The organism is Streptomyces bauhiniae, from assembly GCF_004784475.1.
GTDB classification, from domain to species: Bacteria; Actinomycetota; Actinomycetes; order Streptomycetales; family Streptomycetaceae; genus Streptomyces; species Streptomyces seoulensis.
This window is the reverse complement of sequence record NZ_SRRT01000012.1, coordinates 57,672-108,670: the sequence shown is the minus strand read 5'-3', so window position 1 is coordinate 108,670 and position 50,999 is coordinate 57,672. Positions and strand designations below refer to the sequence as shown.

Genomic DNA, 50,999 nt, shown 5'->3' with positions numbered 1-50,999 from the left:
GGTCGGTGGAGTCGGGGCTGGGGCTGGTGGGTGTGGACGGGGTGTCTGAGGCGGTGTCTGGGGTGAGGGGTGTGGTGGGTGTGGGTGTGGAGGGTTTGGATTATGTGGCGGGTTTGCGGGCTGGGGTAGGGCAGGCGCCGGTGGTGTGGGTGCCGGTGGGGGCGTTGGGGGTGGGGTTTACGCCGCGGGGTGGTGGGGTGGATGAGGGTTTTGTGGCGGAGCTTGCGGAGTCGGAGCCGGGATGGGGTCCGGGGTCGGAGCCTTGGTCGGGCTCGGGCTCGGGTCCGGGGTCGGAGTCGGGGGCGGGGTCAGAGCCGGGGTCGGGGTGGGAGCCTGGTTCGGGTTCGGGTTGGGGGGTGATTGTGGTGCATCGGGCGTCGATGACGGTGGTGGATGGGGTGCATCGGTTGTGTGCGGCGAGGCGGCGGGGGGATGAGCGGATCGCGGTCCGGTTTTTCGAGGGTGGGGTGGAGGATGCCGCGTTGCTGGCGGTGGCGGTGAATGCGCGGCATGGGCGGGCGTTGCCGGTGGGGGACCGGGTCGCGGCGGCGGAGCGGATCGTGGTGGGGCGGCCGGGGTGGTCGGACCGGGCGGTGGCGGCGGTGGCGGGGTTGTCGGCGCGGAAGGTGGCCCAGGTACGCCGGGCGTGTGGCGCGGACGTGCCGGGGGTGCGGGTGGGGCGGGACGGGCGGGTGCGGGCGGTGGGGGAGGGGTCGGCGCGGGCGCGGGAGGTGGCGTGCCGGCTGTTGCGGGAGGAGCCGGGGGTGTCGTTGCGGGAGATCGCGCGGCGGGCGGGGTTGTCGCCGGCGACGGTGGCGGATGTGCGGGACCGGTTGCGGCGGGGTGAGGATCCGTTGCCGCCGCGGCAGCGGGCGGCGCAGTCCCGTACGGCGCCGTGCGCGGGCGGTCCGGAGGGGGTGGCGGCCCGTGTCGCCGGCCCCGCTCCTGCCGTGCCTGCGGGGTTGTCCGGTGCCGGGTCTGCCGGCCCGTCCGCCGCCGGGTCTGCGGGGGAATTCGGTGCCTCACGTGCCGGGTTGCCGGGCGCGTCTGGAGGGTCCTTGGCCGCTGGGTCTGCCGGGCAGCTCGGCGTCGGGTCTGCCGGGCCGGGGGGTGCGGGTGGCGGGGTGTCGTCGTCGGGTGGTGGGGTGACGCCGTTGATCCGGGCGCATGCCCAGCCGGGCCGGCCAGCCCTGCGGTCGCGCCCCCGGGTCTCGAAGAGCCCGGTGGAGTTGCTGGCGGTTTTCGATGCGTTGCGGCGGGATCCGTCGTTGCGGCTGAACGACGCGGGCCGCAACGTGCTGCGGTTGCTGGACGCGTGTGCGGTGGTGGTCCGGGACCGCCGGCGTGTCCTGGACACCGTTCCCGCGCACTGCCGCCGCCCGCTGTCCGAGCTCGCCGACGGCTACGCCGAGGTCTGGCATCTGCTGGCCGAGGAACTACGCGACATGGACCTGTCGGACACAGACCTGGCCCAGCCCTCCTCCCTGGGCGCCTGACCCCACCCGCCCCGCCCCTGTAGCCCCCGGCCCGGCCCACCCCGTACGGGGCGCCGGGCGGGGGCCGCCTGCACGAGCCCCCGGACCAGGCGCGGCCCGCGGCCCCTGGCCCGGCCTCCCCCATACCTCCCCTATGCGGGGCGTCGGGCCGCCGGCTTCCTTAAAGTCGCGGAGCATGGGTGGCTGTGGCTTGTGGAACGTGGGTGGCCTGTCCCGGGTGGCCCCGGCCCGGCTTCCCCTGTACGGGACGTCGGGCCGGGGTTGCCTGCAGGAGGCTCCGGAGCAGGGGTGGCTGCGGCTTGTGGAACCTGGGTGCCCTGCCCCGGGTGGCCCCGGCCCTGCTGGCCCCCGGCGCTGCCTCCCCTGTACGGGGCGTCGGGCAGGGGGCCGGCCTGCGTAAGGTTCCGGACCAGGCGTGGCCCGCACAGCCTCTCCGACCGGGAGGGCCTGCGTCGGTGCCCCGGGGCGTGCGGGACCATCCGGTTTCCGGGGCCGTACTCGGGTGGGGGCTCCGGGCGGTGCCGGGGCTGCGCGGTCGGCCTGGGCGAGGGCTTCTGCGTCACGGCCGGACGCTTGGTCTGCTGCCGGCCGCGGTCTGGCACGACTGGGTCCTTCTCGCCGTCCTGAGACCTGTCCCGCCCCTGGCCGCAGTCATCCTGAACCCGCTGACGGGCCCCTCCCCTTCGGACTCCTCCCGCCCTGCACGGGCCGGGTCCGGGGCGTCTGCACTACCGGCGCGCCGAGGGCCATTTCTGGCCCCTGGGTTGCTTCCGGGCTCGTGCTGGGGAAATCGCGCAGCTTCTTCCGCGCCGGCGTCCTGTCCCGTTGGGGGCCTGGGCTCGGCCGCCTTCGGGGTCGCCCCCGGACGCCTGCGCAGCCGGTCTCCTCCCTGCGGGGGCGTGCCGGGTTCGGGCCGGTCGGTCCCGGCGGCTCGCTTCGGGTGGGGTCTTCCGGCAGCCGGTGGTCTGCACCTGCTGTCCGCCCTCTGCCCCCTGCTTCCCTCCGGTACGGGCGGCGGACGGGCTTCGCCTGTATGCGGAAAGGCGCCGCGTCCCGCCGCCGCGAAGAGGCACCGCGTCCCGCCGCGAAAGGACACGCCGCCTCCGCCGCGGCGTGCCCCGCCCCCGGTAAAAGAGCTATGGCCCCGGCTACCGCATCCCGCCCGGTAGGGCACTCGGGTTCCGGTCCGATGGGCGCGTTCAACTGCGCCCGTCCGCAGTTGAGTCCCCTTCCTCCGTCGGCTGTGCCGCGTTCGGGGAGCTGCGCCCCCTCGCCCCGTCGGCTGTGCCGCTGTGCCGCGTTGGGGGAGCTGCGTCCTGCCGCGGTGGGGAGAGGTCCGTCCCGCCGTCCCTTACTCGGGCAGGATCTTCGGTTTCCGTTCCGGGGTGCGCGCGGTCAACCTCACCCGTCCGCCGTTGCCCCCTGCTTTCCGGTCGGTTGTGCCCGCGTCTAGGAGCCGCGTCTCGCCGCCGCAGATGGAGCCGGGCTCCGTGACGGCGCTCTGTCCCGGTAAAGGAGCCGGGCTTCCGCTACCGGCCCGCCGGGGGGACAGCCGGGTTCCGGTCCGGTGTGTGCGTCCACTGAGCCTGTCGGCAGTTGCCCCTCTGCCTCTCGGCCGTGGCCGTGTAGAGGGGGCCGTGTCCGGCCGTCGGAAAGGAGGGCTGCTCCTCGCTGAAAGGGGGGTGTGCCGCCGTTTCCAGCCAGCAGGGCGCCTGGGTGGGGGCCCGCCGGCGTTCAACTGCGCCTGCCAGGCAGTTGAACCCTCTGCCCCTCGGTCGTGCCCGCCTAAAAGGAGCCGCGTCCCGCCGCCGAAAAGAGAGCTGCTCCTCGTAAAGAAGGGAGGGGAAGACGTGTTCCGCTGCCCCCACTCGGTGGGGTATCCGGGTGGGGGCCGGTCCGCTGTGTTCGATTGCGTTCGTCCGCAGCCGCCCCCCTTTCCCTTTCGGTCGCGCTCGCGCAAAAAGGGGCCGCGTCCTGCCGTCGTAAAAGGGAGCTGTGTTCTGCTGCCGCGTCCCCACCCGGTTAGAGAGCCGTCCCTGCCGCTGCTGTTCACCCGAAAGATCCGGACCATGCGTGCCCCGCTGTGAGTGTTCAACTGCGTTCGCCCGCAGTTGAACACCCATTTCTTCCTGCGGCTGCGCCTGCGTGAAAGGGCCGCACCCCGGCGTTGTAAAAGGGGGCCGTGCCCCCACGCCGTAGAGGGAGCTCCCTGCCGCCGCGTAAAGATCCGCTTCCTGCCGCCAGGGTCAGGAGGAGTGCCCTGTTACCCCGTCCCACCTGGTGTTACGTCCCGCCTCTGCCAGGGCCGGGCCCGTCCCTGCCGGGGCCGGTCCGGCTCGTGTGGGGTGTTCAACTGTGCCCGTCCGCAGTTGACCCCCGGCTCCCGTGGCTTCTGTTCTCCCGCGCCCGCGCCCGCGTGTTTTCCATATATCCGGGACGCCCTGCTGTTCAGGTTGCGTATATCCGGGCTGTCCCGGTGTTCAGGTTTTTGGTCCGTTGACGTGCCGCCCGGCTGGGGGTGAGTATTTCGTCATCGCCGGGACACCCCGGCGGGAATCCGGGAAATCAAGAGGGAGTGAACAGCATGGAGAACACCGTGGCGTTCGACGACATCGAGTTCATCGAGACCTCCGCCGAGCTGCTGGCGACGTCGTACTACGTCAACATCCAGTAATTTCTGATGCGGCCGGAGGGGCGGCCCGTACATACAGGCTGCCGCCCCTCCGCCGCACAAGAACAGGGTTTCGTTCCACGCCATCGGGCATTGAAAGGGATGCAATGTACGACTTCACATTCGAAGATCTGGTGGGGGACGAAAAGGTCTTCTTTGCCGAGTACTTCGACAAGAAGCCCCTGCTGCGGAAGAACGCGATGCCGGGCGACGTCCGGGACATCCTCTCCGTCCGCAAGCTCGACGAGCTGCTGCACATGGAATCGATCCGGCCGCCCTACATCAAGGTCAACCACAACGGTTCCGGGGTGCCCGAGAAGGGCTACACCCGCAGTGTCGTCGTGCAGGGTGTGAACATCACCGACACGGTCGTGCCGGAGAAGATCTACGAGCTGTTCCGGGCCGGCGCGACGGTCACCTGGTGCTCGCTGAACCAGATCGTGCCCGAGCTGCGGGACTTCACCCGCGTCATCAGCGACAAGATGGCCGTACGCACCGACGTGGTCGGGTTCATGACGCCCGCCAGGAAGCGCGGCTACCTCCCCCACCACGACCCGGTCGACCTGTTCATCGTGCAGCTCGAGGGCACCAAGCGGTGGAAGCTGTGGGACCTGCCCGCCCACCGCGACGGCGACAACGCCTCCTACACCGACGAAGAGCTCGGCGAGCCGGTCATCGAGGTCCTCCTGGAGCCGGGCGACGTCCTCTACCTGCCCTACAACACCCCGCACGCGGCCGCCGCCGAGGACCAGGTGTCCCTGCACCTGTCGATCATGATGCGGCCCCGCATGTGGAAGGACCTGCTGCGCGAGACGTTCGAACAGGCGGCTTCCGCACCCGAGTTCAACCAGTACCCGCACATCGGCGCGCTGCGGGACGCCGGTACCGAGGCCCTGTTCCGGCAGAAGATCGCCGCGCTGGCCGCCCGCATGGACGCCCTGGACAGCGCCGCCGAGCTGGACCGGCTGGCCGACCTGGGCCGCACCATGCCGGGCAGTTCCCACGGCACGACCTTCCAGACGATCGCCGAGACCGACCGCATCACCCCGACCGTGCTGCTGCGCCGTACGGCGGCCGTGGTGGAGTTCGGCGCGAACGACGGCGGCCGCACCCAGATGACGGTCAACGGCCACAAGATCGCCGTCCCGACCCCGGTCGCCGAGACCCTCGCCGGCCTGGACACCGCCGACGTCCCCGCCGGCGACATCTTCCCCGGCGTCGATCCCGACCGCGCCACCAAGGCCGCCCAGGGCCTGACCCGCCTCGGCGTCCTCGAAGTCGCCACCCGCTGAACACCCCGGCCCCGCACCGGCAGGGTGACACCGGCACCGCACCCGGCAGGTGACACCCGGTCCCGCTCCGGCAGGTGACACCCGGTCCCGCCCCGGCAGGAGAGCACGGTCACGGCCCCCAGGACGTGACCCCCGGGTACCGCCCCGGCAGGGGACGCCCGGTAACGCCCGGCACGCACCACCCGGTCCCGCACCGGCGTGCGCCCAGGCCGCGCCCCCCCGCACCACCCGGTACCGGACGCGGGCCGGCCCGGCGCAGGCGGCTTCCGCCGGCTGCTGCCGGGCCGCCAGTACCGGCACCCGCACGAAAGCACCGCACCGGTACGCGGTACCCGGCCCCCGGATACCGCCCCGCCAGGTGAGCACCACGCACCACCACCCAGGCTCTCGCTGAACACCGGGCCCGCCCCGGCACGCAAAACCCGGTACCACCGCGGTAGTTGAGCACCGGGAGTACAGGCCGGCACGCGAGGCCCGGTACTGCTCCGGAAGCTGAACCCCGGGCACCGCCCCGGCGGGTGAGCGTCGGGACATGGCACCGGCTCGTGCACACCGGAGCACCGCCCCGGCCCGTAACACCCGCTATTACCCCGGCAGTTGAGCCCCCAGGCACGGCACCGGGCCCGTGACACCGGGGACCGTACGACACCGGGGCGCCGCCCCGGTCCGCAACACCCGGTAGCACCCCGGCAGTTGACCACCGTGAAGCACCAGCTCGTGAAACCGGGAACCGCCCCTGGCGAGGTGAGCGCCGGGCACGGTCCCGCCGAGTAACACCGGGGCACCGGCTCCGGGGGCGAAAGCCCGGCACTACCCCGGACATTGAAGCCCGGGCCCGGTGCCCGGCGGGGGAGTCCCAAGCCCCGCCGCCCCGCCCAGCCCAGCCCTCTCCGGGAGGGGCCCCGCCCCCGCCCGCCCCACCCCCTCCGGGAGGGGCGCCGTATCCGCCCGCCCCCCATTGCCCCGCACCGGCACCAGTTCCCACCCCAGGCCCCACCCCGTCCGCTGGAGGCGAAGAGCGTGGACACATCCACGACCCCCCAAGGCTTCGAAGACCTCGTCGGAGACCGGCAGGTCTTCTTCCAGGAGTACTTCAACCGCAAGCCGCTGCTGCGCAGGGGCGCCCTGGACGGCCGGGCCCGGGAGCTGGTGTCGGTGCGGCAGCTCGACGACATCGTGGCGATGGAGACCGTCTCGCCCGCCTACCTGCGTATCGCCAAGGACGGCCGCGGCGTGCCCGGCAAGGCCTACACCCGTACCGTCTCCGAGCGCGGCGCGGCACTGACCGAGACGGTCGTGGCCGAGCAGGTGTACGAGCTGTTCCGTTCCGGCGGCACCGTCACCTGGAACGCGCTGAACCACTTCCTGCCCGCCGCCCGCCACCTCGCCGACCTGTTCGCCGACACCTTCGCCTGCCAAAGCGAGGTCGTCGCCTTCCTCACCCCGGCCGGCAAGGACGGCTACGCCCCCCACCACGACCCGGTCGACGTCTACGTCATCCAGATCGAGGGCACCAAGGACTGGCGGATCTGGGAGCCCCCGCCCGGCCGCCGCGCCGAGCGGGCCTCCCACCGGCCCGAGGACCTGGGCCGGCCGGCCATCGAGACGACGCTGCGTGCGGGTGACGTCCTGTACCTGCCCTACGGAACCCCGCACGCAGCGGCCGCAAAGGACCAGGTGTCCCTGCACCTGTCGGTCACCGTCGAGCCGCGCCGCTGGCGCGACCTGCTGGCCGACACCGTCCAGCACCTCCTCAAAGCCCCCGACTTCGACGGCTTCCCCCACCTCGCCGACCCCGCCCAGCCGGACCCCGCCGCCCCGGACCCCGCCGTCCCGGACGCGGCCGCCGTGCTCGGCGCCCTGACCGCCCGCCTCGCCGGCCTCCTGGCCGCCGCGGACCCGGCCGCCGAGACCGCCCGGCTGTACGAGAGCGGCCGCGCCTGCGCCGGCGCCGGCCGGCCCCGGGAGTTCGAACGCCTGGCCTCCGCCGACGCCCTGGCCCCCGCCGTCCTGCTGCGCCGCAGCGCCGTCCCGGTGGAGATCGGACCCAGCGACGGCGCCCGCAGCGCCCTGCTGGTCAACGGCCACCGCCTGGCCGTGCCCGACGCCGTCGCCGACGCGCTGCGCGGCCTGCAGGACGGCCGTGCGGTCGCGGCGGCCCGTTTCTTCCCGGGCGTGGACGAAGCCCGGTCCGTGCACGTCGCCCAGGGGCTGACCCGTCTCGGGGTGCTGGAAACCGCCGACAGCATGAGGAGCTGACAACCCGTCATGACCGCCACCACCCCCCAGCCCCCCGCAGCCACCGCGGCTCCTGTCTGGCGGGACGTCTACGTCCTGGCCGGCATGCGGGGACTGTCCTTCGCCGGCGACATCGCCGCCGCCACCGCCCTGACCCTGCTCCTGCAGTCAGGCGGCGCCGGATCGTACGCGGTCATGGCCCTGCTGCTGGCCGCCGCCGTCCCCCCGGCGCTGCTGGCCCCGGTCACCGGCCGGTTCGCCGACCGCTTCGACAGCCGCCGCCTCATCGTCACCGTCGCCTCCCTGCAGATCCTGGCCTGCCTGGCGATGACCCAGACCACCACCCCCGCCCTGCTGATCGTGCTGGCGGTGCTGCTCTCCAGCGGACTGGCCTTCACCCACCCGGTGTTCGCCGGGCTGCCCGCCGCGATGGTCGGCAAGGACAACGTCCCGCGCGCCTCGGCGATCTCCCAGACCACCGCGATGGCGGGCATGGTCATCGCCCCGGGCATCGCCGGGTTCCTCACCGCCCACTTCGGCGTCCGTGTCTCCCTGCTGCTGGATGCCGCCTCCTTCGCCGTCGTCGTGGCCGGCGCCCTGACCATCCGCACCCGCCTGCACCACACCACCCCCGCCGCCCCCGGCCCCGCCACCGACGGGCAGCAGGCGGCCGAGCCCGCCTACCGGGTCAGCGGCGACCGCTTCCTGCGCTCCATCCTCGCCGTCAGCGGCGTCGTCATGGCCGCCGCCAGCATCATCAACGTCCTCATCGTCTTCTACGTCCGCGACACCTTCGGCGGCTCCGAGGAGACCTACGGACTGATCATGTCCGCCTGGATGGCCGGCCTGGTCCCCGGCGCCCTCCTGGTCCGCCGGATCAAGAAACTCAGCCACGAGGCCCTCCTGATCGGCTCGTTCCTGTGCATCTCCCTCGGCATCCTCGCCACCGGACTCGCCCCGGGCGCCTGGTGGATCGTGCCGTGCTACCTCATCGGCGGCTTCGGCAACGGCGCCCAGGCCACCGTCACCCACATCGTCATCAACCTCCGCGTCCCCGACAGCCACCGCGGCCGCGCCTTCGCCGCCCTCGGCGCCGTCTCCAACACCGGCCCCGCCCTGGGCTACCTGATGGGCGGCGTCATCCTCGGCTTCATCCAGCCCCGCTACGCCTTCCTCCTGGCCGGCACCTGCTCCCTGCTCGCCGTCCTCGTCTTCCACCGCGCCCTGCTCCACACCGCGGCCACCCCCACCACCGGCCCGGCCGCCCGCCCCGCCACCACGGACACGGACACGGGCGCCGACCGCGCCGAACCTGCCGCCACCGCACCGGAGTCGGCCGCTGAAGACGCCCGTCCCGGCACCACGCCCCCCGCCGCGAGCACCCCCGGCCCCGGAACGACGGACCCGGCACCGGTGTCGGCCCCGGCCTCCGCCGCGAGCATCCCCCGCCCCGGCACCCCGGCCCCCGCCCCGGCCCCGCTCCCGGAGCCCGCCCTGGACACCGTCGCAGAACCGGCCGTGCTCGCCCGTCCCGTCCCGGACAAGGCCGCCTCCCGGTGAGCGCGGACACGGCGTACGACGCCGGCACCGACCCCTCCGTCCGGCCGCAGGACGACTTCCACGCCCATGTCAACGGCCGCTGGCTGCAGGCGTTCCGGCTGCCCGGGCACCGGGCCGAGGCGACCCTGCTGTCCCTGCTGGCGGAGAAGGTGCAGGACGACGTCGTCGCCGTGATCCGCGACAACACCCCCACCCAGACCGCCGCGACGGAGGGCGCGGGGCGGCAGATCGCCGACCTGTACGCCAGCTTCATGGACGAGGCGGGCCTCGCCGAGCGCGGCCCCGCCGCCCTCACCACCCTCCTCGAGAGCATCCGCGCGGTCACCGGCCGCACCGGACTGGCCCGCCTGATGGGCCGCCTGCAGCGCGAGGGGGTGGGCGGCCCGGTCGAGGCGACCGTGGACGCCGACACCACCGGCACCCGCGGCTACCTGCTCACCCTCACCCAGTCCGGTCTCGCCCTGCCCGGCGGCCCGGCCGCCTACCTCGACCCCGGCCACGCCCCGCTGCGCGAGCAGTACGCCGCCCACGTCCAGGCCGTCCTGGAGCTGGCCGGGCAGCCGGCGCCCAGGGAGGCGGCGCGGACGGCGGTGCGGGTGGAGAGCGCGCTGGCCGCCGCCCACACCCGCCCCGACGCCTCCGGCCGTATCCGCGCCGACGCCGCGGTGACCACCGCCGCCCACCTCACCACCACCACCCACACCACCGCCGGCACCGACGCCGATGCCGGGGACGGGGGTGGTGGTTTTCCGTGGGGCGCGTTCCTGGACGGCCTCGGTGACATCCCGCCCGCCGCCCGCCTGCAGATCCGCCCCGGCCCCTACCGCCCGGCGCTGGACGCCTGGTGGAACGCGCACAGCTTGGAGGAGCTGAAGCTGTGGCTGGTGTGGCTGCAGGTGCACGAGGCGGCCCCGTTCGCGCCGGCCGCCCTGTTCGCGGAGAACTTCCGCTTCTACGGCCAGGTCCTCACCGGCTCCCGCACGTCCCGGCCGCGCTGGATGCGGGCGACGTCCTTCGTGCAGAGCGTCCTGGGCGAGGAGGTGGGCGAGCGCTACCTCGGCCGGCATCTGGCGCCCGGCACCCTGAAGGCCGCCGCCGACCTGGTGGACGCCCTGCGCACGGCCTACCGCACCTGCCTGGAACAGGCCGGCTGGATGGGGGAGAGCACGCGGCAGGCGGCGCTTGAGAAGCTGGACGCCCTGCGCGTGGAACTCGGCCACCCCCGCGACACGGCCGGCCGCGGCCCGCTGCACACCGACCCCGCCGACCTGCTGGGCAACGTACGCCGGGGCCGCGCCCGCTCCTTCGACCGCCAGCTCGGCCGGCTGGACGGGCCGGTGGACCGGGGGGAGTGGAAGGTGCCGCCGCAGGCGGTCACCGCCTACTACCGGCACGGCCTGAACCAGGTCGTCGTCCCCGCGGCCCTGCTGCAGCCGCCGCTGTTCGACGCGGGCGGCGACATGACCCGTAACTTCGCCCTGCTGGGCTCGGTCATCTGCCACGAGATGTCCCACGCCTTCGACAGCCGGGGCTCGGCCTACGACGGCGAGGGCCGGCTGCGCGAGTGGTGGAGCCAGGAGGACCGTGCCGAGTACACCCGGCGCACCGCCCTCCTCATCGACCACTACGACCGCTACGTGCCCGAGGGGCTGGACGGGGAGCATGTCAGCGGGGCCCGGACGGCGGGGGAGAACATCGCCGACATCACCGGCCTCACCGTCGCCCACACCGCGTTCGCCGCCCACCTGGCCGCCTCCCCCCTCGACCAGAGGGAACGGGAGGTGCAGACGCGGCGGTTCTTCGCGCTGTGGGCGACGATGTGGCGGGTCAAGCGCACACCGGGCCGGATGCGCGAGCGGCTCGCCCACGACCGGCACGCCCCGCCCCAGGTGCGCTGCAACGCCGTCCTCGGCCATGTCCCGGCGTTCTACCGGGCGTTCGGCGTCACCGAGACCGACTCGATGTTCATCCCGCCCGAGGCCCGGTTCACGCTGCTGTGAGCCGGCCCGGCCGGCCGACGGCCCCGCCCAGGAGGCACCCCATGGCCCACGCCCATGTCCGTCCCGCCGCGGCCCCCGCGCCCCGGCCGGCCGCCCACGACACCGCACCCACCGCCCAGGCCGCGCCGCCCGCCGCCCAGGCCGTGCCGCCCGTCGCGAAGGCCGCGCCGCCCGCCGCCCAGGCCGCGCCGCCCGTCGCGAAGGCCGTGCCATCCGCGGCCCACGACACCGCGCCCGCCGCGAAGGCCGCACCGCCCGCCTCCGCCGCCCAGGCCGCGCCCGCGCCCGCGCCGGTGCGGCCCCGGCCCTGCTACGCGCCGGGCGACGGGCAGGTCTGGCATCTGCTGCGCCTCATCCCCGGCCCGGACATCGCCGCCCCGGCGGCCGCCTCGCTGCTGGCGGTCGGCGTGGACCGGGCGGCGGCCCTCCTGGACCGCCTGACCGCCGGCGGCCTGTGCGAACAGACCGCGCCGGGCCGCTACCGCCCCCGCCCCGCCCCCCGGACCCACCCGGCCGGTGTCCGCCCGGGCGACGGTGCGGCGCTGCGCCGCCTGGCCGGCCACTACCTGCACACCGCCCACCACGCGGACCGCGTCGTCGCCCCCCACCACCCCCGGCTTCCCCTCGCCCCCCTGGAACCGGGCTGCACCCCGGAGGTCTTCGTCTCCCGGGAGGCGGCGCTGGCCTGGCTGGACGAGGAACACACCACCCTGACCGCCCTGCGGGAGACGGCCCGCGACGCCGGGGAGCGGTGGACGGTGTTCCACCTGGCCGTCTGCCTCAACGGGCACTACGTCCGGCGCGGCCACACCGCCCTGCAGCGCCGGCAGTGGGCGGACGCGCTGCGCGCCGCGCACGCCCTGGGAGACGCGGAGGCGCAGATCACCGCCCACCGCTACGCCGGGCAGGCCGCCAGCCGCGCCGGCCGGCACCCCGAGGCCCTGGCCCATCTGGAGCGTGCGGTGCGGATCGCCGAGCGCCACGGCAGGCCGGGCCCGCAGGCGTGGGCGTACTACATCCTGGCCTGGACCGAGGAGATGGCGGGCAAGGACGCGGCCGCCCTGACCCACGCGATCTGCGCGGCGGGCCTGTTCCGGCGCGCCCAGCAGTGGCAGGCCGAGGCCGACGCCCTCAACGCCGCCGGCTGGTACTTCACCCGCCTGGGTGATCCCGTCCAGGCGGAGCGGTACTGCGCCCGCGCCCTGGATCTGTCCCGCCGTCACCGCTACCTGGGCGGGCAGGCGGCCGCGCTGGACAGTCTGGGCCTGCTCGCCCAGCAGACGGGCCGGCATCAGGACGCCGTGCACGCCTACCGGGCCGCTCTCGCCCACTGCCGGACCCTGGGCAACACCTACCAGGAGGCCGGCGCCCTGGACCGGCTCGGCGACAGCTACGCGGCCACCGGCCGCCCGGCCGACGCCCGCACCGTCTGGGGGAGCGCGGTGGCGGTGTACCGGGCCCAGCACCGCCTGCACGAGGCCGCCTCCGTGGAGCGCCGCCTGGCGGCCCTGTCCTGACCACCCCGGCACCCCAGCACCCCAGCACGCACAGGTATCACCCGGGAAACGGCACGTACGCCGCATCGACCGGCCCGACCGACTCCGAAGGAATCCGAGATGTCCTCTGTCCTGGAAATGCCCCCCGAAATCGAGCAGAGCGAGAAGATCGCCGTGTTCTGCGGCGCCCGTGACGGCGCCCGCCCCGGCCATCTGCTCCTCGCCCGTGAATTCGGCACCGCGCTGGCCCGCCGCGGCCTGGACCTGGTGTACGGAGCCGGGGGAGTGGGGGTGATGGGCGCGGTGGCGCATGCGGTCATGGACGCCGGCGGCGGTGTCACCGGGGTGGTGCCGCGTTTCCTGCACGAACGCGAGCGCGCCGACCAGGCGCCGGGTGCGCTTTTCCTGGTGCGTTCCATGCACGAACGCAAAGCGCTGATGTACCGGCTCTCCACGGGTTTCGCGGTGCTGCCGGGCGGTTTCGGAACGCTGGACGAGCTGCTGGAGGTGGCGACCTGGAACCAGTTGTCGCTCATGCGCAAACCGATCGTCGTGGTCAATCACCAGGGTTTCTTCGACCCGTTGCTGGGCATGCTGGACCACCTCGTGAGGGAGGGGTTCCTCAGGGCGGGGGAGCGGAGCCTGATCCAGGAGGGCCGGGACGTCGAGGACGCCCTCGACCTGCTCACCGCCGCCCGCACCCAGCCGGTCCCGGCACCCGCCTGACCCCCACCTCTGCGCGCATCCTGTCCGAGGGCGCCCCCTGCCGCATCAGCGGCCGGGGGCGCCCTCGCATGCTTTTCCCGGAAAAAAGTGTCCAGGAATGGTGTCCAACTTTTCCCGGCAAAGCCCGTGGTTGACGCCGGCGGCCGTCAGGGGCGAATATTTCATCACCGCCGGGAAACACCGGAGGAAACCGAGATGGTTAAAGGAGTGAGCATCATGGAGAGCACCGTGGCGTTCGACGACATCGAGTTCATCGAGACCTCCGCCGAGCTTCTCGCGACCTCGTACTACGTCAACATCCAGTAATAAAGCTGCTGCGGCCGGAGGGGCGGCCCGGTTCAAGAAACCGCCCCTCCGCCGCAACATAGAAAACAATACGAATATGCGGGCGCGAAGACGAGAAAACCGTCTTCGCGCCTTTTTGCTGTTCAAATCCGCTGCCATTGACGGCCCTTTCCTGCCGCCCGTAAATTCGCGGGTATGAAGTTCACAGACATTGATCTCCTTCCTGTTCTGGGAAAGCCGACGCTGTCGGGCGACGGCCGGTTCGCCGCGGTCGCGGTGACGCGTCCCGACCTGGCCGCCGACGGGTATGTGTCCGAGCTGTGGCTGGCCGCCACCGACGGCAGCCGGCCCGCCCGCCTGCTCACCCGCGGCCCGCACGACGCCGCCCCGGCGTTCTCCCCCGACGGACGCCACCTGGCGTTCCTGCGCCCCGTCCCCGGCGGCCCGGGCCAGATCCACCTGCTGCCCCTGGACGGCGGCGAGGCCCGCCCCGTCACCAGCCACCCCCTCGGCGCCGGCCAGCCCGTGTGGAGCCCGGACTCCACCCGCCTGGCCTACATGGCCCGGGTGCCCGCCCCCGGCCGCTACACCGGCGCCCCGCAGAATGAGGCCCCGCGCCGCATCACCACCCTGCGGTACTGGGCGGACGGCTTCGGGTTCACCTACGACCGGCCCCGCCACCTCTTCGTCACCGACCCCTTCGCCGACGACCCCGCGGCCGCCACCGTGCAGGTCACCGACGGCGACTTCGACCACGCGGACGCCTCCTGGAGCCCCGACGGCCGGCTCCTGGCCTTCACCGCCGCCCGCCACCAGGGCGCGGGCGACGACCTGCGCAACGACCTGTGGGTGTGCGCCCCCGACGGCAGCGGCCTGCGCGCGCTGACCGGCGGCGGCCTGATCCTGGGCTGCCCCCGCTTCGCCCCCGACGGCACCACCCTGTGCTTCGCCGCCGAGCCGCTGGACGAGAACAACAACGCGTTCGCCACGATGAGTTACGGCCTGTGGTCCGCCCCCGTCGACGGCTCGGCCCCGGCCCGCCGCCTCACCCACGAGGACTACCACCTCAGCTTCGCCAGCCAGATGATCCACCCGGTCGCCGACGGCGTGCTCTTCGCCGCCGACCACCGCGGCGAGGTCCGCCTCCTCCTCGTCCCCTACGACGGCGGCACACCCACCCCGCTGATCACCGGCGCCCGCCAGGTCAACGCCTACGCGGCCGTCGACACCCCCGACGGCCTCACCGTGGCCGCGGTCGTCTCCAGCGCCACCAGCGCCGGCGACCTGGTCAGCCTCCGCGACGGCACCGAACACCTGCTGACCGGCTTCGGCGACCGCCTGACCGCACAGACCGACGTCCTGCCCGTGGAGGAGTTCACCGCCACCACCGAGGACGGCTACGACCTGCAGGGCTGGATCGTCCGCCCCCGCGGCGACGGCCCCCACCCCGTGCTGCTCCAGATCAAGGGCGGCCCCTACACCCAGTTCGGCTACACCCTCAACGGCCCCGCCGCCCTGGACGAAGCCCTGGTGTACGCCAGCGCCGGCTACGCCGTGGTCCTGGGCAACCCCCGCGGCTGCTCCGGCTACGGCCAGGAGCACGGCATGCACGTCGTGGACGACCTGGCCCGCAAGACCGCCCCCGACCTCCTCGCCCTCCTCGACACCGCCCTCGAGGCACCGGACCTGGACGGCAGCCGGGTCGGGGTGATGGGCGGCTCCTTCGGCGGCTACATGGCGGCCTGGATGGCGGCCCACCACGGCGAGCGCTTCAAGGCGTTCATCGGCGAGCGCGGCCTGTACGCGGTGGACAGCTACGCCGCCTCCAGCGACGACGGCGTGAACGTCGCGATCGCCCTGTACGGCGCCGACCCGGCCCGCTGGGCGGAGAAGAGCCCGCTGACCTACGCCGACTCCATCACCAAGCCGGTGCTGATCATCCAGTCCGACGAGGACCGGCACTGCCCCATGGAGCAGGCCCAGCGGCTGTTCGTGGCCCTGAAGACCCGCGGCGTCCCCGTCGAGCTGCTCCTGTTCCCCGGCGAAGGCCACGACCTGTCCCGCTCCGGCCTGCCCAGCCACCGGATCGCCCGCTTCGAAGCGGTCCTCGAATGGTGGGACCGCCACCTCTAAAGCCGGCCCCGGCCCGCCGCCCGGCCTCTTCGCGGGGCCCGGCGAAGGCCGGCAGCGCCTCCGGCCCCGGCACCCCGCCACAGGGGGCCGGGGCCCACCGCACCACCCCGCACGGCCCTGCACCACCCCTGCACGGCCCCGCACCACCCCCGCACCGCACCTGCACGGCCCCGCACCACCCCGCACCGCCCCGCATCACCCCTGCACTCCTTGTGTACGGCCCGACTCAACGCATCTGGAGGACTCATGAGTCAACCAGTGGCCCACCGCCGCACCGCCCAGCCCGCCGTCGACGCCGAGCGCCTGCTGCGCCGCGTGGAGGAACTGGGCCGTATCGGCCGGGACCCGATGACCGGCGGCATCACCCGTGAGGGCTTCAGCCGCGCCGACCGCGAAGCCCGTGCCTATGTCCTGGAGGAGAGCCGGGCCGCGGGCCTTACGACCTCGGTGGACGCGGCCGGGAACCTGATGGTCCGCGCCCGCCCGCCGGGCACCGCCCCGGCCCGCCGGGCCGTGCTGATGGGCTCCCACCTGGACACGGTCGTCAACGGCGGCCGCCTGGACGGCGCCTACGGGGTCCTGGCCGCCCTGGAAGTGGTCCAGGCATGCGCCGAGTCAGGGGTGGAGACGGAGTTCGAGCCGGTGGCGGCCGCCTTCTCCAACGAGGAGGGTGCGCTGTTCCCGCAGCCGTTCTTCGGCTCCTCCGTCGTGGCGGGCCGGCTCGACGGCCTGCCCCGCGAACCCCTCGACCACGACGGCCACCCCCTGCGCGGCCCCCTCGCCCTGGCCGGCGGCGACCTCGACGCCCTGGGCAGCGCGGTCTGGCCGGCCGAGTCGCTGGCCGCCTACCTCGAACTCCACGTCGAGCAGGGGCCCGTCCTCGAACGCGCCCGCAACCGCATCGGTGTCGTGGACGGCATCACCGGACGCACCGTCCTCACCGTCGAGATCGGCGGCAGCGCCGGCCACTGCGGCACCGCCCCGATGCCGGGCCGCCGTGACGCCCTGGCCGCGGCCGCCCGCGTCACCCTGGCCGTGGAACGCCTCGCCACCACCCTGGACCTGTGCCGGGTCGCCACCGTGGGCCGCCTCGACATCCACCCCAACTCGCCCAACACCATCGCCGACACCGTGCGCCTCACCGCCGACCTGCGCGACACCGACGCCGCCCGCATGCGGCAGGCCGAAACCGCCCTGAACCGCGAACTGGACCACCTCGCCCGCCAGACCGGCACCCGCATCGAGGTGACCGCCCGCACCTACTCCGCCCCGGTGTCCACCAGCGCGCACCTGCGCGCCCTGATCGAGGAGAGCTGCCGGGAGACGGGCGCCCCGTACCAGTCGCTGCCCAGCGGCGCCGGCCACGACGCCCAGGTCGTCGCCGACCTCACCCCCACCGCCATGATCTTCGTGCCCAGCGTCGGCGGCGTCAGCCACGTCCCCCACGAGGACACCCACCCCGCCGACCTGGTCCTGGGCGCCGAGATCCTCCTGCGCACCGCCCTGAAAACCGCCCACGCCCACTGACCCGGCCGGGGGAGGAGACCGGTGTTCAACTGCGTCACTCCGCAGTCGAACACCGAACACCGGGCCCGCTAGCCGGCGTTCGCCGGCAGATGCCCGTACTGCACCGCCCGCACCCCGGCCTGGAAACGGCTGCGCGCGTCCAACTGCGCCATCAAAGTGTTCGCGAACCGCCGCGCCGTACGGGGGGAGACCCCCAGCTTCCGGGCGATCGCGTCGTCGGTGTGCCCCTCGGCCAGCAGATGCAGCACCTCGGCCTGCTGCCGGGTCAGCCCCTCCTGCTCCCGCCCGGGCGGGGTGCCCAGCGCCTCCGCCGCCTGCCAGGTGGTGTCGAACAGCGTGCACAGGGCGGCGATCAGCCCCGGCGCGCTGAGCACCACCGCCCCCACCGAGGTCGCGTTGCTGTCCGCGGCCATGATCGCCACCTGCCGGTCACAGATGATCATCCGGTTCGGCAGCGACGGCACCGTCCGCACCTGACCGCCCTTGTCCATCAGCCACTCCGCGTACGCCACCGTCGCCGCGTCCCGCCGGATACTGTCCAGATAGATCGTCCGCATCTGCACCCCCCGCTCCAGCAGCCGCTGGTTCAGCGGACGCGAGGCCTGCATGTTGGCCTCCGTCTGCGGCCCGCCCGGCGCGAACGCCAGGAACTCGTGCCGGACCTGGTGGTTGAGCGCCGTCAGATAGTCCCGGATCGACTCCAGCCCCCGCAGATACTGCACCCCCGCCTCGGGAACGTCCTCCTGCTGCCCGGCGAACTCCGAGATCAGCCGCGCCGCGACCGCCCGGCTCGCCTCCACCCGCTGCTGCTGGGCGGCCAGTTCCGCCTGCTGCCGCGCCAGAAGGATCTCGATGCCCAAGTGCGGGCTGACCGCGTGCAGTTGCGTGGGGTCCTCGGTGGAAAAACGCACCAGCGCCAGCTCACTCAGCCGGTCCAGCGCGTCCCGGATCTCCTTCGCCGGTCTGCCCAGCCGGGACACCAGAGCATCCACACCGTCCTCGGGATGGGCGAGCATGGCCCGGTACACGGATTCCGTCTGGTGGTCGAGCCCGAGAAGATCAAGCATCTCATTCCCCCGACAGGTCTGTATGGCACCTGAATCGCTCAAGGCCGATGAGCGCGCGCCTCAACCGCTGTTAGGGAGAGGAGAGTAGTCCAGATGTACTCGCGATCGGCCGAATACGCACTCTCTTGGCCCAAGACTGACCGTTCCCACCACCCCACCCCGCCCGCCCCGCACCCCCGGGCAGCACCAACCCGCCCGCGCCGGACGGTTGTTCAACGTGGTCGGACGTAGACGCCACCAGCGACTCGTGCCATGTTGCACTTTCCGCTGTCTGCCGGCCTCGCCCGGCAAACGGGTCCGACGCCGGCAGGAAACCCGCCATGTACCTCGTCCATGTCCACGTGCAGCCACCCGTGCACGGCGTCCTCCTGCCCACCGGGACGGCCGACGCCGTGGCCGCCTGCGGCCGGGACGTGACCGGGGTCGAACACGTCGTCGTCCACGCCGACACCCACCCCCACCCCGTCATCGGCGTCTACATCAGCGCCGCCACCCTCCAGGCGGCCGAGGAGACCGCCGTCACCCTGTGGCGCCGCACCCTCCTCCACCACCACTGGCTGCACTCCTGGACCCTGCTGCGCGCCGAGGTCCCCCTCATCCCCATCGACGCCGACTGGCCCCTGTGAAAACCCGCCGGCACCCCGCCCCACCCACCGGCCCCGGCATGTCCTAAGTAGGTCATGGACGGTTTGACCTGCACGTTTCCCCCTTACAGCGGCACCTGCGGAACGGCACCCTCAAAGGAGTCAGCCCATCGAGGACACCGGAGGCACACCCATGGCGGTCGGCGACACAGCCCGGGGCACCACCGCAACACCCCTCCACGTGCACCAGACGTCCCGCACGACCGGCAACGACTCCGGCTGGCAGTAACCCCCGGCCCCCACCACCCACCACCGCCCCCCTCTCCTTAATTTCCGGAGAAGCCCGTACGCAGAAGAGGAACAGCCATGGATGTCATGACGGCCGTGCTGACCCGCCGCAGCGAACACCAACTCGTCGAACCCGCCCCCAACGACGAGGAATTCGCCTACCTCCTGCGCGCCGCGGCCACCGCCCCCGACCACGGCCGGCTCCGCCCCTGGCGCTGGATACTGGTCCGCGGCGACGCACGCACCGCCCTGGGCCGCTGCTTCGCCGACGACTACGACGGCCCCCAGCCCCGCCGCGCACAGATGCAGACCAAACCCCAGCGCGCCCCCCTGCTCGCCACCCTCGTCTTCACCCCCCAGCACGCCGCCGTCCCCGAATGGGAACAGCTCGCCGCCACCAGCGCCATGGCCGGCTCCCTCATCCTCCTCCTGCACGCCCGCGGCTTCGGCAGCGTCTGGCGCACCGGCCGCTTCACCCAGTCCGAACGCACCCGCCACACCCTCGGCCTGCGCCCCGAAGAACGCCTCCTGGGCTGGCTCTACATCGGCACCCCCCACCACACCCGCACCCCCAGACGCCGCACCCCCGAAGACATCACCGACCACATCACCGTCTTCACCCCCGAACTCCTGCCCATCTGAACGGAGTCGGCGCGTGGCCCGGCGCCGCGCGTAGAGGACAGGCCCGGCCGCAGCCGGCCCCGTGTCACTCACCGGCCTGCGGGGGAGCGACCCCACCAAGGGGGCGGGACATGCGACGGATCAACGACTTCTCATCAGACACGCGTGGGCGCCGATCGCCCTGGGAGCGCCTGCAGCGATCGCCGTGACCTGGCTCCTCTTCCCCGGACACTCGCTCTGGACGACCGTCCTGCGTCCCTGCCTGTACTCCGCCGTCGGCATCACCTTCGCCCAGGGCCCGCCGTCGCAAGGAGAGGCCGTCGGTGCTCCACCGACCGCCTCATCACCCTGGAACACAGCCTGCGCACGGGCGAGCCGCCTGCCGTCCCCGAGGACCGCCGGGTCCTGCGGGAGATCGTGGAACGACGCCTGCACCAGAGTCGCCACCGCGTGACGGCCCTTGTCTTCCTGGCCCTCCTCTTCACCACGATCACCGTCCTCACCGCCGGCATGCCCCAGACCATCGCCCTGGCCGCCCTCAGCGTACTTTTCATCGCCTGGATGACCTGGAACAGCAACCGCCAGACCCACCGCCTCCGCACCATGCGAGGCGCTCTGCGTTCCGACCGGACGCCCGGCAACGTCAGAGGTGCCGGCCCTGTCCATACCGGCCGCTCCAAGACCTCCTGAGCTGGCGCCGCGCAGCTGCCGGGCTCTGGCCTGCCAGCAGGAGACCGCGCCGCAGCCCCCCAGCGGGTCGAACCCGTCACCGCCTGTGGTGACCGCCCAGCCGTGTCGCCCCTGCCCCGAGGATTCGACGGCGGCGTGGACCGGCGATGCGACGCTACTGAAAGTCACCGGGCCGAGCGGTCGGTAACCGTCAGTGATCAGTCGCAACGCCGAGCCGTCGGACTTCCTGGCACCGACCGCCCCAGCCACGTCCCTGACAGGGACGCCAAGTGTTCGCGGCCCAACGGGCGCTGGGAACAGGTGGGACAGCGGTTCGCCGACTGGAATCAGAGCCCGGCGGAGGGAAACCGGTACTGGAAGTCACCCCTGGCTGACCTGGCAGCCGCGAGGCGCGGTACAGCCTATAGCCTGGTCCGGTCGTGGCCGGTGAATGTCAGGGGTGGGATGAGAGGCGATCGGGAACGCCTGACCGAGGTGGTCGAGTACTGGCGGACCGTGGAGCTGTTCAGTCCGCAGAAAGTTCCGGCTGTGTCATTGCGGGAGCAGGTCTATGAGGTCGCGGCGGACCGTGCTTTGCCCTGGGAGGACGGTCACCCTGTACGCAGCCTGCCGCTGGATCCTGGGTACACCTGGCAGCACATCGTCTACGGAGGCTGTTTCGCCCTGGCGGACGTCCGCGACACGCTGCTGGAGGTCTTCGGTCGGGACGAGGAGGACGTGGACGGGCGGATGGACGGCGATACCGCCTTGTTCGCGCTGACGGTCACTGATGACGGTCGGCTGCTGCTGGACTCCCCGGTGTTCTCCGCGTGCGGGTGGGCGACCGGCCGGGCGCTGAGTCCCGGGCCGGGCGGCGGGCGCTGGCTGGACGGCTTCGAGGAGGACATACAACCGTGGCTGGCCCGGGCCGCCGGACTGGGGGAGCAACCCGTACCAGTGGTGGCCCGCGCGACGGCCGCCGACGAGCCGCTGACCGGCGCCGTGCTGCCCGCCGCTGATGACGTGGACGGCGGGGCGGTGCCGCAGGCCGTCAGCGAGCAGGGCGACGACCAGAGCGGAACGCCGGTGGGCAGTCGGCGTATCTCCGCCGAGGATCTCATCGGGTTCACCCACGACCTGGCGGTCAGCTGGGGCGTCGAAGGCGTGCTGCGCCCGTTCGGTCTGCGGGTCCGAACCGTCGCGGTGCGGGAGGACCGGGCCGAGGACAGTGACCAGCAGGGCTTCTTGAACAGCTTCATCGCCGACGACCTGAAGCGGGTGGCCACGGCGCTGCCCGTGGCCGGCCCCGGGGCACCGCTTGAGGCGTATCTGACCCCGGATGCGGAGCTGAACACCGCCCGGCGCATTGATCTGCGTGTGCGGCCCGAGGCGGCGCTGGCGGGGGTGGAGCCCCGGGCCACCCCGCTGGGCCGCTGGCCGGCGGAGAGCACGCACCCGCTGGCGCTGAGCCAGCAGTTCGCCGTGAACTCGATCAAGGCAGAGCTCGCGGGCGGTGGTGGTCTGTTCGCCGTCAACGGGCCACCCGGTACGGGTAAGACCACGATGCTCCGCGACAGCATCGCCGACCTGGTCGTGGAGAGGGCGGTGCGGCTGGCCGGGCTGCGGCTGCCGTCGGCTGCGTTCTCGGACACCGTCCACCGGTGGAAGAGCGGTGAGTACACCCGCACCGTCACCGAACTGCTGCCGGAATTCACCGGCTTCGAGATGGTGGTGGCGTCGGCGAACAACGGGGCGGTGGAGAACATCTCCACCGAGATCCCGGCCCGCGACGCGCTGGGCGCGCAGTGGCGCGAGGACGCCGACTACTTCGCCGAGCAGGCCACCCGGCTGCTGAAGGGCGTCCCGGCCTGGGGCGCCGTCGCCGCCCGGCTGGGCAGCAAGAAGAACCGCATCGAGTTCGTCAACCGCTTCTGGCACGGCAAGGAGAAAGGCACCGACCAAAACGCGCCCGCCACCGCGGACGGTGCCCGCCCCGGCGCCTGGAGCGACAGCGGTCAAGGGCTGTCGCAGTTGCTGCGTACATACGCCACGACGCCGCAGGCCGGCGTGTGGCGCGAGGCCAAGGACCGCTTCCAAACCGCGCTGGCCGAGGTACACCGGCTGAGGGACGAAAGGGATGCGGCCGCAGCCGCTCTCCGCGCCGTGCCCGCTGCCCAGGCGGCCGTCGAGGCCGCGCAACAGGGTGCCACCGAGGCCGCTGAGGGGCTCGCACGGCGATGGGAAACAGTCTCGGCAGCCGAACAGGCGCTGGCCCAAGCCCTGCAGGCATGCGACAGCGCCGAGGACCGGCGCCGAGAACATTCAAGCCGCCGTCCCGGCTTCTGGATCATCGTGTGCACCCTTGGCCGGGCCGCCCGCGACTGGCACGCCGAGGACCAGATCCTTGCCCGGCGCGAGCGGGACACCCAGACTGCACAACAGGAGACCGACTCGGCCGCCCGCCAAGCACGGACGGACGCCGACCGGGCCGACGCCGAACTCCGCGACCGACGGAAATCCCTCACCCGTGCCGTCGAATACGCGCAGAACCTGGACCGTACAGTGTCCGAAGCCCGGGCCGCCTGGGGCGCGCACGTCCCCCAGAACACCTGGCTCACGGACGACACCACCCGGGAGCTGGCCGCCCCCTGGTCCGACCAGCAGATCACCCAGGCCCGATCCGAGCTGTTCTTCGCCGCGCTCGACCTGCACCAGGCATTCCTGCGCTGCACCGCCAAGACGATGCGGGCCAATCTCATGGCCGCCATGGATGTCGTCACCGGCGGTGCGCCCGCCACGCTCGGCGAGGCCGCCCGGCGCGCCGCCTGGCAGAGCCTCTTCCTGGTCGTTCCAGTGATGTCGACGACCTTCGCCTCCCTGGACCGTGTGTTCACCGGAATCGGCCGCGGGGCGCTGGGCTGGCTGTTCATCGACGAAGCCGGCCAGGCCACCCCCCAGATGGCCGTGGGCGCGATGTGGCGCACCCAGCACGCCGTGGTGGTCGGCGACCCCCTCCAGCTGGAGCCAGTCGTGCCCCTGCCCTGGACGGCCCAGCAGGCCCTGCGGCGGGACTACGGCGTCGACGAAGAATGGGTGCCGGGCCGTACCTCCGTCCAGCAACTGGCCGACCGCGGCAACCGCTTCGGCACCACGCTGCCCGCCGAACTGCCCGACGGCTCGATCGAAGTCTGGGTCGGCGCACCACTGCGCGTCCACCGCCGCTGCGACGACCCGATGTTCACCATCAGCAACGCCATCGCCTACGACGGCCTCATGGTCAACGGCACTCCCGACCGCGGCCTCTACCGCTACCGGCCTGCCAGCTCCTGGGTGGACGTCGTCTCCAGTCGCGCGGAAGGCCACTGGATCCCCGAGGAAGGCCGGGCGCTGCGCCAGATCCTGGAACGCCTTTCCACGACCGACGGCATCGATCCGGCCAAGCACGTGTACGTCATCAGCCCCTTCCGCGCCGTCGTCGCTGGCGCCCGGCAGGTCTGCCGCGGCCTGCTCCCCATGGACCGGGTCGGTACCGTCCACACCACCCAGGGCAAGGAAGCCGACGTCGTCATCCTGATCCTCGGCACGGACCCCGCCCGTCCCGGAGCCCGCGCCTGGGCCGCCTCCCGCCCCAACCTCCTCAACGTCGCCGTCAGCCGCGCCAAACGCCGCCTGTTCATCATCGGCAATCGCGAGGCATGGCGCGACCAGCGCCACTTCAGCACCCTCGCCGCCGAACTCCCTCACCACGCCTGGGCCCCTGCCGGCACATGACCGGGCCAGGGACGCTCTCGATGTTCACGTACTTCCCCAGGGGCCGAGTTCACGTAATTCCTCAGCCTCCGGTACCGACGCAGAGGAGCGCCGCGAAGCCGGCACGGTAGGCGGCTTCGGCTCCGGCGGCGGGTCCGTCCCGCACGACCGGCTGCGGAGTGCGCCGGCGGCGTGGACGGCCTGGGCGGAAGGGATGCTCAGCTCTTCGATGACGGAATGCAGAGGTCCCTCGCCCAGGCTGGACCTGCACCACCCGGCGCGGCATCCGCGACATCCGGCCACGCACGAGCAACCCTCAAGCCTCTGTCAGCGGAACCGCCGTAACGACAGCACCGTGCCCTCTATCGTGATTACAGAAGGTGAAGGGGGCGGCGGTGCGCGATACCAGGCTGGTGCAGACGGCAGTCATCGGCGATGAGGACTCCGATGTCCCGTCGTGCTGCCGTCCGAGGTGATCGAGTTCGACGCCTTCCGTCATGCCCACGAGCGGGGACCTTGTGGTGCGGTGTGCTCCTGGGCTGCTGCGGCGCCCAGCTGGCGACAAAGCTATACGTCGATCGCCAGTGTCACTTCCAGCCCTTTCCGCAGCCGAACGGCATGCCGAACACCTGCCGTGGGCGATTCCTGCGCGGACCACCTGTATGTGAAGTCAGCGGTGTCCCGGTCGCTGCCGGATCACGGCCGCGCCGCACGCTTCGTCTTCCCACTGCCGAGCGGTTCCCTGGTCGATATGGATCTGAGGACGGCACCTCCTTGTGCCTCCATATGGACGCTTCAGTCAGGCTCGACCAGGACGACTCCGGGTGGACGGTGGTTCTTGGTCCCGGCGTTGTGCCCGACCCGGACAGAACTTCCGTACCGTCCGCAACAGCGCCAGCCTCATCGAGCAGTCCGTCACCAAGTGGCAGCAGGTCACCCGCACCCTCACCGAGCAGCCTCAGGGCCCCAACTACGACCTGACCCGCTACCGGCGCGTCCTGGGTGTGGGGTGTGCCTGCCCCACACCCCTTACACCCCACTGGGCGATGCCACGCAGATCATCGACACCCGCCCGGGCGGACGGACCCTGCACAGGGCCTGCAGTTACAGCGAACTGGCCGCGTGGCTGAACGCCGCAGCCGCCGAGTGAAGCGTCCACCTGCAGCACAGCCGGCCCGGCGCGGCAGGAGCACGGTTGCCCGCAGTCACAGCCGGGTCCGCGGGCATCCGCAGACCACACACCCCCCCACCGGGGCAAGCCCCAGCCCGCATGCGACGGCGCAGACCACCGGGGCGCGGCGGCCGTGCGGCGGGCCATCGTCCGGGGCGGGGCCGCCACACAGGACTCCTGCCACGACGACCTGGATCCCGCACCAGAGCCTTTGATCACCAGTCGAGGTCGTCGAACAGGCTCCGGCGGGCAGGCGCGTCCTTCTCGCCGGCTGTCCGTACGTTCACTGTGGCGGCGGCGCCGCGGTCCCAGTTCTCGTCGGAGGCACTGGGCGGAAGGCCCTGGCGGCCTTCATGGTAGAGGTCCGATGCGTAGTCGAACTCGCCTGCTGCCTCGTCGTCCTCGCGCTCCTCAAAGGCCCGGCGATACCAGAACAGAGCATCCTCTACCGGATCGTCGTCATCGCCGGTCGCACCAGCCAACCAGCCGCCGAGCAACTCATCGCGGCGGGCGAAGAGTTCGCCACGCACGTGGGCGAACAAGCGGTCGCGGTCCTCGCCGGTGAGGAGGAGGTGCCACGCCTTCTTCTGCCAGTCCTCGTCTTCGATCCAGGAGGCATCGGGGGCGGAGACGGCCAGCTTCATCATGCGAGAGATGGCCTGCTGCCGTGCCTCTTCGGGCAGCAGGCCCGCTTGGTGCAGCCGCGCCAGCACCGGCGGGCGGGGGTCGTAGCAGGTGGGAGAGCCGAACTGCAGGAGCATGTCCAAGAGCTGCGGATCCGCACAGACGTATGCGCGCAGGAAGCCCTGGCCGCTGTTCTTCCCCAGGTAGGCCAGGACACTCTGCTCCCGGTCATAGCGCTGCTGCCACGACTCGAAGCACCCGGACGCTGACGCAGCGCGGCCAGCCGTTGAGCCGTCGCCTGATAGAGCGGGGGAGGGATGCGCAGCAGGGTGCCCCGACGCTGCCTGCTGCTCGCCTCGAGACAGTCCGTGCGCGACAGCAGGACCTGATCGCTCCTGCCCATGAGGACCACGGGCAGGAGGTGGGGCTGCGTGGTCAGCCAGGAGGCGAAACCTTCCCGCAGCGTGGGGTGGTGGAACGTTCAGTACGCCTGCCCGTCGACCGAGGTGTTCAGACGCAAGAAGGTGCCGCTCAGCGCGAGCAGAGCCCTGCCGACGCCACCGGGAGTGGACCCGGCGTGGAGCTGGGCGTTTTCGCATACCTGTCATGGGGGCGTGGGCTTCTCGACGGCCTGTATGACGTGCAGGCTGCCGCGGCGAGATGTACCGATTGGTCATGTGTCCCCTCAGGACCTGCCAACGCCACCAACCGCTAGGAGCAGTTGTGACTCGTAGCGGGCTATTCGCGCAGTGGCGCGGCCTGGTCATGCGAACGGACAAGCTCGCGCTCGTCGCCTACGAAGGCGCACTCCACCTTGCAGCCATCCTGATCTGGACGCGACTACGGAAAGTCTGACTCAGGACCGGGAGGAAGCATCGACCGCCTTCGCTCGGCAGTCCGAGCACGTCCCGGACCTCTTCGCGACGAACAGATGCCGATAGACCGTCACCTGGCGCCGAGGGATGCCGCAGAACGTCTCGCTCTCTACCAAGGCGTGCTCCCGAGCTGGGACACCTGTCTCCCTGCATGCAGCGAAGCGTGTCGGAGCAAGCCCGAACGTGAATCTGAAAGATCGGAGGCAGTGACCAAGCTGCGGCATGGCCACCACCCTCGCACGTGGTCCGATCAAGCAGAGGTCAAAGAGACAGGACCTAGTGGGCGGCAAGGGACGTGGTCCGCGGGCCGTCGTTGGACCAGGCGTTGTTATATCCGTCCCCGGGCAAGGGCAAGCCCGCTCCTTCGACGCGGCCGCATCTGCGGGCCTGACCTTGGGGCCGAGTAGGACGGCGTTGCCGCTCACGGCGTGACCGATGGTCCCGGCCGCCCGCAGGTGACTCGGCGGGTGGTGGGTAGTCTCTCCTCTTCCTGGCACTACCGGCCGTCCCGACCACGCCGTGCAAGTCTGTGCCGTCGCCCCATGAGGAGAGTGGATGTTCGCGCGCGTTGTCCTGTGCGTGGCAGGACTGGGCCTGAGCCTGGTCGCGGTGCTGCTGGTGACGTCCACGGAGACGGACGCGACGAGCCGCGAGGGTGTGGTGACTGTGGCTCACAGGGCCGGCAGCCGCGCGGCCCCGGAGAACACCCTGGCCGCGGTGGACACGGCGCGGGCACAGGGAATCGACTGGCTGGAGAACGATGTCCAGCGCACCAAAGACGGCACGCTGGTGGTCATCCACGACAAGACTCTGACCCGCACCACCGATGTCGAGGAGAAGTTCCCGAAGCGTGCGCCGTGGAAAGTCGGGGACTTCACCTGGGCGGAGATATCCACGCTGGACGCCGGCGGCTGGAAGGGCCAGCAGTGGGCGGGGGAGAAGATACCGACCCTTCAGCAGTATATGCGCCGCGTCGACAGCAACGGCCAGAAGCTGGTACTCGAGATCAAGTGGCCGGAGATCTATCCGCAGCTCGCCGAGGACACAGTGAGGGAACTCGGCCGGCTGGGCTGGCTCAAGGGCGACCGAGTGACCGACCGACTGGTCATTCAGGCTTTCGACACCGGCACCCTGCGGACCGTACGCGCCAAGGCCCCCCAGGCACGCACTGCCCTGCTGTCGCGTGAACCGACGGTGAAGGACCTGGCGGTGTACGCGAAGGTGGCCGACAAGATCAACATGAAGTACCTGAAGGTGAGCCCTCGGTACTTCAAGGCGGCCCATGCCTTGAAGGGCCCGCACGGGCAGCGGCTGAAGGTCTTCCTCTGGACGGTGGACGACCCCGAGAGCGCGGTCGAGTTCGCCCGCGGTGGCGCCGACGGGTTCATCAGCAACCGCCCCGATCGCTTGCAGCGGGCTCTGACCGCCGCGGGCTACACCGACGGCACCGCGCACTAAGCCCCTGACCATCACGCCCTCAGCGGCCTTAACGGCCCATTGCGGCTCCGGCGTCCAGGCGCCCGACAGCCAAGGCGCTGACTTCCCCTGCTTTCCAAGCAACAGGGAAGGATGCCGCGACATGCGGCGCCGGATTGCGCGCCGTGCAAAGCCAGGCGGCGTCTGAGATACAGCCGATGTTTCCGCCCGTCTCGGACCGTCGATTCGTAGGCTGGACTCACGCGTTCGGTACGCCGGATTCTCCCTGCTGCCGTCATGGGCGCGCAGTGCATGCCCTCGCAGCACTCCCTGTCAGAAGCACGGGTGGCACTGGTCTGGGCGGCCCAGGAGGTGTTTCGCGGTGAAAGGCCGAGGGGGCTGTGCACGTGTAAAGAGCGGGACGGCGCGCCAGAAGTGCTGATGGGAAGTCTGCTTTGGATATCGCTGTCGCATCTCGATGGCCGGGGATGCGCGGGTCAAATCCATCCTCGCAGTGGAGGGTTTGCCATCCGGGAAGCTCGAGGAAAATGTATGAGACGGCGGTGATCTTTCTCACAAGGTGAGTGCGGTTGTGTAGATCAGGAAAAGGTCTGTTTTGCCGTCATTAACTTCCTGTAGACGCCACTTCACCCGCTGTTTATCTTTCCCTGGCCGTGACGTCTGTTCGGTCGCGGCGGTGAAGGGGAGGGGAACGCCATGCGGCAGCTACGGTCGTACGGAGTGAGACGTCAGGGGAAGGGTTCTTCCTGGCACGTGGGAGGGCTGGCCGCGGCGCTGATGGCCGGTCTTCTGGCGCTGCCCGCCACCGCTGCTGTGCCGTCCGCCGCGGCGCCTTCCTCATCCGCCGCGAAGCCGGCGGCCAAGAGCGCGCCAACTGAGGCGGCCGCCACGACGCTGGCCGCGGACACCGGCAAGAACGTGGAGATCACCTCACTGCGGGATGAGTCCAGCGAGACCTTCGCGACCCCGTCCGGCGACCGCGAGGTCGTGCAGCATCTGCGGCCCGTGCGGGCCCGGGTGGGTGGGGCGTGGAAGGCGATCGACAACACCCTTGAGGTGCGCAGCGACGGCAGCGTAGGCCCGACGGTTGCCTCGGTCGGGATGAGCTTCTCCGGCGGCGGTGCCAATACACCGCTGGTGCGCCTTGACCAGCTCGGTCGCACGCTGTCGTTCTCCTGGCCCGAGCCGTTGCCCAAGCCGGTCCTGAGTGGCGACACGGCCACCTATCCGGACGTCCTGCCCGGGGTCGATCTGACCCTGCGGGCGGACACCACGGGCTTCCACGAGCTTCTCGTGGTGCGCTCGGCCGAGGCGGCGAAGAACCCGGCCCTGGCTCAGCTCACTCTCGGGATGCAGACCGACGGCCTGGATGTGCGTGAGTCCGCCGGTGGTGGCTTCGAAGCGCTCGACGAGAAGGCGGGCGGTGTGGTGTTCGCGGCACCCGAGCCGATCATGTGGGACTCCACCGGCTCGGCTGCGGCGACCGGGATGCGCGCGGCCACTGTGGCCACCGCAGCCGACGATGCGGCCCAAGGCCCAGGTGACGCCTCCCAACTGGCGCCGATCGACCTTCAAATACCGGCAGATGGCGAGCACCTGCAGCTGACCCCGGATCAGCAGATGCTCACCGACGAGAAAACCACCTGGCCGGTGTACATCGACCCGCACACCGACACGCCCAAGGCCGGGGACTGGACGATGGTCTCCCGCTACTGGCACGACGCACCGCAATACCGGTTCAACGGCGAATCCAACGAGGGGTTGGGCCTGTGTGAGTGGGACTACTGCGCCCCGTATGACCTGAAGCGCCTGTTCTACAAATTGCCCACTGCCAAGTTCGCCGGGAAGACGATCCTGTCTGCCGAGTTCATTGCGAAGGAGGTCTGGTCCGCTTCGTGTGACGGCCGGGCCGTGGAGCTGTGGCGCACCAAGTCCATGGGCCCGACCAGCACCTGGGACAACACGCAGGACGACTGGCTGGACTATCTGACCTACCGGGACGTGGCCTACGGCGGTGACGGCTGCTCGGGGCCGGCTGATGTGGAGTTCAACGCGCTCGACGCGGTGAAGTACGCCGCTTCCCACGGCGATGACTACACCACCTTCGGGCTGAAGGCGAAGCACGAGGATGACAAGTACGGCTGGAAGAGGTTCACCGACGACGCCTATCTGCGGGTGACCTACAACCTGCCGCCGCAGCAGATCAAGACCTCGCAGATGTCAATGAGCCACGGCGGTGACTGTGACACTGACGCTGACAAGGACTACGTGCGCTCCCGCCCGTCGGTAACCATCAACGGCGTCACCGACCCGGATGGCGACCGGGTCAGGGTGCGGGTCCGCGCCTACTGGGATGCCGGCGACGGGCAGGGCTGGAAGGCCCGCTGGACCTCTGCGCTCACCACGGACAAGTCCAGCCCATCGCCTTTTACCCTCGCCCTGACCAGTTCGGTACCGACGGGCAAGAAGGTGGCCTGGGCAGCCCAGTCCTATGACGGAGCCGCGTACTCGCCGTGGTCCTGGTACAACGAGCACGCCTGCTACTTCTGGATCGACAACTCCGTCCCGGCCGGGCCGGCCATCACCTCCGGCGACTACCCACCCTCCGACACAGAAGACCCCAACGACCCGTGGTACGACGGGGTGGGCCGGCACGGCAACTTCACCTTCGGCCCCTCCTCCACCGATGTCGCCTACTACTGCTACGGCACCAACGGTGACCCGGACTGCAGCGCCCCCGACCACAAGGTGCCGACCACCAACGGCGCCGCGCAGACCGTGCGCATCGCCCCCACCAAGCCGGGACTGAATTTCATCACGGTCCAGGCATGGGACGCCGCTGGAAATCCGAGTAAGAAGACGGAAGAGACCACCTACCGCTACCGGGCCAAAGCCGGCCAGCCGGCCCGTGCCCAATGGAAGCTGGACGAGCCGGCCGGGGCTACCCAGACAACCGGCACGGCCGGCGACCGGCAGCTCGCCATACATGACCAGCCCACCCTGGGCAGCCCCGGCGCGATCGGCGCCGCGACCACCTTCGACGGGGTGGACGACTACCTGGAGTCCGACATCCCCGTGGTGGACACCTCGCAGAGCTTCTCGGTGGCGGCCTGGGCGAAGCTTTCGGCGATGCCGAATGACGCGGCTATCATCGCCGCGCAGCCCGGCAACTCTTCGCCCGGCTTCGAGCTGTACTACTCGAAGTCCCTCGACCGGTGGGCGTTCAACCAGTACTCGGCTGATACCGCGAGTGCCAGCCCGGTAAGGGCGATGCAGGCTGCGGCCGGCGGGGTCAAGACCGGTGAGTGGGTGCACCTGGTAGGTCTGTACAACGGCGACACCGATGTGCTGCAGCTGTATGTGAACGGGACGTTGGCCGGTTCCACCAGCTATGCCACGCCGTGGGATGCCCGCCGAGGTCTGATAGTGGGCGCGGGGTCCGCCTCGGGCGCGCCCAAGGCGTTCTTCCCCGGCAGTGTCGACGAGGTGCGGATTTTCGACAAGCCGCTCGCCCAGTCCGAGATCACGGCCCTGTACCACAAGCAGCCGATCGGCTCCGGCCGATCGGCCCGGGCGGTGTTCCAACTGGATGAGGGCCCCACCGACGACCAGGGCGCACCGCGCACCACTGTCACCGGACGCGCGGACGTCTTCCCGGCGGTTTACCAGGGCGGCCCGCAGACCGGCCTGACCAGCCCGGACGGTAACGCGGCAAAGTTTGACGGCGTCAACGACTATGCCAGCGCCACATCGCCGTACATCAACACCATGCGTAACTTCAGCGTAAGCGCCTGGGTGAAGCTGACGGCCCGGCCCACCACCGCGGCCATCGCCGTGACCCAGCCCGGCGCCCACCGATCCGGTTTCGAGCTGTACTACTCGCCCATTTACGGCTGGTCGTTCAACAACTACCTCACCGACACCACCGACAGCATCCTGGTACGCGCCGCGCAGCGCACCGCCGCCGATCCCGCGCTTGATCCCAACGTGGCACCGGTGGGGCAGTGGACCCATCTGACCGGTGTCTATTCCAAGGACGCAGGCCGTATCCGGCTGTACCTCAACGGCCAGTACGCAGGCGGTGCAGACCACACCATCACCTGGTACGCCTCCGGCCCGCTGCAACTGGGCGCCGCCCGCTATGACGGCACACCTACCGCGTTCTTCCCCGGACAGATCGACGACGTACAGGTCTTCGACCGAATGCTGTCCACCCAAGAGATCTCTGAGATGTACAAGCAGCACGCCAAGGTCGAGGGCCGCTGGAAGCTCAATGCCGCCTCCGGCTCCCCCATCACCTCGGCCGACGACGTTCCGGCTGACCAGGGCCCGCATCCGCTGACTCTGGGCTCCGGCGCCACCGTCACCACCACCGACAAGGCCATCGGCGCCGGCTCGCTGCTGCTGAACGGCACCAGCACCGGCTACGCCAGCACCGCCGCTTCGCCGACGGCCACCAACACCAGTTTCACCGCCGCCACCTGGGTCTCCACCGCCAGCCCGCCGCAGAAGACGGTGACGGTGATGAGCCAGGCCGGAACGAACACCAACGGGTTCGCCGTGCGCTACATACCCAACCCACCGGACGAAACCGGATTGTCGATGAGCGGGCGGTTCGTGCTGGATGTCGCGGAGACCGACAGCACCACAGCGACCCATCACACCGCGGAATCCACCATCGTCCCCGGCGGCTGGACCCACCTAGGGGTGGTCTATGACGCCTTCGAAGCGCAGCTGCGGCTGTACGTCAACGGCGAACTGAAACAGGCACTATGCCCGGACGTCGACGACGACGAGCATCCGGACGATCCGACCTGCACCGATGTCGTCGCATGGAGTGAGAGCAGCCCGCCCTTCGACGCCACCAAGGGCCTGCAACTGGGCCGGGCCAAAACCGGCGCCACCACCTGGGGCGAATACTGGCCCGGCGCCCTCGACGACGTGTGGGTCTTCGACGGCGTGCTGCGCGACACCCAGATCGCCGCACTCAACGGACTGCAAGAGCTGCCGACCATACCCGGACCGTGACCAACCGGTCGGGAAGCCACAGCGACGGCGGCAGCCGTTCACCGCAGCCTCCCGACCCACTCAACCACACCACAGAAGCGACGCTGACTTCCGGCTCGCAGGGCCCAGCCCTCACCAAGGGCTGGGCCCTGCACGAGCCGTTCATACCGAGCGATGCAAAGGGGAACAGGGCAGATGGGCACCAAGGGGTGGGGCAGAGTCCGAAGCCGGACCGCACTGGTGGTCTCCACCGTGCTGGTCGGCACCCTGCTGCAAGGCACGTTGACCAGCACGGTCGCGCAAGCCGACGACCTGCCAAAGGTCCCGGCGTCAGAGAAGCCCGTAGCCGGGCACCACGTGGCGATGAAGCCACGCAAGCGCGACGGCCAACCCCGCACCCCTAGACAGACGCCCAAACACGCCTGGCCCAAGCCAGCCACCGCCACCCTCACCGTGCCCACCGCGGCGGCCCCGAAGAACCGCCCCTCCACCGCGGAGGGGATTCCGCTCACCCTCACCGCCCCAGCGGCCACAGGCAACAAACGCAAGCAGACCAAATTCGCCGGCAAGACCACAGTACGGTTGCTCGATCACGCCGCATCCGCAAAGGCCGGCATCGACGGCCCACTGTTCGCCCTCACTCCGCAAGACGGTGCCACCAGCGGCACGGTAGACGTGCACGTCAACTACTCCGCCTTCTCCCAGACCTTCGGCGGTGGCTACGAGCGCCGACTCACCCTCGTCCAGCTCCCGCACTGCGCGCTGACCACCCCCAGCGACCGCGAATGCACCACCCCGCACCGGCTGACCACCCACAACGATCCCAAAACCCACACGCTCCGTGCCGACGGCGTGAACCTCCTCGCCACCGACACCACCAGCAAAGGGATCGCCCAGCCGATGGTGCTCGCGGTCACCGCCGGCACCTCCAGCGACAAAGGCGACTACACCGCCAGCCAGCTGTCCCCATCCGCCGCTTGGAACACCAGCCTCAACACCGGCGACTTCGCCTGGTCCTACGGCATGCCCACACCGAGCGTGCCGGGCGGCTTCGAACCAAAGGTGAGGCTGTCGTACTCCTCCGGCTCCGTGGACGGCCGGACCGCCAACACCAACAACCAGTCCTCCTGGGCCGGCGACGGCTTCGAGCTCTGGTCCGGATACATCGAGCGCAGCTACAAGCCGTGCACGGATGACGACGTCACCAACGCCGACGGCAAGAAGCCGGGCGACCTGTGCTGGGCGTACGACAACGCCACCATCTCCTTCAACGGACACGCTGCGGAACTCATCCCCACCAGCACCGCCGACACTTTCAAGATCAAGGGTGACGACGGCACCCTGGTCAAGCGGATCTACGGCACCCTCACCAGCAATCCCCGCGGTAACGGCGCCCACAACGACGAGTACTGGCGGGTCACCACCACCGACGGTAGCCGCTACTACTTCGGCTACCACAAGCTGACCGGCTGGGCCTCAGGCAACGAAACCACCGACTCCACCTGGACCGTGCCCGTCTACGGCGACGATACGGGCGAACCGTGCCACGGGGCCACCTTCGAGGAGTCGTGGTGCCAGCAGGGCTGGCGGTGGAACCTCGACCTCGCCATCGACGTGCACGGCAACGCCATCACCTACTACTACGACAAGGAAACGAACAACTACGTCCGCAACCTCAAGCCGGCCGACGAAACCCCCTACACCCGCGGCGGAACCCTAGACCGGATCGAATACGGGCTCCCGTCCACCTCCATATACGCCTCCCAGCCCCTGGCCAAGGTGGACTTCACCTCTCAGGAGCGTTGCCTGCCGCAGACCGGCGTCACCTGCGATCCGTCCACGATCGATGACAAGGCCTTCTACTGGTACGACACGCCCTGGGACCTCAACTGCAAGAGCGGCACGGATTGCACCACGGGCACACCTTCGTTCTGGACCCGGCTTCGGCTCACCGGCATCACGACACAAGTCCGCAAGGCCGACGGCACATACGCGCCGGTCGATGAGTGGAAGCTGGACCACCGCTGGGGCATGTCGGACACGGACTACCAGCTGCTACTGGACTACCTGCAGCACACCGGCAAGTCCACCACCCCGGCGATCACCCTGCCGAAGGTCACCTTCGACTACACCCAGCGCCCCAACCGGCCCGACGTCACCGGCGACGATCTCGCACCGTTCATCAAGGAACGCCTGTCCAACATTCAGGACGAAGCGGGCGGGCAGATCGACGTGAGTTATTCCGCCACCGCCTGTGATCCAGCCAACCCGCCCATCCCGCAGGGCAACACCAGCCGCTGCTTCCCGGTCTACGCACCCAAGCCCGGCCACACCGATCCGCAACTGCAGTGGTTCAACAAGTACGTCGTCGACGCGGTCGCGCAGACCGACCGCACCCGCTCCGGCGCCCCCGACATGGTCACCCGCTACACCTACCTGGACGGCGCGGCCTGGCACTTCGACGACAACGACGGACTGACCAAGGAGAAGTACAAAACCTGGTCGACCTACCGCGGCTACGGGCACGTCCGGGTGCAGACCGGCGGCCAGGACCCGGTAGGGATGAAATCGCAGACCGACCACTACTTCCTGCGTGGCATGGACGGCGACAAGGGCGCGACCGCCCCCGTCGAGATCACCAATGACGACGGCACCACGATCACCGACCATGACTCGGCAGCCGGTTACGAATACAAAACAGAGCAGTACTCGGGCCCGGGCGGCAAGGTACTGGCCAAAACCATCAACAACCCCTGGCACTACGAGACGGCTAAACGGGTGCGGTCCTGGGGCACCACCACCGCCAACCTCACCGGCACCACCAACACCTGGACCTGGACCTCCCTGGACGACGGTGCGGGCAGCAGCTGGCGCAAGACCTACACCTCCTACGCGCACGAGACCAAGGCCGGCCGCATCACGCTCATGCACGAGGCGGGCGACACGGCGACCAGCGCGGACAACCAGTGCACCCGCACCACCTACGTGGACAACACCAGCACCTGGATCCTGACCAGCCCCTCCCGCGTCGAGACCGCCTTGGGTACCTGCCAGACCACCCCGGACCGGTCCAAGGACGTCATCGCCGACACCCGCACCGCCTATGACGGACAGGACTACGGCACTGCCCCGACCAAGGGCGATGCCACCCGCACCGCGACGTTGAAGTCACATGACGGCACCACCGCCACCTATCTCGAGTCCGGCGCCACCTTCGACACCTACGGCCGCCAGCTGACCGCCACGGACATCACCGCCACTGTCACCGCCACCGAGACCACCGCCCCGGTGAGATCGGCGCGCACCGACGGCCGCACCACCACCACCGCCTACACACCGGCCACAGGGCTGCTCACCTCGGCGAAGGTGACCAGCCCCCCGGCTACCGCCGGCAGCACCGCAACCGCGCAGTCCGTCACCACGTACTACGACACGCTGCGCGGTCTGCCGACCATCTCTCTCGACCCCAACACCAAACGCACTGACACGACCTACGATGCGCTGGGCCGCAAGCTGAAGATCTGGCTCCCGGACCGATCCAAGGCCAACAACGACCTGCCGAACTACGAATTCACCTACACCACGGTCGAGGGCAAGCCGGTCGCGATCGGCACCAAGACCCTCAAGAGCGCCTCAGCGCAGCAGACCTCCTACCAACTGCTCGACGGATTCCTGCGCCCGCGCCAGATCCAGACCCCGGGCCCGAATGGCGGCATGGTCGTCTCCGACACGTTGTACGACGAGCGCGGCCTGGCCGCGAAGACCTTCGCCCCCTACTACAACAGCGCCGCCCCCGGCACGGACTTCCTCACCCTGGACAACGCGCTGGAGGTCGAGACCCAGACCTGGAACACCTACGACGGCCTGGGCCGCATGACCAAGTCCCAGCAGATCGCCGGCAACAGCGACAACGCTGACGTCCTCGCCACCACCCTCACGAACTACGACGGCGACCGGGTAACCATCACGCCGCCCAAGGGCGCCACCCCCACCACCACATTGCTGGACGTCCGCGGCCGCCCCACGGAGCTGTGGCAGTACCCCAACGCCACGCCGACCGGCACCCCCGACAAAACCCTTTACGCCTACCTGTCCATCACCGGCCCCAACCCGAACGGTGCACTGGCCAAGCTCACGGACCCGGCCGGCAACACCTGGACCTACACATACGACCAGCGCGGCAACCAGATCGAGGCAAACGACCCCGACAAGGGCAAGACCACCATCGCGTACGACGACCGCAACCTGGCCACCTCCACCACCGAGGTCGAGCGTAAAAAGACCACCGCCACCGTCTACGACAACCTCGGCCGGGTCATGGAAACCCGGGAAGGCAGTGCCACCGGCCCCCTGCTGACAAAGAACGTATGGGACCCGACCGGCTACCGGGGCCAACTCGCCTCGGCTACCCGGTACGAGGGCACGGACGCGTACACCACCAGCTACAGCATGTACGACGCGCTGTACCGGCCCAACCGCACCACCATCACCATCCCGGCCACCACAGCCAACGGTGCCCTGGCCGACACCTACGACAACACCGTCCGCTACAACGCCAACGGCACCGTCCAATCCATCGGCTACCCAGCCGCCGGCGCCCTCACCGCCGAGACGATCACACCCACCTACGACGAAGTACTACGGCCCAAGACCCTGGTCGGCTCCGGCGCCGTCAACTACGTAACAGACACCGCCTACAGCCTGACCGGCAAACCACTGCAATACACGCTGCAGAACGGGGCCAAATTCACTCAGGTCACCAACTCCTACGAGTGGGGCACCCAGCGACTGTCCACCTCACGAGTGGACCGCCAGGACGTGCCCGGAGTGGACAAGTCGGCCACCTACGCCTACGACGAGGCCGGCAACATCCACGCCATCACCGACGTCTCCCGCGACGGCACCGACAGCCAATGCTTCCAGTACGACTACCTCGACCGCCTGACCGAAGCGTGGGCCCAGAACACATCCACGTGCGCGACCACCCCCAGCGCCAGTGCGCTGGGCGGCCCCGCCCCGTACTGGTACAGCTACGGCTACGACAAGACCGGCAATCGAAAAAGCCAGACCCTGCACAACACGGCCGGCGACACCTCCAAGGACGAAAAGCGCGACTACGCCTATCCGACCGCAGGCAGCGCCAGACCGCACGCCCTGAGCCAAGTCACCTCCACCGGCCCCAACGGCACCTCCATCAACAGCTACACCTACGACGAAGCCGGCAACAACGACACCCGCACCATCAACGGGGACAAGCAAACCCTCACCTGGAGCGCCGACAACCACCTACTGACGCACATCCAGCCGGACGCCAGCGGCGGCACCAAAACCACCTCCTACGTCTATGACGCCAACGGAAACCGCCTGATCCGCCGCACCCCCACCGCCACCACCCTCTACCTCGGCGGCACCGAGATCACCCTGCCCAAGGGCTCCACCACCCCCACCGCCCAGCGCTACTACGACCTGGGCGGCGGCAACCAGGCCATCCGCACCAACGACAACAAGGTCTCCTTCCTGATCGGCGACCAACACGGCACCTCCGAGCTCGCCATCAACGCCGCCGACCTGACCATGCAACAGCGCCGCACCACCCCCTTCGGCGGATACCGAGGTACACAGCCCACCAACTGGCCAGGCGAAAAAACCTTCGTCGGCGGCACCCAAGACCCCACCGGCCTCATTCACCTCGGCGCCCGCGAATACGACCCCACCACCTCTCGCTTTCTCTCCGTCGACCCCATCATCGACCCCAGCGACCCCCAGCAGCTCAACGCCTACGCCTACGCCAACAACAACCCCGTCACCATGAGTGACCCCAATGGCCTAAAGCCGGAAAGTCTGTGCGGCAAGGAGGGCCACTGCGGCGACACAAGAGAAACATTCACCCAGGACGACGAAGGAAAGTGGACGCCTCACTCGCGGACGGCCCACATGGGAGCTCCCCGCGATGACGGCTCGACGGTCGTCACATACACAGTCGCAGATGGTGACAGTAGAGTTACATGGAAGACAACTATAGGAAGTGGGGGCGAAGAACGTCTGGGAGTCCTCCCCGAAGGACCGGACCGAAGAATAACGGCGCTGAAGGATACATTTAAGGCGCTAGTCTTCGACTACGATCTGGCTGGCCAATGCGCGCACGACGTGACGTGGGACTGCGCATGGCTGGCCGCAGACATACCATTCTTCAAACTCGCCAAAGCCGCAAAGCTCGGCAAGCTGGGCAAGGAAGCGAAAGTCACTGAAGGCATCCTCTCTGCCTGCACCAAATGCTTCCTCGCCGGCACCGATGTACTCATGTCCAACGGCAAGACAAAGGACATCGAAGACGTCAAGGTCGGTGACAAGGTACTGGCCACCGACCCCAAGACCGGCAAATCGGCCGCGAAAAAAGTAACCCGACTCATCGTCACCGACGGCGACAAACACTTCAACGAACTGTCCATAGCGGCCAAGGACGGCATCGACAAGCTCACCGCCACCTACGAACACCCCTTCTGGTCCCCGTCGCAACACGACTGGGTCCAGGCCGGCAGCCTCAAGCCCGGCATGACCCTGCGCACCGACAAGGGCGACACGGTGATCATCACCGCCAACCGCCCTTACGCCCAGCACGCCCGTACCTACAACCTCACGGTCGAGGGCCTGCACACGTACTATGTGCTCGCTGGTCGGACGCCAGTTCTCGTTCACAACAGTAGTTGCCCCGAGGTCGACGAAATATCTGAGAATATTTCGAAGCATGCTCTCGATTCGGCGAAGCGTCCCGACGGGGACGGCACCCACTTCGTAAGAGGTGTCGATGACGGAGCCCTCTCTTACTACGTCGATGGCGTGATCAATGGGAATGTTCCCAACGTCGAGACTAGATATCTTCAGAATGGTCGAGTCGGCTACTGGGACCCCGATAAGCGATCCGTCGTCATCGAAGATGGTGACGGTGGAACGGTATTCACTCCCAAGGGTGGGAAGGATTGGTTTGACAATGTTCTCCGATGAACAGGGCGATCGAGGCGCCAGGCCGCCAGCTTCCGTCATCGTCCTCAGTGTCGACCAGTTCGAAGTGATCTTCCAAGTCACGCATCAGCTGCCCAATTTCCAGGAGTCCCGCCTCATGGAGCTTGGGTGCACGGCGGCCGACCGGCAAACCCTGATTGACGCGCTTCGCGAGATTGATGCTCGCGTGGCTGGAGCTTCGCGAGTCTGCATCTGGCTTCGTGACGATGAGGCGGAAAGCACCGTCGAGGTTCAAATTTCCTCAGGCGAGGTGAATGATGCAGGCGCTCCGAGCACAGAGGTCATAGCGACCCTTCCGTTGCGAATCGGTAGGCGCTGGTATGCGCTCGCGCAGCTAGTTGTTTCCTCTTTGGGGTCCCGGGAATTGTTCCTGCGGACGGGGTATGGGGCTGACGAGGTCCGGGCGGCGGTGGTGGGACTTGATTTGGATTAGCTCGCTGTACGGAAATCGGCTGAAGCGGATTCGGTAGCAAATCTCATCAGGACGCTGACGAGAGCTGACCGCCTGTCTGGCGAACACGCTCAAGCGCCGAAGAAGCCCCGCCAGAGTCGACTTCTGGTGGGGCTTCTCGGGCTCGTGACGGCAGTAGTTGACGGCAACGTCAGCGGACGGGCGCTGCGCAGAGCGGTGGGTCGTCGCTGTCCCCGGGGTTGCGGAGGGTGCATCCGAGGAGGTCGATAGCGTCGCGCTTGTCACCTACCTGCCTAGTTGCAATATTAGAAAGCCTCTGAAATGGGGTGTGGCAGATCAAGGTGTAGCAACAGGGAGGTGCTGTGACCTGCAGTTATGTGACTTCCTCCGACTTGATCATGCTTTTGACCTGGGGTGCATTAGTTCAAATGGGAAGTGTTGCAACTTCACTGGTAAGTCCTTTGAGGTGAGGGGTATTGGCATGATCAGGTCTGAAGTCCTCTGGGGTTGGAGGTATCGCCGAGCTGTGTGTCGTGGCGGCAGTGTCTGGCAGCGTGCCCGTTTCTCCGTTCTGGCGCAGCGTGTCGAGCTTCGGCTCCTGCTGGTTGACCTGTGGCAGCGAACCTGGACCCATTGCCATCACAGTTGGATCGAACGCCCTTCGTGCCCACGAAGTTGGGGTCCAGCAACGCGGGGCCCACATGCCGCCACGGGATGATCTTGAGGAACCGGCAGTGCGACTCGGCGGCGTCCCGGGGGCTGTCGATCTTCTATGTAGTTACGACATGAGAACGCTGCTGACCTGCTGTGCTTAGAGTTCAGAGATGATGTTGTGACCTTGACTGGTATGACATCTGAACTGCTGTGGTTCTTCGCTTGAGTATCAGATATGACCGGCGGCGTAGTTGATCTTCAGGTTGTGGGCGCCCCCTGCCCTCGTCGTCCCGTCTCCCGTGTTACGGCGTGGAGCGGGCGCGCTCTCGACGGATGTGCCCAGGCGCGCGCCCGTCGCATCCTTGGGGAGCACCGCAGGCTCCTTCGTGTCGGTGAGCGGTGCGCCCAGCCACGCCGCGAGGTCCAGCAGCCCCCGAACTCGTCCTGCGTGACGACATGGACCTTGCCGCCCGCCCGTACGTCTGTACGAGAACCCGTTCTTCGTACGTCGGCTATCCGCTCGGCCGGCCGGGTCCGCCGCACCCCGTACTGGTCCTGATGCGGAACCCGTCACTCTCGTGCCATGAAAGCCCCTTGCCTCGCGCGGCCACACGTCCGTCAGACCTCATAGCACACGGCCCGCCTTGCCATGCCTGCCGCGCGACGCGTTCCGGACAGCATCAGACCCGCCCTCAGCCCGGCCGGCGGCAATCGGCACGCCGCAGTCGTCAACTCGCCTCTCTGGCAAGTGATTCGCGATTCGCGATAAATAAATCATGCAGCATGCGGAGGAGTTGCGGCGCCTGTCGGCAGGAGTCTTTGGCAACCGCTACCGGGCCGAACTGATCGCCGCCCTGGCGGACGCCGGTGAGAGCGGTGTCTGCCTGGGGGATCTGGCCATGGCCCGGCAGGTGCCGGCGAGTGTCTACCTGCCGCCGGTTCACACCCTGATCAGACTCGGTCTGGTCCAGCGGGTTCCGCCCGCGCCGGGGGAGCGGCGGCGTTTTTACCGACGCTGGGGCAGTGCCCAGGCCTGGCAGTCACTGGCCGCCACCGTGGCCCGGCTCAAAGAGCACCCGGCACCGTCCGGAGCGGCCTAGCGCGCACCGGTCAGCAACCACGGCAAACAGAGTCGAAGGGGGCTGGCATGGCGGCGCCGACAGCAGGAGCACGGGTCTTCGTCCGGCACGCCTCGGCCCCCATGGTCGGTCCAGGCGCGCAGCTGGCCGAGACGACCATTGAGGGCAGCCGGAACACCCTCGTCTTCTACCGGCGCGATCACCCCGAGTGCGAGCGGCGCCGCACCCAGGGGCAGCAGAGCTCGGCATCGCAGACCTCACGGTCCTCTCGACCTCCCCGCCGACCTTCCGGTCCGGCTGGACTCACTGCCCACCCGGCTGCGCGAGCAGATTCCCGCCCTGCCCCGGGGCGCCGTGACCTTCACTGGCGACCATGTCTGCCGGCGGGCGGTACGCCCGCTGACCGTGGACCTGGTCATTGTCCGCGCCCGCGGCACCCACTGGGAAAAAGCCTGGCCCGCGCCAGCCGCTTCAAGCCGTTCGCCCGCCGCGCGCTGCTCGTCGACCCGCCCGCCCAAGTGCGCGACGACCTGCTAATGCGCGCCGCCTACCTGGGCATCGGCGTCCTGGAGCCGACCGCCGAGGGCCTTGCCTGGGCGCTGGCGCCCGAACCGTACCGGCCCCGCAGTCATACCCCCGTCGCCCGGTACTTCACCGAGCAGCTCCACGCCCGCCTGCCCTGACGCCCGGTCAGCCGGCGTGCCGTGCAGCTGCCCGGCGCGCGGGCAGCTCCGCCCACGCGGACAGGTCCGGGGAGACGGTGAACCCGGGGAGCTGCTGGATTTGGGCATTCCACAGCGCCGAGTTGTCCAGTGCCTGCCGGCATTGCTGCTGCCACCACGCCGGGCGGTCGGCGGTGTCGAGTGTGGGCAGCTGCCGCGCCCACTCCATCAGCGAGGACGCGTTGTGCCCGGCGGCCGGGATCTGCTGCGCCATGCTGGTGAACCGGTCCAGGGGCTCGCCCTGGCACTCCTCGCACGAGCAGGCCGGGGCCTCGCCGTCGAACCGCTTGGCCAGGGTGAGCCCGAGGAAGAAATCCATCAGCTCCGGGAACAGGACGGCCGGGCTGCCCGGGCCGCCGCCCGATGCCGCTTGCGCCGGCTCCGGCGGCACGGTGTGGCGCATGCTGGCGTCGGCGTCGAATGCGGTGAAGCCCGCCCCCGCGCCAGACCTCCGAAGGCGCCAAGGCCTGTGCGCAGCACCCCCACGCCCGGCACCAGTTCCAGCAGCCGCGCCAGCCCCGCCGCGCCGCCGCGCGCGTCCGGCCGGCCACCGACCAGGACCGCCTTCGGCCCCTCAACCTGGTGCAGCACCTCGGCGAGATACTCCACCGGTCCCGGATGCAGCCAGCTGGCGTCGATGGGCGCCGTGAACACCACCTGCGGATCGTCCAGACGCGTCACCCGTGCCGCTGCCGCCTGCAGCGCGGCGGTGTCCCCGGCGTGCAGGTACCCGGTCGGTGTCAACGCGAGGTCGGCGAACGCGAGGTGCGCCAGCATCAGATGCTCCAGCGGATCCCCGAACAGCGGCGCAGGCCCGTTGTCCAGGCTCGGGAAGGACGCTTCCGCGCTGGCGGCGGCTACGCGATAGCACCCCTCGTCGACCAGCAGTGCGGCATCGAAGCCGCCTTCCCGCAGCTGGCTGGCCTTGGCCAGCGCTCCGTCCCCGGTCAGTACCAGGCCGCTTGAGGACGTATCGACCCGGCCGCGGTAGCGCGCCGCGCGCCGATAGCCGAACTGCAAGAGCACCCGGTCCGCCACGGCTGCGGGAACCTTGCCGCTGAGAGGACTCGGCGTGCTTGCCGTCATGTCGCCTCCACGCAGGCCGGGCAAGGCGCAAACGCAAAGGCGCAGGGCATGCTGCAGCAGCCCCGAGTGCGAGCCCGGACACACCAGTCACAGTCCCAACACCCAACTCTGGGCACACTAACAGCACTTACCTTCCGCGAAGGGCTGTTCCGGGCAACCGCTGTTGGCCGGGCGGCCGGGCCGAGGGGAAGCAGCCACCGCCGCTGTACCCCGTCACCGTGCAGGGCGGACGAAGGCGTGAGAAGGAGGAATCCAAAATGCTGGCCTTGGGCCTCGCGGCTGAAGCCGGGATGGGCCCGCCGCCTGGATTCCCATTTCCCGGTGGGATGTCAGCGCCTGCTTCTAGTCTCTGAGCCATGACATCAGCGGGGCCCAAACGGCCGATCACTGAACTGCCGGGCGACCCCGCCCGCCTCCACCTCCACTACGGCCACGGCCACCCCGCGGTGCCCTACGACTTTGAGGACACGCTGGAATCCTGGTACGTCACCGTCACCTACGGGCTGACGGGCGATGAGGAGTGGGACGACGAAGAGGACGGGGAAAGCCACGCTTTCGCCCCGGGTACCGAGGTGGGGCACCTCATCCTGTGGAGGCTGCGCGACTACACGGGCGACAACCGGTGGGAGGCTGCGGACGCCGAGTCCGGCGATCTCGAGGTCATAGCCTCCGCGGTCCTTGGCCGATCCGGACGCGACGGTTACAGCGCTGCGTTCGAGAAGGCGGTCACCCAGCCCGTCGGCGATCTGCTGCTGCTCGATCGCGTCAGCCTGGACAGGGCCTGGAGGGGGTTCGGGCTGGGTCCTGTCCTGGCAGCCGAGGCGATCCGCCGCCTTTCCGGGGGCTGTTGTGCGGTCGCGGTGTACCCCGCCATGGGCGAGTACCCCGAAGACCGTGAACAGGTCAGCGAGGTCTACCGCCGGCAGGCGAAGAAGAAAATTGCCGCCCTGTGGCAGAGCATCGGCTTCCAGCCGTTCCGTCGTGGCGTCTGGCTCCTGGACACCGCCCTGCGCCAACCAGAAGAACTCCTCCGGGCTCGCCGTGCTGAACTGCACGCGCTCAGCGCAGCCTTCCAGCGGTCCGGCCCGTTGGAGAGCAACCCGGCCGACGGCATAGCTGTCGCAGAGGATGGCATCCAGGCGTCGACGAGTCCCGGCCTGGGCTGACGTTCGGCAGCGCTGTGGCGCGCGGCTGTACAGGAACACCGAGAGCGAACCGAGGAGGAGCGGAGAGCCATGGGGGAGAGGCAGCCTGAGGGCGACGACATCCAGGATGCGCTGGACTGGGCACGGCAGCGCCTTGAGGAGATGGGCGTCTTCAAGGCGCAGGACGGACTGCGGTGGGCGGCGGCTCACGGGCTCGTCCTGTCCGTGTGGCGCAACGGCCCCATCGAGGACGCTCACGCTTCCCGGCCGACCAGCCGGCGCAAGACGCTGCACGACGGGACGATGTTCGCCCGCAACAGCTGGCTCACCCGGCAGGCGTTCGACGTCCTGGGCTCCGACGACCCGTTCCGTCTCTACGCACTGGAGGACCTGATCCTGGACCGAGGCATGTCTGGCCGGGATGCGGGGGAACCCTGACGGACTTCGGCTGGGGATTCCTTGGAGAGATCAAGAAACAGGTGAAACAGCGTATCGACATGTTCCGGCATTTCGAAAAGCGTCTGCCGCCAGACGACTTCCTCCTCTTCGCCGGCTCTCCCCGTATCGGGACTCACGACGACCATTACGGTATGCCGAAATGGCCTGCCTGCGTCGAAGCGGCGATGCGCCGGCTGCGTGGCGAGGACGAGGAGTTCCTGCACGCATGGGGTGATTTGATGACCCGCATCGGCCCCGCTCCCACTCCTGTCACCGCGGACCTCGAGGAAACCCAGAAACTGCTGCTGGGAGCCCCGTGGGAATTGGGCGCCGACAACCTGGACTGGTTCGCCTGGAACCCAATCCTGGAACCGCCGGGCACGACACCCTAGGCGCAGGCGCGACAGCAGGCGCCACAACCGTGCACGCCCCTTCGACGGTTGGTGGACCCGCGCAGCCTTGGACTCGGATGTGGTCCATGACGATCTCCCGCGGGCGATCGGCTGGCTGCAGGTCCGCCGCCGTACCCATCGGCATCGTGCTCACTGGCGAGTCCGCTTTTGCCGCTGGGCAGCTCCTCAGCTTCGTAGGGGCGGCGGGCTCATAGAGGATCCGCCTCTCTGTGCCAGCCCCGGCGGGGACAGGTTCACGCACACCCTGGCGCACCGTCGAAGTTCAGCCACCGTCGCTGGCGCCCCAACCTGACAGTCTGCGGTGAAGTGTCAGCTGGCATCGTCATTGAGTGTCAGTGGTGCAGACTCAGTGACCTGGTGGTTGGCACTGACGGGTGGTGCTCACCTGGTACTGACATGGATGACGAAAGATCAGGTCATTCTCATACTGACCGCTACGAGTGCGGAGTTTGCGCTGGTCAGAGACACAAGACCCATGCCGTTGCGTGGGGATTGCGGGGAGGTGTCGCTGGCTGTCGGTGGTTCCTGATGGTGCACGCCGCCAGGGACAGTGATGCAGGGGCGAAGGCACTGGGATCCAGGAAAGCCCGCACACTGGAGCGGCATGCCCTCCAGGGCTCACCTGTCCCTGAAGGCCTATCTAGGCCACTCCCACGGGCTTGCCTCGTCATCTTTGTCCGGCGTCGGCGAGCATCGCGGCACACTGCTGCCCCTTTGCGGCTCGAGTCGGTGCGGCCGCCGTCCCCGTCGGCCATCGTTGGGACGGCCAGACTTGAGGCCGGCGCCAGGTGCGCCGCGTCCGTCGGGTGAGAGCGGACCGGGCGCACTGGGGTTGGCCAGCCATCCGACGGTTCTTTGGCCCGTCAACTGCGTTCGTTCTGCCACGAATCAACGACGCTCGCTCGCAGCGCCATGACGCAGGAAACGAATGGTTCGCCACGCTCGGCATCCGGTCATTGACCAGCGATACTGCCTCGGGAGTACATCAGTACTCTGGGCGCGTGACGTCCCGCCAATGGCGCGTGCAGTGGGGGATGTGTGAGCTTCGAGGAACAAGTCGTTCGGGCTCTGGGCAGGGACCGGGCCGACCGTGTTCAGGCGGCAGCCCGGCTGTTGACGACGCTGGCCGACGACGATGCCCAAAGCACGCAGGCCGTGGTCCACATCAATGTGCCGCTGCGCGCCCACAATGCCCATGACGCGACAGCCGAGCTCGCCGACCTGCTAAACACGGCCGCACCCGAGGAAACCTGGAGGTTCGTCACCGTCTCCCATCCCGACGGCACGTGGTCGGGCAAGGCGAGCCTGTTCGTGCAGGACACCACCGCGCTCGGCTCACGGGACTGGATTGCCCATTTCGCCCTGTCCGACCTGCACATGAGGATGGCGGCCTGGCGGCTGACCCAGCTGTGGCGTGCCGCCGAACTGGCCGAGCAGACCGTGGAAGCCCTTGGCCGCTGGCGGCTGCTCGTCGCAGCCGCATGCTCCCGCTCCCTGCTGGAGGGCGCGGCCGCCCTCATCCACGAAACAACCCTCCTCCATGAGGCATGGGACACGTTTAAGAAAGTCGGCCCGCCCACCACCGACTCCCTCACCCGGTTCAGCGCCGACCTCAACAACCGCCTGGCAAAACTCCAGTACGCCTCACGCGTCGGACAAAGCGCCGGCCGGCCTCCCGTGCTCCAGAGCACCAACGTGATGACCTACATCAACAAACTCGCCAAGAACACCACCACCGTCGACGTGCTCGACCTGTACGAATGGCTGTGCGACGCAGTCCACCCCAGCTTCGGCTCCGCCACCACCCACACCGTGCTGCGGGCCTCGGACCGGCCCAAAACCCATGCCATCGAGCACTACGCACGCCGCCCTCTGAAGAGCCTAGCCGCCTCCGGCTACGTCATGCAGCCGACCGTCGCCCACGCAGCCGCCGACGCCCTCGTCCTGGCCGCCGATGTGGTCCACCGCAGTCTTTCGCTCGTGAAGTGGACCATGGACGACATCGGCCTGACGGCAGAGATCCACGGCCTCAACCGCCTCTCCTACGCCGGCGGCAGCGACCAGCCACCCCAGCGCAATGACACATGCCCGTGTGGCAGCGGCCGCAAGTACAAGCGATGCGTGCACCGGTGGGGTCAACCGAGCACCCCGCCCTCACCGGCCGCTGAACCACCGGAAGCCAGGCCGTAGCGCCAGCCTCCGTCCTCCGGCCGGATCCGCTCCCTGCCGGGCCTTCTCGGCGTCGGTCGGCCCGCCGCCTCGCGCGTTTCCTGCTGACCAGGGCTGCCGGCAACGCCCCGCGGCGTTCAGGCGAACATCCCGACATCACCCAGCCAAGTTCGGCGGCGGGCTCCATCGAGGCGGGCGACCGCCCGAGGGACCAGGAGCTCAGATGCTGCGTGGGCACCCTCCCGGTGGACAGGGGGACCGGTGCCGCAGCGGACCCCGGCCTCTCGACCTGCATATCTTGCCGATGGCAAGGGTTAGGGGTACGGTGCGCCCGATATCTCTTGACTTTGGAAAGGGTTGGAGGTGGAATCGGAATGACGGACCGGATGGGCGCGCTCCTCGCGGCTCTTGACACCCAGGGTTTCAAGAGCCGGCAGACCGGCAGCGGTATGTGGATGTTTTCCCGGGGCGGCACCATGATCACGTACTACCGCACGCCGGAGACTCCGGGCGAGTGGCTGGACCTGATCAAGCTGCTGAACGGCGCGGGGCTGGCCTTCCCGCCGGGAGACTAGCCAGGCGGAAGCGGGGGCCAGAAGGCCGGGCCCCCGCCCTCCTGCTCATCCGCAAGCGCCACACGATCCCACCCCACAGGCAAAGGAGAAGGACATGGAACAGGAGTGGAGGGCATCGGTCACCGCTGATGCCGTCGGCGCCTTGGAGGAGGAGCAGTATGAGGAACTACACCGGCGAATCCCCGGCGGTGTCCGCTTCGAGGAGGGGCGTCGGCAGCTCTTCTTGATGTGGAGGCTGGCGGCACCTGACCTGGTGACCGCGACACAGGCGGCACTAGCGGCGGTCAACCGGGCTTTGGAGGCCGCGCTCGGTGCGGTTCCCGTCCTGACGGACCTGCGCGTGGTCACCGGGGGACAGGCCGATGCCGAACGCGATCACCCGAGGGAACAGGAGTTGATGGGATACCGGGAAGCAGCCCAGACACTAGAAGTGTCGCGGCAGAGGGTGGCCCAATTGGACGGCAGCCATCCGGACTTCCCCCGCCCCATCGGGCGTATCGGTGCGGGGCCAGTGTTTACGGCCGAGTCCATCAGGTCCTTTGCCCTGCGTTGGGATCGCAGCCCAGGCCGACGCCGGGCTGCCTAGGGCCTGTCCTCGGCGAGTGTCCGTTCTGCTGGCCTGGGGCCTTCCCTGGCCAGCAGAACGAGCACCAACGCAACCAGAGGCGGCGGTCTTGCGCAGCCATGCTGGTTGCCCGTGAGGCCCATGCCGGCATGCCGCCGCATTGAGTGCGCCCTCCTTCGGGAGAACGGAGCCCGCAAGCTGTGGCGGGATTGAAGTCCAGTGCTGTCGGGACTGGCGCGGCTCGGCTTCTCCGCCGGTGCGGCAGCCACCATGCTCAGGGCACCTCGATATCCGCGCCTGGGCATGGGCTCGCCCAGAGTGCATGGGGACGTTGCCGAAACGGACGGATTCGGGGAGGGCACGGATAGGCCACCGACGGGTCTGAGGAAGCACAGGATTCCCGGGCTTTTGGGGCTTCAGCGGGCTGGGTTCCGCCGTTGGTGGGCGTACGGCCGAGCGAGTGCCTGCTCGACGATGCGGCTGATGTCTCCTCCGACTTCTCTGCCCCGCTTCAGTAGTTTGCCTCCAGCAGCCGAATTCCAGCCTGTCGCGCTGCAGCGGCCCGGGCGTCTGACGGAGCGGTCTGCCGAATCGGCGGATGAGCCGGCGCCAGCCAGGGTACGGTGTTGTCCAGTCAGGCCCGGGCCGTCGTTCGCAGCGATGGCACCAGCCGACCCCACCAACTTCCTTTCCACCGCCCGGGGATGCGCTCGTACCGCGTCAACCAGCGGGTATCCCATTTCCGTGCCCGGCACGCCCGCCGTTCGGGCCGTGCACGGACATGCCATGTGGAGACTTCGCTATGACCGCATTGCCCGTACAGCCCAGGCCGTCGACTTCCTTTGCGAGCACACCCCCAGCAAGAGCCGCGTGATGGCCCTGCTCAACCACGACCACGGCCCCCGTTCCCTGACCGCGGTCCTGACCTGCAAGGAACCCAACCACGCGCACGAGACCGTCGACATCCTGCGCCGTGTCCTGGCCAGGCGCGAGGCCACGTGCGCCGACGACGAACTGCGGGCATTGACCGCTGTCATGCCCGACGCGCCGGCTGGCTCGCTGCGTCAGGCCGTCACCCACTCCGCGACCGGCACCTGGCCGACCGGCCCTGGAGTGCTCTACGAAGTCGTCGAACCCGAAGACCCCGAATCTGACGGTGCGCAGGATGCCGCGCCCGTGCCGTTCGAGCCGTCCAGCCACCCGC

The 50,999-nt window shown here is 69.6% G+C and carries 30 protein-coding genes and 2 pseudogenes (1 of these 32 only partly in view); 28 read left to right on the top strand and 4 right to left on the bottom strand.

All coding sequences use genetic code 11. From position 1 onward, the window contains the following. Window positions 1-380 precede the first annotated feature (380 nt). The 10 genes and pseudogenes from E5083_RS32300 to E5083_RS30090 all read left to right on the top strand — a co-directional run. Window positions 381-812 (top strand): annotated as a pseudogene (locus E5083_RS32300) (winged helix-turn-helix domain-containing protein); the annotation flags it as partial. A 456-nt stretch (window positions 813-1,268) separates the two neighbouring features. Then, the gene (locus E5083_RS31935; protein ID WP_244317701.1) at window positions 1,269-1,496 is read left to right on the top strand and encodes a hypothetical protein; all 228 of its coding nucleotides are present in this window, start codon (window positions 1,269-1,271) and stop codon (window positions 1,494-1,496) included. Between the two features lie 2,778 nt (window positions 1,497-4,274). Further along, complete coding sequence (locus E5083_RS30125; RefSeq protein WP_135788844.1) at window positions 4,275-5,459, top strand: cupin domain-containing protein; 1,185 nt, start codon at window positions 4,275-4,277, stop codon at window positions 5,457-5,459. A gap of 1,020 nt (window positions 5,460-6,479) precedes the next feature. After that, window positions 6,480-7,718: a cupin domain-containing protein gene (locus E5083_RS30120; protein WP_167513674.1), complete on the top strand. Its 1,239-nt coding sequence runs from the start codon at window positions 6,480-6,482 to the stop codon at window positions 7,716-7,718. A 9-nt stretch (window positions 7,719-7,727) separates the two neighbouring features. Then, window positions 7,728-9,257 carry an MFS transporter gene (locus tag E5083_RS30115; RefSeq protein ID WP_135788842.1) on the top strand — a complete coding sequence of 510 codons (1,530 nt, stop codon included), beginning with the start codon at window positions 7,728-7,730 and terminating at the stop codon, window positions 9,255-9,257. Further along, the gene (locus E5083_RS30110; RefSeq protein ID WP_135788841.1) at window positions 9,254-11,257 is read left to right on the top strand and encodes a M13-type metalloendopeptidase; all 2,004 of its coding nucleotides are present in this window, start codon (window positions 9,254-9,256) and stop codon (window positions 11,255-11,257) included. The genes E5083_RS30115 and E5083_RS30110 overlap by 4 nt, the downstream gene beginning before the upstream one ends. A 41-nt stretch (window positions 11,258-11,298) precedes the next feature. Further along, window positions 11,299-12,774: a tetratricopeptide repeat protein gene (locus tag E5083_RS30105; protein ID WP_135788840.1), complete on the top strand. Its 1,476-nt coding sequence runs from the start codon at window positions 11,299-11,301 to the stop codon at window positions 12,772-12,774. Window positions 12,775-12,873: 99 nt separating this feature from the next. Next, window positions 12,874-13,479: an LOG family protein gene (locus tag E5083_RS30100; RefSeq protein WP_244317699.1), complete on the top strand. Its 606-nt coding sequence runs from the start codon at window positions 12,874-12,876 to the stop codon at window positions 13,477-13,479. Window positions 13,480-13,959: 480 nt separating this feature from the next. Then, entirely contained in the window at window positions 13,960-15,897 is a 1,938-nt protein-coding gene (locus tag E5083_RS30095) for a S9 family peptidase (RefSeq protein WP_135788839.1), read from the top strand. Between the two features lie 246 nt (window positions 15,898-16,143). Further along, window positions 16,144-17,424 carry a Zn-dependent hydrolase gene (locus E5083_RS30090; RefSeq protein WP_135788838.1) on the top strand — a complete coding sequence of 427 codons (1,281 nt, stop codon included), beginning with the start codon at window positions 16,144-16,146 and terminating at the stop codon, window positions 17,422-17,424. A gap of 68 nt (window positions 17,425-17,492) precedes the next feature. Here the strand turns inward: E5083_RS30090 and E5083_RS30085 are convergent, their stop codons facing one another. Further along, window positions 17,493-18,491, bottom strand: a complete 999-nt coding sequence (locus E5083_RS30085) for a helix-turn-helix transcriptional regulator (RefSeq protein WP_135788837.1) — start codon at window positions 18,489-18,491, stop codon at window positions 17,493-17,495. A 320-nt stretch (window positions 18,492-18,811) separates the two neighbouring features. Between E5083_RS30085 and E5083_RS30080 the strand changes: the two genes are divergently transcribed. The 4 genes from E5083_RS30080 (at window position 18,812) to E5083_RS31930 (ending at window position 24,424) form a co-directional block, all read left to right on the top strand. After that, the gene (locus E5083_RS30080; RefSeq protein ID WP_135788836.1) at window positions 18,812-19,117 is read left to right on the top strand and encodes a hypothetical protein; all 306 of its coding nucleotides are present in this window, start codon (window positions 18,812-18,814) and stop codon (window positions 19,115-19,117) included. 324 nt (window positions 19,118-19,441) lie between these two features. Next, entirely contained in the window at window positions 19,442-20,005 is a 564-nt protein-coding gene (locus E5083_RS30075; RefSeq protein ID WP_135788835.1) for a nitroreductase family protein, read from the top strand. A gap of 429 nt (window positions 20,006-20,434) precedes the next feature. Beyond that, a complete protein-coding gene (locus E5083_RS30070) occupies window positions 20,435-20,674 on the top strand; it encodes a hypothetical protein (protein ID WP_135788834.1) in 240 nt (79 codons plus the stop codon). Window positions 20,675-21,118: 444 nt separating this feature from the next. Continuing rightward, window positions 21,119-24,424, top strand: coding sequence for a DEAD/DEAH box helicase (locus E5083_RS31930; protein ID WP_135788833.1), 3,306 nt, complete (start codon window positions 21,119-21,121; stop codon window positions 24,422-24,424). A gap of 1,365 nt (window positions 24,425-25,789) precedes the next feature. Here the strand turns inward: E5083_RS31930 and E5083_RS30060 are convergent. After that, window positions 25,790-26,335 (bottom strand): hypothetical protein, encoded by a 546-nt coding sequence (locus E5083_RS30060; protein WP_135788832.1) that lies wholly within the window; start codon window positions 26,333-26,335, stop codon window positions 25,790-25,792. 610 nt (window positions 26,336-26,945) lie between these two features. On the opposite strand from E5083_RS30060, the pseudogene E5083_RS31565 reads away from it, so the two are divergent. The 7 genes and pseudogenes from E5083_RS31565 to E5083_RS31400 all read left to right on the top strand — a co-directional run. Further along, window positions 26,946-27,053, top strand: a pseudogene (locus E5083_RS31565) (IS5/IS1182 family transposase); the annotation flags it as partial. Window positions 27,054-27,628: 575 nt separating this feature from the next. Further along, window positions 27,629-28,531, top strand: a complete 903-nt coding sequence (locus E5083_RS30050) for a glycerophosphodiester phosphodiesterase (RefSeq protein ID WP_135788831.1) — start codon at window positions 27,629-27,631, stop codon at window positions 28,529-28,531. A gap of 732 nt (window positions 28,532-29,263) precedes the next feature. Further along, on the top strand, window positions 29,264-33,538 hold the full coding sequence (locus E5083_RS30045; protein WP_167513673.1) for a LamG domain-containing protein: 4,275 nt from the start codon (window positions 29,264-29,266) through the stop codon (window positions 33,536-33,538). 174 nt (window positions 33,539-33,712) lie between these two features. Continuing rightward, entirely contained in the window at window positions 33,713-40,519 is a 6,807-nt protein-coding gene (locus E5083_RS30040; RefSeq protein WP_135788829.1) for a polymorphic toxin-type HINT domain-containing protein, read from the top strand. Next, complete coding sequence (locus E5083_RS30035) at window positions 40,506-40,970, top strand: hypothetical protein (RefSeq protein WP_135788828.1); 465 nt, start codon at window positions 40,506-40,508, stop codon at window positions 40,968-40,970. Before E5083_RS30040 ends, E5083_RS30035 begins: the two co-directional genes overlap by 14 nt. Before the next feature lie 1,409 nt (window positions 40,971-42,379). Then, window positions 42,380-42,703, top strand: coding sequence for a hypothetical protein (locus E5083_RS30030; RefSeq protein ID WP_135788827.1), 324 nt, complete (start codon window positions 42,380-42,382; stop codon window positions 42,701-42,703). Window positions 42,704-43,218: 515 nt separating this feature from the next. Next, entirely contained in the window at window positions 43,219-43,365 is a 147-nt protein-coding gene (locus E5083_RS31400; protein WP_167513672.1) for a hypothetical protein, read from the top strand. 7 nt (window positions 43,366-43,372) lie between these two features. Here E5083_RS31400 and E5083_RS30025 read toward each other — a convergent pair whose 3' ends face one another. Continuing rightward, on the bottom strand, window positions 43,373-43,723 hold the full coding sequence (locus tag E5083_RS30025; RefSeq protein WP_135788826.1) for a hypothetical protein: 351 nt from the start codon (window positions 43,721-43,723) through the stop codon (window positions 43,373-43,375). After that, complete coding sequence (locus E5083_RS30020) at window positions 43,723-44,490, bottom strand: hypothetical protein (RefSeq protein WP_135788825.1); 768 nt, start codon at window positions 44,488-44,490, stop codon at window positions 43,723-43,725. Before E5083_RS30020 ends, E5083_RS30025 begins: the two co-directional genes overlap by 1 nt. A 356-nt stretch (window positions 44,491-44,846) precedes the next feature. Between E5083_RS30020 and E5083_RS30015 the strand changes: the two genes are divergently transcribed. The 7 genes from E5083_RS30015 to E5083_RS29990 all read left to right on the top strand — a co-directional run. Beyond that, on the top strand, window positions 44,847-45,656 hold the full coding sequence (locus E5083_RS30015) for a hypothetical protein (RefSeq protein WP_135788824.1): 810 nt from the start codon (window positions 44,847-44,849) through the stop codon (window positions 45,654-45,656). Window positions 45,657-45,725: 69 nt separating this feature from the next. Then, window positions 45,726-46,073, top strand: coding sequence for a hypothetical protein (locus E5083_RS31925; protein WP_244317698.1), 348 nt, complete (start codon window positions 45,726-45,728; stop codon window positions 46,071-46,073). 41 nt (window positions 46,074-46,114) lie between these two features. Beyond that, the gene (locus tag E5083_RS31920; protein ID WP_244317697.1) at window positions 46,115-46,465 is read left to right on the top strand and encodes a hypothetical protein; all 351 of its coding nucleotides are present in this window, start codon (window positions 46,115-46,117) and stop codon (window positions 46,463-46,465) included. A 1,059-nt stretch (window positions 46,466-47,524) separates the two neighbouring features. After that, window positions 47,525-48,676: a YecA family protein gene (locus tag E5083_RS30005; RefSeq protein WP_135788823.1), complete on the top strand. Its 1,152-nt coding sequence runs from the start codon at window positions 47,525-47,527 to the stop codon at window positions 48,674-48,676. Window positions 48,677-49,029: 353 nt separating this feature from the next. After that, window positions 49,030-49,230 (top strand): hypothetical protein, encoded by a 201-nt coding sequence (locus E5083_RS30000; RefSeq protein WP_135788822.1) that lies wholly within the window; start codon window positions 49,030-49,032, stop codon window positions 49,228-49,230. Between the two features lie 94 nt (window positions 49,231-49,324). Next, a complete protein-coding gene (locus E5083_RS29995; RefSeq protein WP_135788821.1) occupies window positions 49,325-49,816 on the top strand; it encodes a hypothetical protein in 492 nt (163 codons plus the stop codon). 723 nt (window positions 49,817-50,539) lie between these two features. Next, window positions 50,540-50,999, top strand: partial view of a hypothetical protein gene (locus E5083_RS29990; RefSeq protein ID WP_135788820.1) — the 5' end (the start) only. It continues 596 nt past the right edge of the window; only the first 460 of its 1,056 coding nucleotides appear in the window; it begins with the start codon at window positions 50,540-50,542; the stop codon falls past the right edge of the window.

What these genes read in the sequence shown, in the direction of transcription:
- E5083_RS30105 (WP_135788840.1), top strand. Translation starts at nt 11,299, where the DNA reads ATGGCCCACGCCCATGTCCGTCCCGCCGCGGCCCCCGCGCCCCGGCCG.
- E5083_RS30095 (WP_135788839.1), top strand. Translation starts at nt 13,960, where the DNA reads ATGAAGTTCACAGACATTGATCTCCTTCCTGTTCTGGGAAAGCCGACG.
- E5083_RS30060 (WP_135788832.1), bottom strand. Translation starts at nt 26,335, where the DNA reads ATGCTCCTGCAGTTCGGCTCTCCCACCTGCTACGACCCCCGCCCGCCG.
- E5083_RS29995 (WP_135788821.1), top strand. Translation starts at nt 49,325, where the DNA reads ATGGAACAGGAGTGGAGGGCATCGGTCACCGCTGATGCCGTCGGCGCC.
- E5083_RS30115 (WP_135788842.1), top strand. Translation starts at nt 7,728, where the DNA reads ATGACCGCCACCACCCCCCAGCCCCCCGCAGCCACCGCGGCTCCTGTC.
- E5083_RS30090 (WP_135788838.1), top strand. Translation starts at nt 16,144, where the DNA reads ATGAGTCAACCAGTGGCCCACCGCCGCACCGCCCAGCCCGCCGTCGAC.
- E5083_RS30050 (WP_135788831.1), top strand. Translation starts at nt 27,629, where the DNA reads ATGTTCGCGCGCGTTGTCCTGTGCGTGGCAGGACTGGGCCTGAGCCTG.
- E5083_RS30030 (WP_135788827.1), top strand. Translation starts at nt 42,380, where the DNA reads ATGCAGCATGCGGAGGAGTTGCGGCGCCTGTCGGCAGGAGTCTTTGGC.
- E5083_RS30075 (WP_135788835.1), top strand. Translation starts at nt 19,442, where the DNA reads ATGGATGTCATGACGGCCGTGCTGACCCGCCGCAGCGAACACCAACTC.
- E5083_RS31400 (WP_167513672.1), top strand. Translation starts at nt 43,219, where the DNA reads ATGCGCGCCGCCTACCTGGGCATCGGCGTCCTGGAGCCGACCGCCGAG.
- E5083_RS30080 (WP_135788836.1), top strand. Translation starts at nt 18,812, where the DNA reads ATGTACCTCGTCCATGTCCACGTGCAGCCACCCGTGCACGGCGTCCTC.
- E5083_RS30015 (WP_135788824.1), top strand. Translation starts at nt 44,847, where the DNA reads ATGACATCAGCGGGGCCCAAACGGCCGATCACTGAACTGCCGGGCGAC.
- E5083_RS30035 (WP_135788828.1), top strand. Translation starts at nt 40,506, where the DNA reads ATGTTCTCCGATGAACAGGGCGATCGAGGCGCCAGGCCGCCAGCTTCC.
- E5083_RS30100 (WP_244317699.1), top strand. Translation starts at nt 12,874, where the DNA reads ATGTCCTCTGTCCTGGAAATGCCCCCCGAAATCGAGCAGAGCGAGAAG.
- E5083_RS31930 (WP_135788833.1), top strand. Translation starts at nt 21,119, where the DNA reads ATGAGAGGCGATCGGGAACGCCTGACCGAGGTGGTCGAGTACTGGCGG.
- E5083_RS30125 (WP_135788844.1), top strand. Translation starts at nt 4,275, where the DNA reads ATGTACGACTTCACATTCGAAGATCTGGTGGGGGACGAAAAGGTCTTC.
- E5083_RS30040 (WP_135788829.1), top strand. Translation starts at nt 33,713, where the DNA reads ATGGGCACCAAGGGGTGGGGCAGAGTCCGAAGCCGGACCGCACTGGTG.
- E5083_RS30020 (WP_135788825.1), bottom strand. Translation starts at nt 44,490, where the DNA reads ATGACGGCAAGCACGCCGAGTCCTCTCAGCGGCAAGGTTCCCGCAGCC.
- E5083_RS30085 (WP_135788837.1), bottom strand. Translation starts at nt 18,491, where the DNA reads ATGCTTGATCTTCTCGGGCTCGACCACCAGACGGAATCCGTGTACCGG.
- E5083_RS30000 (WP_135788822.1), top strand. Translation starts at nt 49,030, where the DNA reads ATGACGGACCGGATGGGCGCGCTCCTCGCGGCTCTTGACACCCAGGGT.
- E5083_RS30025 (WP_135788826.1), bottom strand. Translation starts at nt 43,723, where the DNA reads ATGGATTTCTTCCTCGGGCTCACCCTGGCCAAGCGGTTCGACGGCGAG.
- E5083_RS31925 (WP_244317698.1), top strand. Translation starts at nt 45,726, where the DNA reads ATGGGGGAGAGGCAGCCTGAGGGCGACGACATCCAGGATGCGCTGGAC.